Source organism: Marinimicrobium agarilyticum DSM 16975 (genome assembly GCF_000423345.1).
Lineage (GTDB): Bacteria > Pseudomonadota > Gammaproteobacteria > Pseudomonadales > Cellvibrionaceae > Marinimicrobium > Marinimicrobium agarilyticum.
In genome coordinates, this window is record NZ_AUHU01000007.1 from 229971 (window position 1) to 275000 (window position 45030).

Here is a 45030-nt window from a genome sequence, read left to right on the forward strand (position 1 = left end):
GCCAAGCTCACCAGTGCGGTGGACGACCTGGACCTGAACCTGGATGACTTTATCCAGCGGGTGAACAGCGACCTGGTGGGCAAAGTGGTCAATATCGCCAGTCGCACCGCCAAGTTCGTGCAGAAGGCCGGCGGCACGCTGGCGACCGAGGTCGCCGAACCCGCGCTGTGGCAGCGTTTTACCGAGGGCGAAGCCAGCATCGCCGGGCACTATGAAAACCGCGAGTTCAGCAAAGCCATGCGCGAGATCATGGCGCTGGCGGATGCCGCGAACGAGTATATTGCGGCAAAAGAGCCCTGGAAATTGGCGAAAGAGGCAGGTACAGAGGCCGAGGTGTTGGCCATCTGTACCCAGGGGCTGAATTGCTTCCGCGCGCTGGTGACCTGGCTCAAGCCGGTGCTGCCCCAGCTGGCGGAAAAGGCCGAAGCGTTTCTCGACGAAACCCTGGACTGGAGCCAACCTCTGCGCTTTCGCGGGGGCGAGGCCATCAACAAATTCAAGCCACTGCTGACCCGAGTGGAAAAGGAACACGTAGACGCCATGGTAGAAGCCAGCAAAGAATCCGCTCCGGCGCCCAAAGCGACAGGCCCCTTGGCCGATGAGCCCATCGCCGACGAAATCGATTTTGGCGACTTTGCCAAGGTGGATTTGCGCGTGGTTAAAATCGCCAAGGCCGAGCATGTGGAAGGCGCCGATAAGCTGCTGCGCCTGACCCTGGACCTTGGCGGCGAAACCCGCAATGTATTTGCCGGGATCAAGAGCGCCTACGCGCCGGAAGACCTCGAAGGTAAGCTGACGATTATGGTGGCCAACCTCAAACCGCGTAAAATGAAGTTCGGGGTCAGCGAAGGCATGGTGCTGGCCGCCGGCCCGGGGGGTAAGGACATTCACATCCTGGAGCCCCACAGCGGCGCCAAGCCCGGACAGCGAGTAATGTAAGGCCGGGTTACGGCGGATGCGCTTCGCTTATCCGCCGTAATGAGGGAGCACCGGCATAAGCATATGCTCAATCGGCCTAATCAAGCCGGGGTTTTAGATTGAACGGCTAGGTCTGGTTAACGATAATGGCGCCTTCACGGGCGCGTACCCAGGTAAGAAGCAGGCATGACCGAATTCGCCATCATTTTGTTGAGCGCCATTCTGGTGAACAACTTCGTACTGGTTCAGTTCTTGGGCTTGTGCCCCTTTATGGGCGTGTCCAACAAGCTGGAAACCGCGATCGGCATGGCGGGCGCCACCACTTTTGTGCTGACGCTGGCCTCGGTCTGCAGCTACCTCATCAACACCTGGATTCTCGAGCCGCTCAATATCGACTTCATGCGCACCATCTCGTTTATCCTGGTAATCGCGGTGGTGGTGCAGTTTTCCAAAATGTTTATCGAGAAAACCAGCCCCCTGCTCTACCGGGTGCTGGGGATCTTTCTGCCCCTGATCACCACCAACTGCGCGGTACTCGGGGTCGCATTGCAAAACACCACCAAAGAGCACGGTTTCTTTGAATCCACCGTGTTTGGCTTCGGCGCTGCGCTGGGCTTCTCACTGGTGCTGATTCTGTTTTCTGCCATGCGCGAGCGACTCGCCGTGGCCGACGTGCCCACGCCATTCAAAGGGGCCGCCATCGGCATGATTACCGCCGGCTTGATGTCCCTGGCGTTTATGGGCTTCAGCGGTCTGGTTTAAGCCGCAGTTAACCGACGGGCGTCAACTCACACTATGTTGGATCTGATCGTACAAAACCCCATCGTCTCGGCGCTGATCGCGCTGGGCGGTCTGGCCCTGGTCTTCGGCGCCGTACTCGGCTTTGCCGCGGTCCGTTTTCGCCTGGAAGAAGACCCGGTCATTCAGCAGATCGACGATCTGCTGCCCCAGACTCAGTGCGGTCAGTGTGGCTACCCGGGCTGCCGCCCCTACGCGCAGGCGATTGCCAACGGCGATGCGATCAACAAATGCCCCCCGGGCGGTCAGGCCACCATCAATTCCCTGGCCGACCTGCTCGATGTGGAGGCACCCACACTGGATGCCGAGCATGGCGAAGAGTCCGATGTAAAAAAGGTCGCGTATATCCGAGAGGATGAGTGCATTGGCTGTACCAAGTGCATTCAGGCCTGCCCGGTGGATGCGATCATCGGGGCGGCGAAACAGATGCACACCGTCATCGTCGACGAGTGCACCGGCTGCGACCTGTGCGTCGAGCCCTGCCCGGTGGACTGCATTGACATGCTCCCCGTGGAAACCGGACTGAACCAGTGGAAGTGGGACAAACCCGCCCCGATTGAGGAGCGGCCCCTTAACATTATTGCCAGCGACCGAGGCACAACAGGCGAAGCGGCTTGATGGGTAGTTTAATCAAAGTGTGGGACATCCCGGGCGGCGTTCATCCGCCCGAAAACAAAACCCAATCCTTGCAATTGCCGCTGGGGAAGGCGCCCCTGCCACCGAGCTTGACGCTGCCTCTGAACCAGCATATTGGCAAACCGGCGAAGCCCGTGGTACAGGTGGGCGAACGTGTACTCGGCGGTCAGCTGGTGGCTGAGGCCGAAGGCATTTTCAGCGCGCGGGTTCACGCCCCCAGCTCCGGCACCGTCAGCGCTATTGAGGACCGATTGATCCCCCACCCTTCCGGCTACTCCGCCCCCTGCGTGGTCATCGAGCTTGATGGCAAAGACGAATGGGTGCCGCTGGAGCGCTGCGAGGATGTGAATTCGCTGAGCAAAAGCGATATCCTGGACAAGATCCGCGCGGCGGGTATTGCCGGACTCGGTGGTGCCGGCTTTCCCACCTCAGTGAAACTGAACCCGCGCGCCGATCACAAAATCCACACACTGATTCTGAACGGCACTGAGTGTGAACCCTACATCACCGCCGACGACATTCTGATGCAGACCAAAGCCGAGGAGGTCGTCGCCGGCAGCCAGTTGCTCGCCAAGCTGCTCGACTTTCCCGAAAAGATACTGATCGGGGTTGAAGACAACAAACCCGAAGCGATCGCCGCTCTGGAGAAAGCCGCCGAGGGAACAGAGATTCAGGTTATTTCTTTCCCCACCAAGTATCCCTCCGGGGGCGAAAAGCAGCTGATCCAGATTCTCACCGGCGAGGAAGTGCCCAGCGGCCAGATCCCCGCCAGCATCGGTGTGGTGTGCCAGAACGTGGGCACCACCGTCGCCGCCTACCGCGCGGTTCGCTACGGTGAACCGCTGGTTTCGCGAATTACCACCCTGGTGGGCGAGGCGCTGGAAACTCAACGCAACGTGGAGGTGCTGCTGGGCACCCCCATCGAGTTTCTTCTGGAAGAACATGGCTTTAATGCCAAAAAAGCGTCGCGCCTGGTAATGGGCGGCCCCATGATGGGCTTTGCCCTGCCCGACCCCAGCGTACCGGTGATCAAAACCACCAACTGCATTCTGGCACCGACCAAGAAAGAGTTGCCGCCACCCCAGCCGGCCCAGGCCTGCATTCGGTGTGGGCTGTGCGCGGAGGCCTGTCCAGCGAGCCTGTTGCCACAGCAGCTGTTCTGGTATGCCCAGTCCGAGGACTTCGAGAAGCTCGAGGCCCATAGCCTGTTTGATTGCATTGAGTGCGGCGCCTGCTCCTATGTCTGCCCCAGTCACATCCCTCTGGTGCAGTACTACCGCGCTTCCAAGGGCGCCATTCGGCTGCATCAGCAGGAGAAGGAAAAGTCTGACCGGGCGCGCCGGCGTTTTGAATTCCGCCAGGAACGAATCGCGAAAGAGGAAGCGGAAAAAGCCGCCAAACGCGAGGCCCGAAAAAAAGCCGCCGAGGAGGCCAAACGCAAACTGGCGGAACAGGGCAACGACAGCGCGCCGCGCAAGTCAGTGGACCCAGTCGCCGACGCCCTGGCGAAAGCCCAAGCCAAGCAGCAGTCGCCCGAAGTGCAGCGGGCCAAGCTCGAGCGTAGCCTTGAGGCCGCCAAAAGTTCTCTGGAGCGTGCGCGCCAGCCACTCGAGCCCAGCGAACCCGGTGTAGAGGTCACAGACGAGCAAAAGGAAAAGCAGAAAGCCCGTATCAAGCAGGCCGAGCTCAAAGTCCAGGAAGCGGAGAAAAAGCTTCAACAGTTGACTCAGGACGCCCAGGCACCGGAATCAAAACCGGAGCCCGAAGCCAAGTCCAAACCTGACACCAAGGCAAAAAGTGACGACCCGGTGGCGGCCGCCATCGCCAAAGCTCAGGCCAAAATGAACATGAGCCCGGAAGACAAACTGCGCTCCAGCCTGGAGTCGCTGTACAAGCGGCTGTCCAAGGCGGAAGAAAAAGCCGCGGCGGCGCGGGAGGCCGGCGATGAGAAGGCCGACGCACTGCAACAGGGGGTCGACAAACTGAAACAAAAAATCGCCGATACGCAAAAAGAGCTGGACGAGCAGAAACCCTCTACGGTCGCCGAACCCAGCTCGGCATCACGCCACAATGACGATGTCGCCAGCCAAGCCATTGAACGGGCCAAAGCGAAAGCGGCCGCCATGGAAACCATGAGCGCCGAAGACAAACTCCGGGCGCAGATTGAGTCGGTAAAAGCCCGATTGGAAAAAGCCCGCGAACGGCTCGCGAACGCCGAAGCGGAAGAGAACGAAAACGTGGAGGCGTTCCGTACCGGCGTCACCAAACTCGAAGACAAACTGCAACAGTTGACCGAGGACCGCTGAACCCATGCTGAGGGTGACCTCCCCCCACACACACAGTGCCCGCAGTACCGGGCAACTCATGCGCCTGGTGGTATTTGCCACACTGCCGGGGGTGGTGGCCATGACACTGGCGTTCGGCTGGGGCTCCCTTTTCAACGTCGCCCTGGCGAGCGTATCGGCCATGGTCTTTGAAGCGGCGATCATGCGGTTGCGCGGTCGGCCGGCCCTGTTCTACCTACGCGACTGCAGCGCTCTGGTCACCGGTGTGTTGCTCGGTTTGGCCCTACCTCCTTACTGTCCCTGGTGGCTGGTAGTCACTGGCAGTGGTGTGTCAATTATCCTCGCCAAACAGCTTTACGGCGGTATGGGGTATAACCCTTTCAACCCGGCCATGGTGGGCTACGTGGTCTTGCTGATTTCTTTCCCGGTGGAAATGACTCAGTGGGCCGCACCCGCCTCCGTTCTGCCGGAAAGCCAATCCCTGGTCGGCTTGGCCGAAGGTCTGAAGCAGATTTTTGCCGGCGTACCGGTCGATGGCTACACCGGGGCCACTCCGCTCGATGTGTTAAAACAGAACAGCGGTCAGACCATGGCGGGTTTGTACAACAGCGACCCGACGTTGCAGGCCGGCATGCTTGCCGGAGCTGGCTGGGAGTGGGTCAACATCGGCTTTTTGCTCGGCGGACTTTTCCTGCTTTACCAACGGGTCTTCACCTGGCACGCACCGGTGGCGATGCTCACCGCGCTGGGCCTGACATCCGCTCTGTTTTATAGCAGTGGCTCGGACAGCCTCGGCTCGCCGATATTCCACCTGCTCTCCGGGGCCACTATGTTCGGAGCGTTTTTCATCCTCACCGATCCGGTCAGCTCCGCCGTCAGCACCCGAGGTCGCCTGGTCTACGGCGCGTTAATCGGGATTCTGTTGTTCGTCATGCGAGGCTGGAGCAACTACCCGGACGCGGTCGCCTTTGCGGTGCTGCTCGCCAACTTTGCCGCACCTTTTATCGATTACTACACCCTGCCTCGCACCTACGGACACCAGAAAGCGCGGCGCGCCACCGAAAAGGAGGAACACTGATGTTCGGATGGTCAATCGGGAAAAACAGTCTGCTACTCGGTGCATTCGCCCTGGTTACCGCTGGGGTCTTGGCGGGCACCTACCAGCTTACACGGGACAAGATTGCCGAAGCCGAGCGTGCCGCGGCGGCGGCCGCGTTGTTGGAGATTGTCCCGGAAGACGAGCACGACAACGATTTGTTGTCCGATACCATCAAGGTACCGGAAGCCGCTCTGGAGCAACTGGGGCTGGACCGCCAGGAAGCCATACATCTCGCCAGGCGGGACGGCGAGGTCACCGCAGCGATCATCCCCGCCGTGGCGCCGGATGGCTACAGTGGCGATATTCGCATGATTGTGGGGGTCAACCGTGACGGCTCCATTGCCGGGGTTCGAGTTCTGACCCACAATGAGACTCCGGGGCTGGGAGACAAAGTCGACCTGAAAAAGAGCGACTGGATACTCGACTTTACCGGTCATTCTCTCGGGAGCCCACCTCGGGATAACTGGAAGGTAAAGAAAGACGGCGGCTACTTCGATCAGTTCACGGGGGCAACCATTACCCCCCGGGCCGTTGTAAAGCAGGTTCGCGGCGTGCTGACATTCGTCGAGGAACACCGGGATCTGCTGTTTTCTCAGGTACCTTCCGACGACGGAGCCACCGACACGACCAATGAGGCAGCAACGCAATGAGTGATGCAGTCGATTACGGTGCTATAGGCAAGAGCGGCCTCTGGACCAACAACCCCGCCCTGGTGCAGCTGCTCGGGCTCTGCCCGCTGCTGGCCGTCACCGGGACGGTGGTCAACGCCATGGGACTGGGGCTTGCCACCCTGCTGGTGGTCACCAGCTCCAACATCATTGTCTCACTGATTCGAAAAGGGGTCAGTGACGCGGTGCGTCTACCGGCGTTTGTCATGATCATCGCCGCATTGACCACCTGTATTGAGCTTTTGATGCGGGCGTTCACGTACGAGCTCTACACCATTCTCGGGATCTTTATCCCCCTTATCGTGACCAACTGCGCCATTCTAGGGCGTGCGGATGCTTTTGCCAGCAAGAACTCCGTTTTACCCTCCGCCGCCGACGGACTCACCATGGGGCTGGGTTTTATGCTGGTACTTCTTGCCGTTGGGGCGATCCGGGAGCTGCTGGGCAACGGTACTCTGTTTGACGGCATGCACCTGCTCTTTGGTGAGGGAGCCCGCGATTGGGTCTGGCGTCCTTTCCCGGCCTACCCGGGCTTTCTGGTGGCCGTACTCCCCCCGGGGGCGTTTATCGTGACGGGGTTTCTGATTGCCCTGAAAAACAGCATCGACACCCGGCTCAAGCAGCGGGAAGCCGCCCGCCAAACCAAGCCGGTCAAAGGCAGTAAACGGGTGCGCACCACTGGCAACATCAGTTGATCCGGTGCAAACCTCTCGGCAGAGAGAAAGAATATCCGTTAGACTAATAAGGTCTGTTTATTCACACTCTCACCGAGGGACCTGTCTATGTTCGACACCGAGAAGATCAACGAGCTGATCAGCCTTTACGTTATTCCCTGGGCGATCAACATTGTCACTGCGCTGCTGATTTTTATCATCGGCCGCATTGTGATCGGCATCCTTATAGGCATTCTGGGTAAGGTACTGGGGCGCACCAAGCTCGACAGTATTCTGATTGAGTTCACCCAGGCGATTGCCAAAGTCTTGCTACTGATTTTTGTCATTGTGGCAGTGTTGGACCAGCTCGGGGTCAATACTACCTCCCTGATTGCAGTTCTCGGTGCGGCCGGCCTGGCCATTGGTCTGGCGCTGCAGGGATCGCTGCAGAACTTCGCCGCGGGCTTTCTCCTGCTGGTACTGCGCCCCTTCAAGGCGGGGGACTACGTGGAAGCCGCAGGCACCGCCGGAATGATTGAGAAAATCAGTATTTTCTCCACCATTCTGCGCACGCCGGACAACAAAGAAGTCACCATCCCCAACGGCTCGATTTACAGTGGCAACATCATCAACTACTCAGCGCGCGATACTCGCCGGGTGGATATGGTGTTCGGTATCAGCTATGGCGACGACATCAAGAAGGCTAAAGAGGTCATGATGGCCGCCGTCACGGCCGATGAGCGAGTTCTGGAAGACCCGGCCCCCAACATTGCGGTATCGGCCCTGGCCGACAGCAGTGTGAACTTCATTGTCCGGCCCTGGGTAAAAACCGATGACTACTGGCCGGTATTCTGGGATATGACCGAGAAAATCAAACTGGAGCTGGAAGCCAACGGCATGACCATCCCCTTCCCCCAGCGGGATCTGCATGTATACAACGAAGGCGAGAAAGCGTAAAAAACCGCTGAACGGTTTATTGAAAAGGGTGCCTCGGGGCACCCTTTTTTGTGGCTGGTCTTTCGATTTTCTAGAAAGAGCTTTCCGCCTTGATCAGTATCTGAGTGGAGTCGAGCCCCGCCTGATCCGACAGCGGCGCTGCCAAGTCCACATGTAAGACATTGCCTACCTTGGTTTTGCTGGAACTGAAGCGCAAGCCGATGCCCACATTGGCCAAATGGGGATTGGACTCGTCGTCAATCTGCGTTCCCCAGCTGCGGCCCACATCGAAGAAAGCCACACCGCCCATACGAACGATGTTGAACAGATGCAGATCTGAGAAGTATCGACGTTCAATGTTCAACACATAGCGACGATCACCCCGTTGATAGTCGATGGGGTAGCCTCTCAAGCCATTGGCGCCCCCCACCGTCAACTGCTCATACTGTTGAAGATTCTCACCGATGTCATAGCGCAGCCGAAGGTACCAGCGGTTCTGGTCGTCCCGAAACCAGTTGTAATTGACTTCCAAGCCCAAAACGCCACTGTCCACCGGGTTGGGTGCTTTGTAATGTCGACCATCAAACTCACCGTGCAACTGGAGAATGTGGTGCTCCCCCACACCAATCACGTTGCTATAAGAGCCGCGGTAACGAATCAAATCGCGCTCATTGCCCAGACGTTCGCCGCCGTACCCCACGCGAAAGCGGTAGTTCACCCCCATCGCCACATCTTCAGTGCGCTGAATCTGGTTGAGGTTTTTGTAGGTGGCGAAGCGGTTCTCGATGCCTTCCATTCCAAGCCAGATGTAATTGCCCTTGCGGTCTTCCGGTACCCCAAGTTCGGTCAGGTCGGTCGGACTGAAGAGGTCGCTTTCACGGGTTACCCCCATACGCCACCGTCGGGTAAACCGCTCGTCGGCGCGCGCGGCCAAGCCGAAATACACCTCTCGGTTCCGGTCGCGATGACGGAACTCGTTGATGTCTTCGCCACCTTCACGAATCACACGAATCTCGGAAATGTTTTCAGTCACAATTCCGGTGGCCCATGGCGTTTCGAGCGAATAGAACGGCCTCTCAAGGCTGAACGCCGTGTCCTCTCCATCACTTTTCTGGGCGTAGTACAGCCGGGTGGCCCAACGGGTGCGAAACAGATGATTGGTTTTGTACTCATAGCTGACCAGGCTGCGCTCGACATCGTTGGCGTAGCTTACCGAAATGGCGTCCCCCGTCCCGAGAAAGTTGCCGTCTTTCAGCCCGAAGCCCGACTCGGTTTCTCCCCCCTCGCGGGTAAAGGTTATCTCCGGCTCGGTCACCCAGGCATCCCGGGTCACCACCAACAGGTCGATGTAGTCCGGACAGGCCATGGCCGGGACAATGTAGGCACTGGTCAAATAATTGCGGCCGCGCAGAATCCGCTCGGACTCTTCCACCAAGCGTTCGCGCAACGGCTCCCCTTCATTGAAAAGCAACTGTGTGGCCAGAACCGATTCGCGAGTGTTGATGTGCAGACGGTTGAAACCCCGGTAGAGCCAGTTGTCCTCAGCGGGGTTGGACTCATCGAAAATAGCGCGGCTTTCAAATTGGATTTTGCGGATGGTTTTGCCTTGGTGTTCATCCAGAGCTTCAAATACCAATTCGCTCCGGCGCTGTTCGGCAAGGTCACGGTATTGATAGCGGTATTGCACGCAGGCCTGACCATTCTTGCCGGTCACCGCTTCGGTTTTCACGGGGCTCGCATAGCTGAACGGTGGAACCATAAACGCCAAGAGCCAGAGCAGGGCCGCGCGGGTATTACTGATCATTGAGGCTCCGAGCCCTTTTCGGTGACAGCTTGGCATTCAACTTTCGTAACTCTTTTCGCTTTTGCGTTTATCGCTTTTATCGCGCCGTTCACGCTTATCGCGTTTGCCCACCGGGGCCCGTCTTTGGGTACCGATCATTGTATGGCTCCATCTTATACCGGAAAAATACACGGCGTCACCCCAACCGGAGGGAATTTATCGCCTGGTAGACGCTAGGACCACAATTTAGTGGTGATGTTGCGACGGCGTGTCGTCGGATTCGGAGGGGGGACGGGTTGAGGGAGCCGGCGGCTCAGTGGGAGTTTCGGAAGCGGCCTCGTGAGAGCCGTGAGAATGCCCGCCTGAGCTCACCGAAGGCCAGAGCGTCCAAACGCCAAAGCCGATGATCAACAATGCCAGCACGCGACGCAAGGCGGGCTTTTGCAGGTAACGGGTCACCGTCTGGGCGGCCGCTCCCGCGGCGAGTACAGCCGGTAGCGTGCCCAACCCGAACGCCAGCATCACACCGCCTCCCGCCAGGGCTCCGCCCTGAGCCAGAGCGTAAGCCAGTGCCGTGTACACCAGACCGCAGGGCAACCAGCCCCAGAGAGCGCCGAGCAACAGCGCCTGACGCAGCCGAAGCACTGGCATCAGGCGCCGTCCCAGCGGTTGCAGGTAGCGCCAGAATAGACGGCCGCCCCGCTCGAGCCATACCAGACCACGCCACCAGTCAGCCAGGTAAAGCCCCATGGCCACCAGCAATAGGCCGGCGACCAGACGCAGCACAGGGTCCAGCGGTGAGAAGCCGCCCGCCATGGCGCCCGCCAGCGTTCCCAACAAGGTGTAACTCGCTACCCGGCCGATGTTATAGCCAAGAAGCAAGCGCCAGCGCCGTCGACGGGCCTCCGGAGGGATGGCCACCGACAGCGCACCCATGATGCCCCCACACATACCGATACAGTGAGCACCGCTGAACAGGCCCAGGGTTAGCGCCGCCAACCACGCTCCCGAGGTTTCAGGCGTCACTGGCGAGGTCCCTTCTGCCCGGGGTCGGCTTTTGGTTTGGCGGCGGGTTGGGCGTCGTTTTCGTCCTCGTCAAACAGTATCCGGTGAGCTTCCGTGTCCAGATTGTCATACTGGCCACTCTTGATGGCCCAAAAGAAAATTTTCAGCGCAATCGCCACGAAGATCAGTGCAATCGGCACCAGCAAAAACAAACTTTCCACGTAAACTCTCCCGTCCTAAACCGGACGCGCGGCACCGGCCGTCGAGACCGAACGGCTCCGGTGCAGACGCAAGGCATTGAAAATGACAATCAGCGAGCTGGCGGTCATGCCGATGGCCGCCAGCCAGGGCGGAATCAGCCCCAGAGCGGCCAACGGCAGTGCCAGCAGGTTGTAGGCCAGTGAAAACGTCAGGTTCTGGCGAATCACCCGTCGGGTCCGCTGCGCCAACCTCAGTGCTTCAATCAACGTTGCCAGGTCCCGACTCAACAATACCGCATCCGCCCGGGTCTGGGCCAGGTCCGAGGCTGAAGCCATCGCCACTGAGACATCCGCCGCGGACAGTACCGGCACATCGTTGATGCCGTCTCCCACCATCAGTACTCGCTCGCCTTCGGCCTGGCAGGCGCGCAGCCGAGTCAACTTCTCATCCGGGTGAGCGCCGGCCGTGTACCGATCAACCCCCAAACGTTGGGCCAATGACGCCACCGCACCGGAGCGATCGCCACTGAGCAGCTCCACCGCGAGCCCGTGTTGCTTGAGGTACGTCACCAGGGCATCGGCACCGGGACGGTCCTCATCGCCGACGGCAAACCAGCCCAGAGGGCCGTGAAGATCACTCAACAGCAACCATTGCTGGACTTGATCCGGCGCCTCAAGAGGCTCGGCACCTCCAAACAACTCACGGCAGAAGCGGACGTTCCCGAACCGGTACCGCTGGCCATCCACCTCGCCTTCCACACCGGCGGCGGTGTATTGCCGGGTATTGGTTGCCCGTCGGGGGCCGGCCCATGGTCGAAAGGCATCGGCCAGGGGGTGGCGGGCGGGCGCCTCCAGGGCAGCGACTATAGAGAGCAGTTCCTCCCGCTCCCGGCCCGGCATCGGCTCAACGGCGAGCAACGTGAAACGCCCGAGCGTCAGGGTTCCGGTTTTATCCAGAATCACCCGGTCTATATGAGCCAATGTCTCGAGGACATGGCCACGGGCAATAAGAAACCCCTTGCGACGCAGATTAGCGGTGGCGGCGGTCAGGGCGGCAGGCATGGCAAGCGCCAAGGCACAAGGGCAGGTCACCACCAGGACCGACAATGCGACCCAGAAGGCGTGCGCCGGGTCAATCCACTGCCAAACGCCCCAGACCAGAGCAAAGATGACCAACACCGCACCGACAAAATAGCGGGCTACCCGGTCCGCCAGCGCGACCTGATGGGGCTTGTCGGCCTCAGCGTTGCTCACCAGCCGCTCAATGGCAGAGAGCTGGGTATCACCGCCCACCGCCGTTACCCGCAGCTCCAGAGCGCTCTCGCTGTTGAGGGTACCGCCGACCACCCGATCTCCGGGCGCCTTGGGGACAGGCTGGGACTCACCGGTCAGGAGTGCTTCGACCACCTCGCTCTGGCCGTCTGTCACTTCCCCGTCGCAAGGAAAGGTCTCTCCGCTTCGCACGCGAACCCGATCGCCCACTTGCAGGGTCTTGACCGGTACCGGCGTTTCCTCGCCGGTCTCAGAGAGGCGATGGGCACTCAATGGCATCAGTTGGGCAAGGTTGCCATAGGCGAGCCGGTTTCGGTGGCGAGTGCGCATTTCCAGGTAGCGCCCCACCAACAGGAAGAAGGTGAACATGGTCACCGACTCAAAATACACCTCGCCCCCGCCGGTCACCGTGGCCCAGCCACTGGCTGTATAGGCCAGGCCAATGGCCAGGGCGACCGGAACATCCATAATCAACTGCCCGACGCGTAGACTACGCCAGGCAGCCTGAAAGAAAGGCGCGGCACTGAAGAGCACCACCGGCGTAGCCACCAGGAAACTCAACCACCGCAGGAACAGTTGCCATTCTTCCGCAGCGCCGGTGTAGAGCCCCACCGAAACCATACCGGTCTGCATCATCCCGAAACCCGCCACACCGAGCCGGGCCAGCGACCGCCGGTTGTCTTGCTGGGCCATGGCACGTTGTGCTTCATCCGTGGCCGGTCGCGGTCGGTAACCGATGCGCGCCAATCCCGACATAATCTCACTCAACGGCTGCTGTTCGGCATTCCACGTAAGGGTGCAACGATGGGTTGAAACATCGACGGTCAGCTGCGTCACCGCCGAATACCGTTTGAGGTGGGTTTCAATCAACCAGCTACAGGCGGCGCAAGTGATGCCTTCAAGCAGCAACTGAGCGCGGCGTTCGCCGTTCTGGGCATCGACCACAAAGTCAGCCTGAATATCGGGTAGATCGTATAACTGCCACTCGGCTTGCGCAGGGCGGTCCGAATCCGGTTTCTCGTTCGCCTCCGTGCGAAAGCGATAGAAGCGCTCAAGACCGCCATCAACGATGGCACCCGCCACGGCTTCGCAACCCGGGCAGCACATGGGCCGTGGCTCTCCGTCAATGGTAACGGAAAACGGGGCACCCTCCGGGACGGGTAAACCGCAATGGTAACAAGGGGTGGCGGTCTGGGCGTCTGTCACGGAGCGTCTCTCAGGGCTGGGCATCCGATGTCGACTGGCCGCGATCAGTGGGTTTCAGTTGCGTTTGCTGACCGAGTTCAAACTGAATCTCGCCGCGCAAAAGCCATTCAGCCGAGCGCAAGCTCCCACCGTCGTACTCCGGAAGCAGGGTCAGGTAGCGGCGATGTGAAAGGGCTGTGAGCAAATCACCACGATAGTAACCATCACGCAGAGGTTGTAGGACGATATGTTGATCCTGGTCGGCATTCACCGGATGGCCCACCATCAGGTGAAGCTCCTCCGGCATAGAACCGTCCTTGCTCAGCTCCACCATCACCTCGCCCGTACTTTGGTCGAAACGAACGTCCGCCAGAACCCCAAGCTCCCGGGCGCGAGCTTCCTGCGCGAAGCTCTGATTGATAGTGCGCCCCTGTTTGTAGTAGTTATCCACGACCCGATCGTCCGCATGGAAGATTGAAATACCCGCGAACGTCAGGGACACACAGATCACCACAATCAGCGGTGACATGACGAACCAGAACCAGGGCTGGCGGTAGGCGGGACCGTTGTCAGAGCGTTGTGTCATGCAGAATCTCGCAAATGCGTCGAGGTGATGTTGGCGAACCGATCATCAAAGGTCACGCGGCGTCGGACCAATAAAGGTGGTGGTGTGTTCCGTGAAAATCTCGGGGTTATCCCGTGCCTCAATTCTCAAAGTCACCGAGGTTTTGACCTCGTCCAGGGACTCGCGCGGCACCGCGACGCGAACGGGAACGGTCAACACCTCGCCCTCTTCGACCGGCAATGCCCGGTAGCCTTCCACCTCAAAGGGATAGTCACCCCTGACGGACAAACTGTAAACATGCGTCTCTCGATCCTTGTTGTTGATCTTGAGCGTGTAGACGTTCTCCACTTCATTTCCACTGATACGATACAGTCGCATCCCCCGGTCGCGCAGCACATCAAGCCCCACGGGCAGACGCTCACTGAGAGAATAGGCGAACACTCCAAACATCAATACCAGCAGAGCGCCGTAACCCAGCAGGCGCGGTCGGAACACACGGGTATGGCCATTTTCAATGGCATCCTCGGTGGTGAAACTGATCAACCCTCGAGGGTAGTTCATCCGATCCATTACCGCGTTGCAGGCATCCACGCACAGACCACAGTCAATGCAGTCAGCCTGTAGGCCGTCGCGAATGTCAATGTCCACCGGACAGACCTGAACGCACCAGGAACAGTCGATGCAATCCCCCAAGCCCTTCTCGTGTCGGTCATCAGTGGGTTTACGCGGGCCGCGTGGTTCGCCACGAACGTAGTTGTAAAAGACCGTCAGCGTGTCTTTGTCATACATCACCGACTGAAAGCGCGCATAGGGGCACATGTACTTGCACACCTGCTCGCGCATAAAACCGGCATTCATGTAGGTCGCGGCAGTAAAGAAAAAGACCCAAAAGGCGGCGGCGGGATGAATGTCGATGGTGGCCAACCCGACCAACAACTCACGGATGGGCACGAAGTAGCCCACGAAGGTGAGTGCCGTCACCAGCGCGATCGCCAGCCAGATGCCGTGCTTGGCCCCTTTGCGCGCCAGCTTGTTCGGCCCCCAGCGCTGAGCGTCCAGCTTCATGCGCTTGTTACGGTCGCCCTCGCACAGAAATTCGGCCCAGATGAACATCTGGGTCCAGACGGTTTGCGGACAGGTGAAACCACACCAGACGCGACCGACCAGAACGGTCACGGTGAACAGAAGGAAAGCGGCCATGATCAATAGCCAGGCGAGGTACATCCCGTCCTGAGGCCCAAAGCTGAGCCACAGGACATGGAAGCGCCGTTCGGGCAGATCGAACAACATGGCGGGCCGGCCGTCGATAACGAGCCAAGGCATCAGCAGAAAGCCGAGCAGCAGCGGAATGCCCGTGTACCGGCGCAACCGCTGGTAAAAGCCGGTGATGCGCCGCATGTAGACCTTTTCGTCGGCCTCGTAGAGGTTTACATAGCGAATCCCTGTATCGTTTTCCGTTTCGTCGTGCTTATTCTTCGTCATAGTTCAGGGACAGGCTATAGACATACGCCGCCAGGATATGAATCCGGTTGTCTTTCAGCAGTTCGCCCTGAGCTGGCATGACGCCGTTGCGCCCCACACGCAGGGTCTGGCGAATCTCTGAGGGCTCACCACCATACAGCCAGGCATCGTCGGTCAGGTTGGGCGCGCCCAAGTTATTGTTGCCGGTACCGTCGGCGCCGTGACAAGCGACACAATTGCGATTGAAAAGCTGCTCGCCTTGGTAGGCCATTTCCGCGTCGTGCTCTCGTCCGCCCATGCTCAACACATACTCGGTGACCTGGGCAATACCCTCCTCACCCAGCGGCGCGCTCCAGGCCGGCATGGCGGCCCGGCGGCCATCAATCAGGGTCTGCTTGATGCGCTCCGGTGAGCCGCCCCACAGCCAGGCGTCATCGGTCAGGTTGGGGAAACCCCAGTTGCCGCCGCCATCAGAGCCATGACACACCGCGCAGTTGTTGGCAAACAGCCGAAGGCCCATTTTCATGGCGTCCGGGTTGCGCGCCAGTTCCTCGATGGGGGTATTGGCGTACTCGCCAAACTTGTCGGAAAAACGCGCTTGCGCCTGTTGCTGGTGGCCACGGAGCTCTTTTTCCTGGGTCCAGTCCAGCAGGCCGGAAAAATTACCCAAACCCGGATAGAGCAACAGGTAAACACCGGCAAAAATGAATGTGGCGATGAACAGTTTGAACCACCACCGGGGCAGCGGGTTGTCATATTCTTCAATGCCGTCGTACACATGGCCGGTCGTGCGGTTTTCGGGGTCTTCGTCATCACGTACCGCAACTTTGCGATTGGCCAACAACACCCAAAGCAACAGTGCCAGATTGGTCAGGGTGAGGACAATAATCCAAAGGCTCCAAAATGTACTCATAATCAATTCCGCCTGTCTGTCTCATCACGGTTGCGATGATCCGCTTGTTCTGTCTGTTCTTCAGAGCCGTCAGCCTCATTTTCGCGGCGATTGGACTCCGGCTTTTTCTCGTTCTGATCTTCGTCGGCGAAGGGCAGGTTCGCCGCGTCGTCAAAGCGCTTCTTGCGTCGGGGGGAAAAGGCCCACCAGCACACTGCAATAAAGGCAATGGTCACCAAAACGGTTGAGATTGCGCCCAGGGTTCCCTGATCCATAAATCACCGCTTCTCGGTCAGTAGGGTGCCCAACTGTTGCAGATAGGCCACCAGAGCGTCCATTTCAGTCACGCCTTTGACCTCTTCCGCCGCACCCTCGATGTCTTCGTCGGTGTAGGGCACGCCGACTTTGCGTAAACCACGCATTTTGGCCTCGGTATGCTCTCCGGTCAGCTTGTTGTCATACAGCCACGGGAAAGCCGGCATGTTGGACTCGGGCACCACCGTGCGCGGGTTGTACAGATGCACCTTGTGCCAGTCGTCGGAGTAACGGCCACCGACGCGCGCCAAGTCCGGACCCGTGCGCTTGGAGCCCCAAAGGAAGGGGTGTTCATACACATGCTCACCCGCCACCGAGTAATGGCCGTAGCGCTCCACTTCCGCGCGCAGTGGGCGAACCATTTGCGTATGGCACACGTGGCAGCCTTCGCGGATATAGATGTCCCGCCCTTCCAGCTCCAGAGGACCGAGCGGCTTCAACCCCGCCACCGGTTCGGTGGTTTCCTTCAGAAAGAACTGGGGAACAATTTGCACCAGGCCGCCAAAGCTGATCGCAACCACCATCAACACGGTCATCAAGCCAATATTTTTTTCAACAATATCGTGATATTTCATGAACCGCTCCCTTAAACCGCTTCAGGCTGAGTCTGATTATCTTCGCCCGCCACAGAGGTCGAACTCGCAGCCGTCCGCCAGGCGTTGTAGGCCATCAACAACATACCGCTCAAGAAGACCGCACCGCCCAGGAACCGTACAAAATAGCCCGGGTAGCTGGCGATCACTGATTCGATAAAGCTGTAGGTGAGCGTGCCATCAGCATTGAAGGCTCGCCACATCAGGCCTTGCATGATGCCGTTCACCCACATGGAGGCGATATACAGAACAGTGCCGGCCGTGGCCAGCCAGAAGTGGATATTGATCCACTTGACGCTGTACATTTCCTTCTTGCCAAAGAGGATCGGCAGAAGGTGGTAGATGGCACCGATGGAAATCATCGCGACCCAGCCCAACGCACCGGAGTGCACGTGACCAATGGTCCAGTCGGTGTTGTGCGACAAAGCGTTCACGGTCTTGATGGACATCATGGGCCCTTCGAAGGTCGACATGCCGTAGAACGACAGGGACACCACCAGGAAGCGCAGCGTCGGGTCGGTCCGCAGCTTGTGCCAGGCACCGGAGAGCGTCATGATGCCATTGATCATGCCGCCCCAACTGGGCGCCAGCAGGATCAACGACATCACCATGCCCAGGCTCTGGGCCCAATCGGGCAACGCCGAGTAGTGCAAGTGGTGAGAACCCGCCCAGATGTACACAGAGATCAGCGCCCAGAAATGCACGATGGACAGTTGGTAGGAGTAGATTGGCCGATTGGCCTGCTTGGGCACAAAGTAGTACATCATGCCCAGGAAGCCGGCGGTCAGGAAGAAGCCCACGGCGTTGTGGCCGTACCACCATTGAATCATGGCGTCCGCCGCGCCGGAATAGGCCGAATAGGATTTGAACCAGGCCACGGGAATGGCCGCGCTGTTGACCACATGCAGCACCGCCACGGTCAGAATAAACGCCCCATAGAACCAGTTGGCCACGTAGATATGGGACGTTTTGCGCTTGGCGATGGTGCCGAAAAACACCACCAGATAGCTCACCCACACCAACGTAATCAGAATATCGACAGGCCACTCGAGCTCAGCGTACTCCTTGGTGGTGGTCAACCCCATGGGCAGTGTGATTGCCGCGAGCACAATGACTGCCTGCCAGCCCCAGAAGGTGAAAGGTACCAACCAGCCGCCGAAGAGCTTGACCTGGCAAGTCCGCTGCACCACATAGTAGGAGGTGGCGAACAGCGCACAGCCACCAAAGGCGAAGATCACCGCGTTGGTGTGCAGTGGGCGCAGTCGGCCGAAATGAGTGTATGGCTGTAGCAGATTATTCAGTTCCGGCCAGACCAATTGGGCCGCAATCAGCACGCCAACTCCCATACCGACGATGCCCCAGACAATCGTCATGATGGAGAACTGACGCACGACCTTGTAGTCGTACACCGGGTGATCACCGGCCGCTGTCAGGTTACTACTCATAGGTTTTTCCCATTGTTTCAAATCAACTCGTTGCCGCCCTGTGTGTACGCTCATTCTCCGCCTTCTGATGACTGGAGAAGCGACACGCGGGGCATTTTCGCCTAAAGCTCGCCACGCCTTCTTGACCTTAGTCAAAAAAGCGCGGTTCGTCAGTCGCTGTGGAATTGTTATTAGTGGTGGGGTCACCCATTTTTCATGGGCTTTGGGCCAACCCGCCCACCCCAGAGGCTGGAAACCTCAAGAGCGGGTTGACCTCGGGCACGGGGCCCTTCGGGCACGGCGCCCGAATTTCTTAGCGCAGGGTACGCCCCTTGCTTGCGGCGATGCGCATACGCAACGCGTTCAGCTTGATGAAGCCCTCAGCGTCTTTTTGGTCATAAGCGCCGGCATCGTCTTCGAACGTGGCGACTTTTTCATCAAAAAGGCTCTGGCCAGACTGACGCCCGACCACATGAACGCCGCCCTTATAGAGCTTGAGGCGCACTTCACCACTCACGAACTCCTGGGACTGGTCGATGGCCGCCTGAAGCATTTTGCGCTCCGGGCTCCACCAGTAGCCGTTGTAAATCAGTTCGGCGTACTTGGGCATCAGTTCGTCCTTCAGGTGCGCCACTTCCCGGTCCAGCGTGATGGACTCGATCGCCCGGTGGGCCTTGATCATCACGGTGCCACCGGGGGTTTCGTAGCAGCCGCGGGATTTCATACCCACGTAGCGGTTCTCGACGATATCCAGGCGGCCGATGCCATTGGCGCCGGCGACCTTGTTCAGGTGCTCCAGTACCGTCGCGGGCGACATGGCTTTGCCGTCGATCGCCACGATATCGCCTTTTTCGTAGGTGATATCAATGTAGGTGGGCTGATCCGGCGCCTGCTCGGGGGAAACGCTCCAGCGCCACATTTCCTCTTCGGCTTCGGTCCAGGGATCTTCCAGCACACCGCCTTCATAGGAAATGTGCAGCAGGTTGGCATCCATGGAGTAAGGAGACTTCTTCTTACCTTTGGAGAAGTCCACCGGAATATTGTGTTCTTCACAGTAAGCCATCAGCTTGTCGCGAGAGGTCAGGTCCCACTCGCGCCAGGGGGCGATCACCTTCACGCCCGGCTTCAGGGCATAGGCACCCAGCTCGAAGCGTACCTGGTCATTACCCTTACCGGTGGCACCATGGGCGATGGCATCAGCGCCGGTCTCATTGGCGATTTCGATCAAGCGCTTGGAAATCAGGGGGCGGGCGATGGAGGTGCCGAGCAGATACTCGCCCTCGTAAATGGCGTTGGCGCGGAACATGGGAAAGACGAAGTCGCGAACATACTCCTCGCGCAGGTCGTCGATGTAGATCTCTTTCACCCCCAGCGCCTGGGCCTTCGCCCGTGCGGGTTCCACTTCTTCACCCTGACCGATGTCGGCGGTGAAGGTCACTACTTCGCAGTTGTAGGTTTCCTGCAACCACTTGACGATGACTGAGGTATCCAGGCCGCCAGAGTAGGCCAACACCACTTTCTGAATGGATGACATAGAGTGCTCCCGCTGAGATCGTGTACGTCGTGAGGCCCGGCGCAGTGCCGGGTTTGAAGCGGCGCATATTGTACCCGCGATGGCCGGGAAATCCCATAGCCGCCAGAGCGATAATCGAGACCGGTTGCCGCGAGGGGTGTTGGGCGACGTTCAGCCTTGGAGGCCGCAATCGCTCAGCAGGTTACGGGCATAGTGCTCAAGCGACTCCAGGATCCGCTGCTGCTCATGGCCGAGAGGCTGACTCCGCAGACGGGCAAGCCGCTCTTGCAGCTCCCCCCAGGTCATACCGGCTCCGGCCGCTGGATCGGTCAACCGTTGCTGACAAAAGGCCCGCCAGCGCTCGCGCTCAGGGCCTGCAAGGGAGTCTGGGAAGTGACGCCCACGGTATCGGAACAGCAGCTCGGACAGACGCGAATCGTGAAAATCAAACCTCACCTGCCCCAGCGCCTCGGGAGGAGTACGGCGCAGCTCGGTCATCAGTTTGCGGTCGTGGTCGTCAAAAAAGCCCTCATAAAGCTGTTGATCCGGATCGGTGCGCGGCTCGAACCCGGGTTGCCGGTAGAGGTCCGCCAACTTCTGGCGCAGTTGGGTCTGTTCACTGAGGGTCAAATCAGCCAGGGTCCGCCAGTTCGCCTCCGCCCCGGCCTTGTCAATACCCAGCCGTCGCGCCGTGGCATCCTCAAGCGTATTGGCCGGCGCAATCATCGGGCTTTTATTGAGGTGAATTTCTTTCAAGGGCGGTCGCGTCGTCCCTTCGGGCAGTTCCTCAGCGCGCGCGAACAGCCGCTCTCTGAGTGACTCCATGGGCGAGCGCAACAGGTCGGCGGGAGATTCCGAGAGGTCAAACACCACCACACTGTTTTTGTTGGTGGGATGCATGGCCAGAGGCAACACCAGGGCCGCATTGCCGCGCTGAGCGGGATACATGCCGGAGATGTGCAGCAGAGGTTTGTGACCGTCGATATCGATAAAGCCCGCCACAAACCGTTTATCTCTCAGCCGGTAGGCGAAGTCATACAGTTTCGGCTGCCGGGTTTTGATGAGCCGGGCCATGGCAATGGTGGCATGGACGTCAGAGAGCGCGTCGTGCGCCGAGGCATGATCCAGGTGGTTGGCTTCGGTCAGTTTTTCCAGCTTGAAGCAGGGCTTACCGTCTTCATAGTCGGGCCACTCAATGCCCTCGGGCCGAAGCGCCCGGGTCATGCGCACCACATCGATCAGGTCCCAGCGGGAGTTGCCATTGCGCCACTCCCGTTCGTAGGGGTCAAAAAAGTTACGATAGAAGGTAAAGCGTGTGACTTCATCGTCGAAGCGAATGGAGTTGTAACCTACCCCGCAGGTACCGGGCCGGCCCAGCTCCGAAGCCACGGCGGCGATAAATTCGGGTTCCGCGACCCCTTTTTCTTGAGCCAATTGGGGGGTAATTCCGGTCACGAGGCAGGCCTCGGGCTTGGGCAGACAATCAACGACAGGACGGCAATACACCATCAGCGGCTCACCGATGATGTTCAGGTCTTCGTCTGTGCGCACGCCGGCGAACTGGCTGGGCCGGTCTTGCGCCGGGACTTCGCCCCAGGTTTCATAATCGTGCCAATAGAGGGTTCTGGATTCGCGTTCGGCCACCGTTTGACTCCCTTTACCGCTATTTTCACCCCGTCAGTCCCTTCACTGTACCACTGTCCGGTCGTTCCAAACCATCAAACTGGTATACTGCCCCCATTCGCTGTTAGGAGGACTCATGACTGACCTGAAAAACCTGTTCAACAACAACCGGCAGTGGGCCGAACAAATCAAGGCCGAAGACCCGGAGTTTTTCAAAAAGCTATCCAAGCAGCAGACGCCGGAATACCTTTGGATCGGCTGTGCCGACAGCCGGGTACCCGCCAATGAGATTGTGGGCCTGATGCCCGGCGAGCTTTTCGTTCATCGAAACGTCGCCAATCTGGTCATTCAGACCGACCTGAACTGCTTATCTGTGATGCAGTTTGCCGTTGAGTACCTGAAGGTCAAACACGTTATCGTCACCGGTCACTACGGCTGTGGCGGTGTCAACGCCGCTTTGGCCAACCAGCAGTTCGGGCTGCTCGACTATTGGGTTCGCAACATCCGGGAAGTTTATCTGAAGCATCAGGACGCCATGGATGAGATCTCCGATGACAAGAAGCGGCTGGATCGCCTGTGTGAATTGAATGTCGTCGAGCAGGCCGCGAACGTCTCCCACACCAACATCATTCAGAACGCCTGGAAGCGCGGCCAGGAGCTGACCATCCATGGTTGGATCTACAGCATTGAAGATGGCATTCTCAGAGACCTGATTCCGCCCATCACCGGCATTAACCAGGTGGATGAGCGCTACCGGGTCATTTAGGCGGCTGGTCAGGCTGCAGCCAACGCTCGGCAAAGCGCTGGCTGTCCAACGGACGATCGTAGAGAAACCCCTGCGCCTTATCACAGCCGAGCTTTGCCAGGGCCGCTGCCTGCTCAGGCGTTTCCACCCCCTCGGCGATGGTCATCATGCCCAAGCTGTGGGCCATGGCGACAATCGTATTCACAATGGTGTAGTCGCTGGCGTTCTCCAGCATATCCCGAACAAAAGACATATCGATCTTGAGCGTATCCGCCGCAAACCGGCGCAGATAACTCAAAGACGAGTATCCGGTTCCGAAGTCATCAATCGAGAGGCCAAAGCCCGCCTCCCGTAAACGTTCGGTGATTTCCACCGCAAGCTCCGGGTCACGCATGAAACCACTCTCGGTCAACTCAAGGCCGATAGCATCCGGCTCTACCGAGGCTGTAAGCTCGGTGATCTCACCAGCCAGAGCCACATCGGTAAATTGCAACGCGGACACATTGACCGAAAGCCGGCCGGGGAATACCAGCCCCTGCTGCCGCCAGAGGGAGAGTTGCTCGCTGGCGCAGCGCAGCACCCATTGCCCCAGGGTGCGAACCAACCCCCGCTCCTCGGCCAGGGGAATAAACTCGGAAGGAGGAATCCAGCCCCACTGCTCGTCACGCCAACGACAAAGCACTTCCGCTCCCACCAGCCGTTCCTCTTTCAGATCCACTTGTGGCTGAAAACGGAGCTCCAATTGACCTTGTTCTAGAGCGTAGGCAAACCGCTCGGTCAATGCGCGGCTGCGGTTAAGTGCCTCGGCAATGGCAACATCAAACACACAGGCGCTTTGTTCTCCCCGCTTCGCTTCGTGCATGGCCACACTCGCGCACTGGAACAGTTCCGCTGGGGTTGCCGCATCTGTGGGGTAGCACGCCGCTCCAATATTCATGTCGAGCGTAAAGCGTCGCTCAGCGGCGGCCACTGGGGTCGAAAGACTCTCGCGGTAGCGGCGAATAACCGGGTCGAGCTCCTCGCTCAACATTCCCGGAATCAGGAGCGCAAATTCGTCTCCCGACAACCGCGCCAGAAATTCCCGCCCTTGCCGGGCACCGCTGAAACGTCGGGCGACGGCGGCCAACAACTGATCGCCAACCTCATGGCCGAGCACATCATTGATTTCTTTAAACCGCTTCAGATCAACGAAGACCAACCCCACCGGCGTGCCCGTGCCGGCCGCCGCATCGACTTCCCGGGCAAGGTGTTCCATAAAGTGAATTCGATTGGGAAGCTGGGTGGTACTGTCGACATACGCCAACTGGTAAATACGACGATCATTGGTCTGACGCTCCAGTTCGCCGGCGGCACCAGCGGCCAGAATCCGCAGGACCGACGTAGCCAGGTTCACATCTGGCGCAGGGTGGCGGTAGCCCACCATCAGGGTTCCGATGGGCTCACCCAGCGCATTGTCCAGCCGCCTTCCGACGTAGCTGTGCACCAGCAGGGGCTCACCACCGCTGGGGTCGGGTATCGCCAGGGGTGGGTCGTAACGCTCTACGTTCTCCCCTTTTTCGAGCACCTTTTCACAGGGGGAACCCACACGCTCGTAGTCGAGACTGTCCACCGGCACGCCGGCCAGCACTCGCGCCTGAGTGGTTAAACGACCGTCCGGTTGCAACGTGGATATGTAGCCAACGTCCGCCTCTAATGCGCGGGTAAGGTGCAGAACCAGCTGCTGGAAAAAGTCCGCCCCAAGCCGGCTGGTGATTGCCGTGGCGGTCTGTACCACGGCTTCCTGGACGCGTTCGGACTCGTGCTGCTCAGTAATGTCCGAGATAAAACCTTCCAGCAATTGGGGGCCACCCTCAGGGTTGTCCACCCCTTGGCCCTGCTCCCAGAACCAGCGAACCTCGCTTTGGGCATTGATGAGACGATAAGTACATCGGTAGGGTTTACCCTGGCTGAGTGCTTTCTGAATGTCCGCATCAACCCGCTCCCGATCAGCGGGGTGGATCAGCCGGGCGAAGTGAATGCGGTGCTCCCCGGTTAACTGCTCTGGTGAGTAGCCGGTCAGCGCGAGAGCCCCCTGACTCACGAATTCCATTGTCCAGAACTCGTCATTGCGGCACCGGTAGGCCATACCGGGCAGATGATTCATAAGGGTGTGCAGCCGCCGCTCGCTCTCGCGCATCGACTCTTCCGCGTGGCGACGCCCGATTTCGGCGCCCGCCTGCGCTGCTGCGATTCGAAGCACCTCACCGGCGAACCCCGGTAATGAAAGCGGACGATTGCTCAGCACTTTCAGCATACCCACCGGCGTGCCGTCTTGCTTCACCATCCGCACGCCCATATACCCTTCGGCACCCAGCTCTCGAAGCAACTTGTCTTGGGGAAACTGTTCGCAGACACCGCTGGGGTAGAAGCAGGCGTGTTCCCCGATAACGGTCGCACAGGGCGTGCCCTGTAGAGAGTAACTGAAATTCTCAATCAATCGCCCATTCGACCACGCGGCCAGGGTTTGAGCGGTGTCGGTTTCGGGCACGACCTCGGCAATAAAGGCGTGATCGACGCCCAACAATTGGGCAAGACGAGCAATCAAATTAGAGAAAAACTGCGGCGCACTGCTGAGTGCAAGACTGTCAGCCAACAACCGAAATACATCTTCCGCCGACACTTCTGTTTTCACTCGACCCCCTTGCGACGACCACGGTAGAGACGCGATATTAGCGGAATACTTCCAGTTAGCAAGAGGCGTTTGGGCAGGATTCCTGTTTGTCATCGCCCTTGAGTTGACTTACACGACACCTCGCCTTATGTTCCTCCCGACAATCAGGTTAAACTGTGGCAAATAATACCGACAATTCCAATAATAGGGGATACCAACACATGAACATTCGGCAGTGGTTCGGTACAACTTTCCTTGGACTGATTACATCGGCAGGCCTGTTCCTGAGCGGCTGCGAGAAAAGTGATCCCGCCCAAGGGTTTGAACTCAACGACAAAGGATACTTCCAGAACCGCGGCGTCGGTCTGATGGTTTTTCAGGATACCGCTCCGGAGAGCCGACAGAGTGGGCTCATTCTCATCAGCCACGACAACCGGATCGCCTCCAACGGAGACCTTCGACTGGAGGCCACGCCCGGTCAGTGGTCACCGGTCCCGCGACTGATGCGTCGCGTGGTCAACCGCGAACAACAGTCCATCACAGCGACGCTCAGATATCCCGATGAACGGCAACATCTAACAGGTTTCAACCCTCTGTATTACCCCGATCTAGCGCTGGAATACGAAGTGAGCGTGCGGGCAGAGGGCAAGGATTTGTGGGTAACGGTGAACCTGGACCAACCTCTGCCAGCCGCGTGGGCGGGAAAGGTCGGCTTCCAGTTGGAACTCTACCCGGCAGACCTGTTCGGAAAGAGCTGGATAATGGACGAGAATACCGGGATTTTCCCGCGCCAACCCTATGGCGTTACCGTCCCCCCGGGTCGGGAACCCGATCCTCAGCTCGTCTCCAACGGAAAGTTCAAAGGGTTGAAGCCCCTGGCGCACCACCGGGCGGAGCCGGCACCTTTGGCGAGTGGACAAAAGCTGACAGTTGCTCCAGAGTCCGACACTATGCGCCTACAGGTGGAGAGCCTGAACGCCGAGCTGCAACTGCTCGACGGCCGGGTCCAACATCAGAACGGCTGGTTTACCGTGCGCTCGCCCATTGCCGCCGGCGCCCAAGAGAACGCCGTCTCCTGGAAAATCACGCCTCACGTTATTGAGGACTGGGCGAGAGACCCGGTCATCCAGCACTCCATGGTGGGCTATCACCCCGACCAACCCAAAGTCGCCGTTATCGAAGCCGATCCACGAGCCCCCCTCGACCAGCCGGTTCGCCTATTGCAGTTGAATGCGTCCGGCTCCCCCACGGAAATCCTCAACAAAGCGCCCGAGGAATGGGGAGAATTTCTGCGCTATCGTTATTATCGCTTCGACTTTTCTGCCATTACCGAGGCCGGACTCTATCAACTGGCGGTGGGTGACCACCGCAGCCACCCGTTTCGGATCGCACGCAATGTCTACGATCAGAACGTCTGGCAGCCGACGCTCGACTATTTCCTGCCGGTGCAGATGGGCCATATGCGGGTCAAGGAAAAATACAAACTCTGGCACGATGACAGTCACCGGGATGACGCTCTGATGGCCCCGACCGGCATCAACCACTTCGATGGCTATGTCCAGGGCGATAGCACCTTGACCGAATTCGCGCCCGGCGAGCACGTACCGGGGCTAAACCGGGGAGGCTGGTACGACGCTGGCGATGCGGATTTCCGGGTTGAATCCCAATCCGGTGAAGTGTTTATTCTCAGCGCCGCATATGACGAGTTCGGCATTCACCACGACAACACCCTCATTGATCAGGATTTGCGACTGACCGAGCTGCGAGAACCGGACGGCCTACCCGATATTCTTCAGCAGATTGAGCATGGTCTGCTCACAGTGGTGGGCGGTTATGAAAGCCTGGGGAGACTGTACCGAGGTATTATCGTTCCCACACTGACCCAGTACGTTATGGGCGGTGACTTTTCTGGGCACACCGATAACTTGATTTATGACAGCGCCCTGGCCCCCGCAGACCGCACCGCAAGTCATTCCGGGCGGCCGGACGACCGCTGGGTCTTCACCGAAAACAATCCCGCTCGAGAGTTCGATGCGATTGCCAATATCGCGGCCGCCGTAGGCCCCATGCAAGACTACGACCCTGATCTGGCCGAGCGGACGCTGAACGCCGCCGAGTCCTTGTGGGCAGTGGAGCGGCCCCTGAGCGACTCTCATACCCGCAACGAACGGATCCGCGCCGCCGTGGAGCTGTTTCGGGCGACGGGAAACGTTCGCTATAAAGACGTTATTCTGGCCGAGCAGGAACACATACTGGACAACTTCCGCCAGATCGGTTGGGCGGTGGCACGGGTCGTACACGAGCTGGGCACCCCGGAACTCACCCGGGCCATGCGCGAGGAAGCGGCCGAATACGACCGGAAGCTGCAACAGAAAATGACGGCAACGCCCTACGGTCTGGACTTTGAAATGCAACTATGGGGCCGGGGCTGGACGCTGCAGCAGGAGGGTGTGTCCCAGTACTTCCTGCACAAAGCTTTCCCGGAAACATTTGGCAAAGAATACCTGTTGAACATACTCAACTATGTTCTCGGGACCAACCCGGGCGCCAACGCTCAGTCCTACGCCACAGGTGTAGGCGCCAAATCCAAGGAAGCGGCTTACGGGCAGAACCGAATGGACTACAGCTATATTCCCGGAGGCGTCATTGTCGGTACCGCTCTGGTCCAGCCAGATTTTCCCGAGCTCAAGGAGTTCCCCTACCTGTGGCAGCAATCGGAATATGTACTGGGCGGGGGCGCCAGCAACTTCATGTTCCTGGCACTGGCAGCGGACCGGCTGCTAAACGCCGAGCCCTCCCGATGAAACTGCCCGTGTTATCCTTGGCAACCGCAATAATCACCGGACTCGCTGGCTCAACGGGAGGCATTGGTGGCAAGGCTATTTGAAGAAATCGACACCCAGAATTCCCCCATCGGCGAGATCAGTCTTCGCCGAAGACGAATTCCCGCCATTGGCGAACGGGACATTTATGAGGTCAAACTGGGCGAAGAGTTCTTGATGTCCAGCCTCTTTGTGGCGGCCGAGGAAGCGCTGGCGGACCTGGCGCTGGCGCGCCTGGCGCGTGAGTCTCTGAACGTTGTGGTCGGCGGCCTTGGGTTGGGTTACACCGCCGTGGCGGCGCTGCGCGACGCGCGGCTCGAGCGGCTGAGTATTGTGGAGTACCTTGAGCCGGTCATCCGGTGGCACCAGGAGGTAAAGATTCCCCTGGGCGCCACGCTCAACGCCGACCCTCGCTGCCATTTTCGCCAAGGCAATTTTTTTGACCTGGCGGCAACCCCGTCAGGCCTCGATCCGCAGCGGGGGCAGGTAGATGCGGTACTGCTGGATATCGACCACTCGCCGGAGGCGTTTCTCCACGGGGACAATGCAAGTTTTTATACCCAAAACGGTTTGAGCGCTTTGGCTCAACAACTATCACCGGGCGGGGTGTTTGCACTTTGGTCCACCGACGCCCCGGACCCAGCGTTTTCAGCCTTGCTGGCCCAGGTGTTCACCGATGTCCGCGCGGATGTGGTTCGGTTCTTTAATCCCTTCCAGAACAACGAAGCCATCAATACCGTTTATTCTGGACTCTCATCGCCTTGACAGGGCGTCGCATCACCCTCGGCGGCCACCAAGCGGCACCAATCCAGCCACATTCGGGGATCCTCCAGCGGCGTTTCTTCCGAGAGCGCCCGATTTTCCAGATAAAATACCCGCCGCTTGCTCAAACCAGCGCGTGCGATGGTGGTCTGGACATTGACGCTTTGGTAGAAATGCCGATCGAAGCTGCCGTCCTCAAGGGCCATCATCAGCCCGCGCTCCAACGCCTTCGCCAGCTCGGGCCGATGTGGGGTGACAAACAGATAGAAGGGCATCCGGTATACCAGCATGATGTTGGGCTCGACCATCAAATCAAGTTCGGGGCGACGCTCCAGCTCACCCCATGGCTCATGAACGCCCCGAGGAAACGCTTCAAAGCGCTTGGCGTGCACCATGATTGTCAGCCGATCAAAGCTTTCCTCCCGGACGGTGAAACCGTTATCCCGCAATATCTGCACATCGGGCCAACCGACGCCTTGGCCATAGGTGAAGGGGTGCAGGTCTTCCACCGTGGTTATGTCATCAAAGAGAGAAAGATTGTCCGGATGTACGACGAATACCCGATGTCCAACCAGCCCCTTGAACAGAGGAACTCGCACCGGTAGCAGTTGCTCTTCAGTTTTCCTGGAAGTCGCGGCCCACATGACATCAATGATGCCTTCACGCGTATCGCGAATCTGACGCGCCGCGCTCAAATCGCCGGGATGAACCACCAGCTCGTAGTCATAACCGGCTTTGTCCAGGGCGAGGCGAATGATTGCCCGGGTGTATTCAGCGTTATGGTCGCCGCGGGACACCGTTTGAATGACGTTCCCAGCCTGGGCCGATGCGGCACCGATAATGATCAGTATTATTAGAATACCCAATCTCATGCCGTGCCCCCAGAGCGGAATTGAGTAGAGGTCCGGTCGGCCGAGGACCGAACCGGCATGAGTGTCAATTTGGCGTATTTTTACGCACTTTGCAAGCCGGCCCCTGGCCGGCCGCCCAAGGACTTAGGTGTAAGCTTTGTCGGTTTTGGCGGCCATGACGAAGTCGTTTTTGTGCAGTCCACCAATTTTGTGGGTCCACCAGTCGACGGTGACTTTGCCGTATTCGGTGAGGATGGCGGGATGGTGGTCGGCGTCTTCGGCCAAGTCTCCCACGGTCTGAGTGAAGGCGAGTGCCTCGGCGAAGTTTTTGAATTTGAACCGGCGAGAGAGGCGTTTCTCACCGTCGATTTCTTTCACTTCCCACTCGGGAACGTCGGGTTTCATTGCATTGATTTCCGCGTCGCTCAACGTGGGCGCGTCGGATTTACAGGCTTCACAGGATTGTTGCGCTAGATCGCTCATAATGTTTCTCCTTTGTTTGACTTCAAGACTCATTAAAGTCGATTGGGAACGTCGAGTCCTCCCGGGGACGGGGTTCACGGCGGGTCTTGCAGTGGTCTACCCACCCGAAGCACTCTAATGCGAAGTCGTTCTATCCGGTCTTTAAGCACGTCAGACGTTTCTCTAATACCTGTTGTCTATCTGAGGGCCGGAACCCGAGAAACAACCCTCAAAGTCCCAACGATTCAGCCAACGCATCCCCTACCCGGGACGCGCCCGCCAGTGACCAACCGCCATCCACCGGCAATACCGCCCCGGTAATAAAATCCGCATCCTTGGAGGCCAAAAACCGACAGGCCCTGAAAATATCCTCAGCCTGCCCCAACCGCCGAAGCGGCACCGACTGAGCAATTTTTTCTCTAAGCGATTCATCCGGGGCCAAGCGCGCCATGCCCTCTGTGTGTTCAATAGGGCCCGGAATCACCGAATTTACCCGGATCCCCTCCGGCCCCCACTCCTGAGCCAGGGTCCGGGTCAACATATCCACGCCGGCCTTGGCCGCGCACACGTGGGACTGTCCGATCATTGGCAACGACGCCTGAGGGGCCGAAATTTGAATGACCGAGGCGCCCGGTCGACGCAACTGGGGATACACAGCCTGGAGCACGTGGAAGCTGCCCAGCAAGTCGATCTCCACCACGGAGCGGAAGCCGTTGGCAGACATGCCAGAGGCCAGTGCGGGGAAGTTACCCGCCGCACCGGAGATCACCACATCCAGGGGGCCCCAATGACCGCAAAGCCGGACAACGCCGTCGCGCACGGCCTCCGCGTCGCGAACATCGGCACTGAAGCCCTCGGCTTCCGCGCCCAACGCCCGTAGCTCGTCCACCGTTTGGGCGACCTTTTCCCAAGAACGGCTGGCGACGGCGACTCTCGCGCCACTGCGGGCAAAACCAAGCGCAATGCCCCGGTTAATACCACTGGTGCCCCCGACCACTAACACAGTGGGTTTATCCGTTTGCGATGATGGTTCGTACACGCTACCTCCCGGTTCTTTTGAACTAACGCTTGAATAGTAGCAGTAACAGATGACACACGCCGAGCCGGGCGGTTACAATCCCGCGTTCGCTCAAACACACACAGTGACTATGAATATTCGCGATTTACTGAACCACAAGGTCCAGCAGGCCATGCTGTCTGCCCACATCCCCTTTCAGCACTCCCCCATGGTGGCCCCGAGCAAGAAGCCGGGCTTTGGGGACTATCAAGCCAATGGCGCCATGGGGGCGGCCAAGGCCATGAAAGCCAACCCAAGAGAGCTGGCCGGTGAGATCGTGCGCCATCTGGAACTGGATGGCATCGCGGAGAGAGTGGAGATTGCCGGGCCCGGGTTCATCAATATTCACCTCGCTCCCGAGTGGTTGAGCCAGCAGTTGGCCACCGCCACCGGTGACAAGCGCTTGGCCATCGCGCGGGCCTCGGAGCCCCAGACGGTCGTCGTAGACTACTCATCGCCCAACCTGGCGAAAGAGATGCACGTCGGCCACCTGCGCTCGACCATTATCGGTGACGCCCTCGCCCGCCTGCTGGCGTTTCAGGGCCATAATGTCATTCGACAGAACCACGTCGGGGACTGGGGCACCCAATTCGGGATGCTGATCGCGGAACTGGAAGAGCAGCTTGCGGAGAACCGCGAAGCGACCATGGCGTTGAGCGACCTGGAGGTATTCTACCAACAGGCAAAGGGCCATTTTGACAAAGACCCCGCCTTTGCCGATAAAGCACGGGACTATGTGGTGAAGCTGCAGTCCGGTGACCCGCAGGTTCTGGCGTTGTGGGAGAAATTCCGTGCCGTGTCTCTTGAGCACAGTCAGGAAATCTATGAAAAACTGAACGTCACTCTCACTTCGGAAGATGTTCGAGGCGAGAGCTTTTACAACGACGACCTGGCCCCGCTGGTGGCGGAGCTGGAAGAAAAAGACCTGGCAGTAGAGGATCAGGGCGCCAAAGTGGTGTTTCTGGAGGAGTTGGCAGATAAGGAGGGCAACCCCTCCCCGGTGCTGATTCAGAAACAGGGCGGCGGTTACTTGTACGCCACCACCGATTTGGCGGCGCTGCGTTATCGCGCCGGCGAGCTCGGCGGAGACCGGCTGATGTATTTTATTGACGCCCGTCAATCCCTGCACATGCAACAGGTGTTTACCGTCGCCCGCAAGGCCGGCTTTGTCAGCGAACACATCAGTCTGGAGCACCACGCTTTCGGCACTATGATGGGCCCGGATGGTAAACCCTTCAAAACCCGCAGTGGCGGCACCGTCAAACTCTCCGAACTGCTGGACGAGGCCATGGAGCGGGCCTCGCGATTGGTTCGCGAGAAAAACCCCGATCTGGCCCCCGACACCGCCGCCAACATCGGTCGCACCGTCGGTATCGGCGCCGTGAAATACGCGGACCTGAGCAAGACCCGGACCAACGACTACGTTTTCAACTGGGACGCAATGCTCAGTTTTGACGGCAACACGGCTCCGTACCTGCAATATGCGTATACCCGGGTCCGCAGTATTTTCCGCAAAGCTGGCGTCGAGCCAAGCGCCCTGCAGGGCGAGATACTGCTGTCGGAGGAAGAGGAACGGGCGCTGGCGATCAAGCTGCTGCAGTTCAGCGAGGCGCTGGACCAGGTGGCCAAGGACGCCCTGCCCCACCTGCTATGCACCTACCTCTATGATCTGGCGAGCCTGTATATGCGCTTTTACGAAGCCTGCCCGGTCCTGAAGGATGGCGTGCCCGACGCCACCCGGCAAAGCCGCCTGCAGCTGTGCGACCTGGTTGCCCGGACTCTTGCCCAGGGGCTTGAGCTGTTGGGAATCGAGGTTACGGAGCAGATGTAACCAGCCGGTCGATGCGCTCGAGCACGACCACTACCGCCTCGCCCGACTCCGGGCGAGGCCGGAAGTATTCTTCCGCCATCGGCGCCACCGAGCAGCTTTCAGGCATTCCCGCGCGATATTCCACCAACTGAAACAGGCGCGGAATAAAAATGAACTGCAGCCATTGATAGAACTCCAGGGTGTCCACCGCGAACGGTTGGGTGCTGGCCAGAGCCTGGTTTGAGGGTGGCTCCGTATCCCACAGTTCGAGCTCGCGCAGCGCTCGCTCCAGGTCGAATAAAGACTCGGCCAGGGTTTTGTGAATATCGCTCATGGCGTCCTCGTTTTCTTGCTCGGCTGATCTCATTGAACGATTCAGAGCGACTTGATTGAGTCGCTCAAAGCGATCCCCACCCGTTCAGGGCTGTATAAAATCTGGTTCAGGACTTAATACAACCCGGTTCACTGTATAACCTGCTTGAACGGCGGCAGTGAGTTGAGGATGGCTTTACCGTAACGCTTGGTCACGACTCGACGATCCAGAAGCGTAATCTTGCCCGTGTCTGTTTCACTGCGCAGCAGGCGCCCGCAGGCCTGAACCAGCCGAAGAGAGGCATCCGGGACGGTAATTTCCATAAAGGCGTTACCGCCGCGCGCCTCAATCCACTCAGCCAGGGCCGCCTCGATGGGGTCATCCGGCACCGAGAACGGCAACTTGGCGATGACCACATGCCGGCAATAGTCGCCGGGCAAGTCCACACCTTCGGCAAAGCTGGCCAATCCGAACAGCACGCTACCGTCGCCCTGATCCACTCGCTCGCGGTGTAGATCCAGCATCGCCTGCTTGGACTTGTCCCCCTGCACCAACGTTCGTTCCCGCCAGTCGGTGGGCAACTGGTCGTACACATCCAACATCTGGCGACGAGAGGAAAACAGTACTAAGGTCGCCTCCGACGGATCCAACAGTTCGGGCAGATGCTCGACCAGCGACCGGGTATGGTTCACTGCGTCCCCCGCTTCCACGGCGCAGGCGGGCACCGACAAAATACCCTGACTGAAGTCAAAAGGACTGGGCATCTGCGCGTAATGACTGTCCGGCGGCGTGCCGGCACGCATTTGAAAGCGGTCAAAGCGACCCAGCGCGGCCAAGGTTGCCGAGGTGACCACGGCGCCACAGCAACGGAACCACAGACTCTTGGCCAGGGTCCCGGCCGCCAGAATGGGACTGGAACAAACCTCGATGTCGATACCCGAGCCGAACTCCACCGGCGTCAGCCAGCGCGCCCGGGGCACCTGATCCTTGTCATCGGGCGTGGCGTAGCTACACCACAGTTCGCGATTGGCCTCGGCTCGCGCCTGCCATGTGCCAAGCACGGGATAGTGTTGCTCAAGGTCCACCTTGGGCACCGGGCAATGGCGATCTTCCATGGAGTCGCTCACTTCCGCGAGCATTTTCTCCAGTAAATCCGCCAGCCGATCAAAGCCCCGGTGGAGCTCCACCGAGGGCAGTTGTAGAGCGTCCGGCAAGAGGCCGCCGGGAAACCGGTAGTGACTTTGCCGATCATCCAGCGCCACTTCCTGAGCCAGGGCATCCAGCGTCGGATGCAGCTCCTCCAGTCGCTGTTTGCAATCCATCAGCGCCGCCGGAAGCTGCTCCGCGAAGCGATCGACGTCTCCGGCACCACTGATGTGGCCCAGCATGGTACCCAGCGCCTTATTGCACTGATCGAGCCAGCGCACGGTCCCAATGACCCGGCTGTGGTGGGCAAAGTGATTCAGTGCCTTGGTGGGCAGCTGGTGGCCTTCGTCGAAGACGTAAATGCTGTCCTCCGGCGAGGGCAGAATAGCACCGCCCCCCAGAGCCAGATCGGACAACACCAGATCGTGATTGGTCACGATGCAGTCAGCGGTATGGAGCGCCTCGCGCGCGCGGAAGAAGCTGCACACCGAGACATTGGAGCAGCGCCGCCCGGTGCACTGGCGATGATCGGTGGTCACACGCTGCCAGTCTTCATTTTCCACGCCATCGGGCCAGCTGTCGCGCTCGCCATCCCAGCGGTTGGCGGCCAGGGCGTCCACCATGGAGTCGTAGATTTTCACTGCCCGCTCATCGACGCTGGGCAGTTCATCTTCATATAGTGGGCGCGTGGGGTCCATTCCGTCCCGAACGTCCGTAAGCAGGCTGTCGAGCTTGGACAGGCAGACGTAGCGACCGCGCCCCTTGGCGAGCGTGAAGCTGAATGACAATTCACTGTGGCGCTTGAGATCCGGCAGGTCCTTGTAAACCACCTGCTCCTGCAACGCCACCGTGGCCGTGGAGACCACGAGCTTCTTACCGAGGGCTTTGGCGATCAGTAGAGCCGGGAGAAGGTACCCCACGGTCTTGCCCGTGCCGGTGCCAGCCTCCACCACGCAGACCTGGCCTCGACTCTCGCGCTCCCCTTCCTCGTTGAGTTCGATGCCACCGAGAGTACGGGCGATCTCGGCAATCATCAGTTTTTGCCCATACCGGGCCTTCAGTCCCTTATTGTTCAGGAACTGACTGTAAGCCTGCTGAATCTGCTGTTTGACGGCATCGGAGAGCATAGGGTCAACGGCGTCCGAGCTGAGCGCTCACGGGGTTGGCGTACATTTCCAGCACCGTTTGCCGGTGATCCGCCGGGATGTTGGCCAGGTGCAACTCGAACTGCTGGCGGGTGTCACCCAGCTCATCTGCCGAAAAGGGGCGGGAAGGATAGCTGTAGGGCAACTCGGGCAAATCACCGTTGAGCCGCTCCCATGCCAAACAGTTGGTGGCATGCAGGACGTAATTCTCGACGATCTGCCGATCGAGGTCTGCGACGACTTCATCGGTGTTCTGATAGTCCGCCGCAAGCGGTTCGCCGAATGCCACGTGAACATGGCCCTTCTGGCCTTCAATGCCTCTGGCAATACTCTTGACGTCCTCATGCTCCGCCTTCTGATAGCTGCCGCTGGTGCGCTGTTGGTGCAGCTCCCGGGCTTTGGCGGCGTCGCAGGGGTCCCATTCATAGGAAATCGTCACCGGCACAATTTTCAATTCACGGATGTACTCGGCGTAGGGCTGGGTTTTCGGGCGGCTCAGACTGAACATGCCGACCACAGCGGAATTGGTTTTGTCCTTGCCGTCTTTGGCGCGCCCTTCTCGCTGGGCAATCCAGATGTTGGCCTTTTCCTCCACAATGGAGTGGTGAATATAGGCCGACAGCTTTTTGGCGGCCTTGAGCTTCTCGCGCGGCCCCTTCGCCGAACGGTTCACAATAAAGCTCTTGTTCAAACGCATCAGGTCGGCGACATAGTCCTTGGTCAGCAGGTTGTCCCCGATAGCAATGCGAAGGGTGTGAAAGCCCCCGTGGTACAGCGTCCAGTTCACAAACGCCGGATCCATGGCGATATCCCGGTGGTTGCTGACAAAAAGGTAGGCGCTGTCGCGATCGAGCCGATCCAGCCCGGAAGTCGTCAGGGCAGTGGTGGTGTCTTCGATCATCTGCTGCATGTAGCCCTTGACCACCTCCTGGAACCCCAGCACCGACTCCACGCCACGCATCTGTCGCCGCATTACGCGCTGGACGATGGGCCGTAGAAGCCAGCCCAGTGGTCCGGCAGCTCGGGGGAACTTCAGGCGAGCAACGGCGTCCGCCAGCTCGGTGTTGGTCAGCAGACGCTCCAAGGTGGGGCGCACTTCATGGTCATCGTAGGGACGGATATCGTCAAACTCACTCATCGCAGGCAATCTGTCGGATTCAGGTGAACCAGGGGCCGGGACGGCACAGGGGAAAATGGGCGCACAACATACCGAAAACCGGCCCAAAAAGCCAGTTTCTCGTTCTGGAGTGCCAACAAGAGTAAAGGTGACAGCGGTCGGTTTTCCCGATAAAGGTGATCGACCAGACTTCGAGAAATCCGTAAACTCTCCCAAAGGGCTTCTTGGGCTATAGTTCTGCAAACCTCAAGACTGCTTCTGTTAAGTGTCCGTCGCACAATAACAAACTGGACGAACGTATCGCCTCATGAAAATCCTCTTGGTTGAAGACAGCGCGACTCTCCGCCACGCCATGTCGCAGTACATCAGCGAGGCCGGTCACACCCCACTGATCGCCCGCAGTGGGGAGGAAGCCCTGCAGTTGCTGGAAGATACGCCGGTGGACTTGATCATCATGGATGTGGAGATGCCTGGACTGAACGGCTTCGAAACCACCCGCCTGATCCGAGAGTGGCTGGGCGGCCACTGGATTCCCATCATTTTTGTTACCGGCAAAAATGAGGATGAGAGCTACCGGGAAGGCATTGAGGCTGGCGGGGACGATTACCTGATCAAGCCCGTCAGCCCGGTGATCATCAAGGCGAAAATCCGGGCCATGGCCCGGATAGCGGAAATGCGCGACCAGCTCAATCAACTGAATGCCGAGCTGGAGGCCCTGAGCCAGCTGGACAGCCTGACCCAGATTCTCAACCGCCGGACCTTCAACGAGCGCGCCAACCAGCAGTGGTTACTGGCCATTCGCCACCAGACGCCCACCAGCGTGCTGATGATCGATGTGGACCACTTCAAGCCCTACAATGACCACTACGGACACCCGGCGGGAGACCGCTGCCTGAAACAGATTACCCAGGCCCTGAAAGGCTGCCTGCATCGCCCTGCCGATCTTCTGGGCCGATATGGTGGTGAGGAGTTCATCGCATTGTTACCGGGCACGGATCGCAAGGGCGCGCAGCAGGTGGCCCACAGCATCAACCAGGCTGTCCGGGACCTGGCCGTGGAGCACCGGTATTCGCCGGTCACCGACAACGTCACGGTCAGTATCGGTGGCGCCACATGCAACCATTCGATGGGGCATAGCCTGGAGGAAGTCATCAAAGCCGCCGATAAGGCACTTTATCGGGTCAAACACAGCGGACGGGATGCGTTCGCCATTGAGGAAGTCGCCGCTCACAAGACGTTGCTTATCGGAACCCGGCAGAGCGAATTGACCCACGCCGTGAGCAAAACACTGCAACAGCATTGCAATATCGTCACCGCCGACAGCGCTGAAGAGTGCCTGGAAATCGCCCGGGATGTGATCCCGGACCTGATCATCGTCGATGCCGAAACCGCCTTCTATAACGAGAACCAATTGTGTCGGCAGTTGGCCCGCGGGCCCAAAACCGCCGCCACAGCGTTATTGGTTCTGACAGACGACAGCGACCGCCCCGACGGCCTGGCTGAACTGAAGGGGGTAGGCCCAGTGGGCTGGTTGGGTCGTCCCTATGAGGATGCGGACCTCTGCACCAAGGTGCAGCTCCTGTTGAGCTGAATCAGGGCCGGCGCAACGAGTTGAACCAATTGACTTCACGGGCGTGCGTGTCCACTTGGCTGACGACGTCCAGCACCAGGGCAAACAGGGCCATGCGCACGACGACGCCATTGTCCGCCTGCCGGAAAATGGCCAGATTGGGGTTCTGATTGAGGTCATTGTCCAACTCGTTCGCTTCCTGGCGGGAATCTCTCGGCAATGGATGCATGATGACCGTATTCGGCTCGCAGTACTGCGTGTAGATGGACTGGTTCAGACGGAAGCGCCCCCGGTAGAGATCGGCCTCCTCCTTGGTATCAAAACGCTCCTCCTGAATCCGCGTCGAATAAGCGATATCAACCTTGCCAATACTGCTCGGCAGATCCTCGGTGACGGTGACCGAGTGGCCCGCTTCGCGCATTTGCTCGATGATGGGCCCCGGCATGGCCAGTTCACCGGGAGACACCAGCGTCACCTGAACGTTCTTGAACAGACTCAACAGCTTGCACAACGAGTGCACGGTGCGACCGTACTTGAGATCGCCGATCATGGCGATGCGAAGTCCATCCACGCCCCGGCCACGAGACTCCATTTCCTTACGAATGGTGTACAAATCCAATAGAGCCTGGCTGGGGTGCTCATTCGCGCCGTCTCCGCCGTTTAGCACGGGAACCCGACTGGCCTCCGCAAACTCCGCCACGGAGCCGGACTGCGGGTGGCGCATGCAGATTACATCACTGAACCCGGAGAGCACCCGGGCCGTATCGTACAGGGACTCGCCCTTTGCCAGCGCCGAGCTCTCGATGCCGGTGGTCTCCCGGACTTCGCCCCCCAGCAAATTGAACGCACTGCCGAAGCTGATGCGGGTGCGGGTGCTGGGCTCAAAAAACATGTTCCCCAGAATCGCGCCTTCAAGCACCCGTGTCACCTTTCTGCGCAAAGCGTAGGGCGCCATAGCGTCCGCCACATCGAAAATGCGCTCAATGTCGGGCCGTTCAAACTGATGGATGGAGAGAATATGAGAACCGGTAAAATTCACGGGCGGATCCTTAAAGGCGATGGGTGGAAACTGCCGCTCAGTATAGCGCCTTGCGTGCTATTCAAAAACGGTCAGCTTTGCCGATAACCTGATGAAGCCACCTAATTTTGGTTATACTTCCACCAAAACCGTTATAACTGCAAGGAACACCCGTGCCCGATTTTCCCGACACTCTGGCAAAATTCTGCTCTGCCCGAACCGCCGAGCAAATCCTGGGCTCCCGCCGACTGCGCTGGAGCGCCCCTCACCTTTTGTCAGATCCCTTTGAATTGACGCACCATAGCCCACTCACCTTCGACCCGCTGACGTTGCTTGACGGTGTTATCCGCGCTGCAACTGGCATGATTTTTTCGCGGGAAATGCCCAAAAGCAATTCCGCTCTGGCCACAGTCATCCGGCGTTGGCGAGAGGAAGAGCGCTTCGCCTCGCCCGAGGAAGCGGAGGACGTGCTGAAAGAGCTGATGTCACGAATGGTGGACCAGCGCCAGGTGTCAATAGAGGAGATGATGGCGGACTGGCGCAAGTTTACCCGAGAGCTGCGCATATGCTGCTTCAGCGCAAAGGCGGACAATCTCACCTCCTGGCAGCTATTCGCAGACCACCATCGCGGCGCAGCCCTACGCTTTCGCTGCGGTGAGTACACCTCCCTCCCCGACCCGAAACCCGTGGAGTACAGTCCCAACCGACCCGAGATTACGACGTTCAGGGATCAGATTAACGCCATCCTCCATCAGGAAAAGGTCAATGCCCAGTCGCGCTTTCTGGATAAGTTTCTGGTGAAGCCTCCCATGTCGGCGGACCAACAGGAATGGCGCTGCTTTTTCCAGGCGACGGATCAAGCCAGCAGTCGGGAGGTAGATGACAGCCTATGGTATGACGACCGTCCCTTTGAGAAAAACGATCTGGACTCCGTCTACCTGGGGGCCTTCATGCCCGCAGAGGATAAACAACGGCTTGTAACGCTGCTGCGGGGGGAATACCCGGAGACCAAGGTGCTCCAAGCTAGCCCCATTCCCGGCAAGTACGAGATTGAGTTCCACCGCCTCAAGGGGGGGTAAGGTGGATTCTCGCCGTGTCCGCCACCCGGCGGCGGCGAGGCAAACTGGGTCCCAGGCGCTCCATGACCTCCAACGCCGTAGCCCGATAGGTCGTCAACTTGCCACCAAGCACGGACAACACCCTGGGTTGATCCTCTTGATCGGCTTGAAACAGAACTTCCCTCGACCGCCCAAACGCACTCCCGTTCGCGCGAGGCAAGACCCGCAAACCCGCGAAAGAAGAGACGTCATTCGGCTCAACCGAATACCCGGGAAAGTAATGCTGGAAGGTTCGGAGCAGATAATCGCGTTCTTCGGGGAGGCACTCGGCCGTTTCCGGCGCCCCTCGAAATGCGGTTTCCGTCGTCCCCAGCAATAAGCGCCCCTGCCACGGTAAGGCAAATACCGCCCGTCGATCGTCGGGAGCTTCCAGATAAAAGTGGTGCTGAAGCCGATTCGGCAGAAGCAAGTGGCTGCCCTGCACCAATTCAACCTCCGGCACGGTCACTGTAGGCTGAATGTGCTTAAGCAAGTCTGCCCCCCAAGGTCCGGCACAGTTCACCAACACCCGGGCACTCACCGACATCTCCCGGCCATTGTGCTCATACTGCACTTCACATCCCGACGCATGGCAATCCGCCCCCCTGAACTGGGCGGGCATGGCTAGCTCCGCACCCAGCGCCTCGGCAGACTGCCAAACGGCCTGGGTCAATGCACGATCATCAGTTTGCGCCTCTACATAGCGATAGACGGCCAGTAGATCATCCGTTTTAAGCCCATCCAAAGCTGACCAACCACTGCGATGCAACCGGACAAACTCCGAATCCTCCCCAAAACCCGCCAATAGCCGATACAACCAGAGGCCGACAGCAATCTTTGCAGGAGAACGACTGGACGCCTGGTAGACGGGAATATGCATCTCTACCCGTTTGACCAGCTCCGGCGCCAGTTGGAGAAGCAATGCCCGCTCGTGTAGGCTTTCTTTCACCAAAGACAGCTGAGCGCTCTCAAGGTACCGCAGCCCTCCATGAATCAGCTTCGAAGACTTTCGTGAGGTACCGGCCCCAATGCCTTCTTTTTCCAAAAGCAATACGCTGTGCCCGGCCGCCACCGCGGCTTGTGCAGTACCTACGCCCTGGATACCCCCGCCAATAATCACGAGATCATAAGTCATTACCTGTATCTATCCCCGCTTAGGCACGCGCGCCGCTATCGGTAGCGCCGAGAGCTTGAAAAGTTTGCTAGAACAAATGGCCTAAACAGCCATGCCATAGTGTAGCAATTTTAAGGGGAAGTAAGAGATAAGGGGTGGGGACGGGGATTTTTCTGCGCACAAGAAAAACGCCCTGCAGAGCTAACTACAGGGCGTTTTAATTTAAGAGCTTGAGTCGAAGGCAGGATGCCGAAGACGACGCCCGAAGGGGCGCCCCGCAGGGGGTGGGCCACACGGATGTGGCCCATCACCATGACCGCAGGGCATCGGCAAGCGCCTCGAACTTGTGCGGGCCCCATAAAAAAATACCCCGAACCATTGCTGATTCGGGGTATTTCACTTTAAGAGCTTGACGATGACCTACTCTCACATGGGGAGACCCCACACTACCATCGGCGCTAAGTCGTTTCACTTCTGAGTTCGGAATGGGATCAGGTGGTTCCAACTCGCTATGATCGTCAAGCAAACTGGCTTGGGCTCGAAGGTTTTATCGCCATTCGGCGTACCTTGATCGACCCAAATAGGGGGTGAAACAGTAAGTTATACATTGCAACGATTGTCTACCTCACACAAACGTCCGGCTGTGCAGTCGTCTCTGTTATATGGTCAAGCCTCACGGGCAATTAGTACTGGTTAGCTCAACGCCTCGCGGCGCTTCCACACCCAGCCTATCAACCTGGTCGTCTTCCAGGGCCCTTAAGGGAGCTCGAAGCTCCAGGGAGATCTCATCTTGAAGGAGGCTTCCCGCTTAGATGCTTTCAGCGGTTATCCCGTCCGAACGTAGCTACCGGGCAATGCCATTGGCATGACAACCCGAACACCAGAGGTTCGTTCATTCCGGTCCTCTCGTACTAGGAACAACTCTTCTCAAATCTCCAACGCCCACGGCAGATAGGGACCGAACTGTCTCACGACGTTCTAAACCCAGCTCGCGTACCACTTTAAATGGCGAACAGCCATACCCTTGGGACCGGCTTCAGCCCCAGGATGTGATGAGCCGACATCGAGGTGCCAAACACCGCCGTCGATGTGAACTCTTGGGCGGTATCAGCCTGTTATCCCCGGAGTACCTTTTATCCGTTGAGCGATGGCCCTTCCATACAGAACCACCGGATCACTATGACCTACTTTCGTACCTGCTCGACGTGTCTGTCTCGCAGTTAAGCTGGCTTGTGCCATTACACTAACCTCCTGATTTCCGACCAGGATTAGCCAACCTTCGTGCTCCTCCGTTACGCTTTGGGAGGAGACCGCCCCAGTCAAACTACCCACCATACACTGTCCGCGATCCCGATAAGGGACCGGCGTTAGAACCCCAAACATACCAGGGTGGTATTTCAAGGGTGGCTCCACGCTAACTGGCGTTAGCGCTTCAAAGCCTCCCACCTATCCTACACAAATAGGCTCAGAGTTCAGTGTAAAGCTATAGTAAAGGTTCACGGGGTCTTTCCGTCTAGCCGCGGGTACACTGCATCTTAACAGCGATTTCAATTTCACTGAGTCTCGGGTGGAGACAGCGTGGCCATCGTTACGCCATTCGTGCAGGTCGGAACTTACCCGACAAGGAATTTCGCTACCTTAGGACCGTTATAGTTACGGCCGCCGTTTACCGGGGCTTCAATCAAGAGCTTCGCCGAAGCTAACCCCATCATTTAACCTTCCGGCACCGGGCAGGCGTCATACCCTATACTTCCACTTACGTGTTCGCAGAGTACTATGTTTTTAATAAACAGTCGCAGCCACCTGGTCACTTCGGCTGCCAACAGCTTACGGGGCAAGCCCTTCACCGTCGGCAGCGTACCTTCTCCCGAAGTTACGGTACCATTTTGCCTAGTTCCTTCACCCGAGTTCTCTCAAGCGCCTTGGTATTCTCTACCTGACCACCTGTGTCGGTTTCGAGTACGGTTTCTCTTTACCTGAAGCTTAGAAGCTTTTCTTGGAAGCATGGCATCAACCACTTCGCGCCCTAAAAAGGGTGCTCGTCGTCAGTTCTCGGCCTTAAGATCCCGGATTTACCTAAGATCTCAGCCTACAACCTTAAACGCGGACAACCAACGCCGCGCTGGCCTAGCCTTCTCCGTCCCTCCATCGCAGTAAAGAGAAGTACAGGAATGTTAACCTGTTTCCCATCGATTACGCCTTTCGGCCTCACCTTAGGGGCCGACTAACCCTGTCCCGATTAGCGTTGGACAGGAACCCTTGGTCTTCCGGCGTGGGAGTTTTTCACTCCCATTATCGTTACTCATGTCAGCATTCGCACTTCTGATACCTCCAGCAAGCCTCTCGACTCACCTTCGCAGGCGTACAGAACGCTCCCCTACCATGCAACAAGTTGCATCCGCAGCTTCGGTTACCAGTTTGAGCCCCGTTACATCTTCCGCGCAGGCCGACTCGACTAGTGAGCTATTACGCTTTCTTTAAAGGATGGCTGCTTCTAAGCCAACCTCCTAGCTGTCTGTGCCTTCCCACATCGTTTCCCACTTAACTGGTATTAGGGACCTTAGCTGGCGGTCTGGGTTGTTGCCCTCTTGACAACGGACGTTAGCACCCGCTGTCTGTCTGCCATAATTGCACTCCACGGTATTCGGAGTTTGCATGGGGTTGGTAAGTCGGGATGACCCCCTAGCCCAAACAGTGCTCTACCCCCGTGGGTGAGATATGACGCGCTACCTAAATAGCTTTCGGGGAGAACCAGCTATCTCCCGGCTTGATTAGCCTTTCACTCCGATCCACAGGTCATCTCCGCATTTTTCAACATACGTGAGTTCGGTCCTCCAGTGCCTGTTACGGCACCTTCAACCTGCCCATGGATAGATCGCCGGGTTTCGGGTCTAATGCCTGCGACTGGACGCCCTATTAAGACTCGGTTTCCCTACGGCTCCCCTATACGGTTAACCTTGCCACAGACAATAAGTCGCTGACCCATTATACAAAAGGTACGCCGTCACGGAACAAGTCCGCTCCGACTGCTTGTACGCACACGGTTTCAGGATCTATTTCACTCCCCTCACAGGGGTTCTTTTCGCCTTTCCCTCACGGTACTGGTTCACTATCGGTCAGTTGGGAGTATTTAGCCTTGGAGGATGGTCCCCCCATATTCAGTCAGGATAACACGTGTCCCGACCTACTCGATTTCACAACCTGTGCCTTTTCGTGTACGGGGCTATCACCCTGTATCGCTCAACTTTCCAGAAGATTCCACTAAGACATAAGTTGCTTAAGGGCTGCTCCCCGTTCGCTCGCCGCTACTAGGGGAATCTCGGTTGATTTCTTTTCCTCCGGGTACTTAGATGTTTCAGTTCCCCGGGTTCGCCTCCCATACCTATGTATTCAGTATGGGATACCCGACTTACGACGGGTGGGTTTCCCCATTCGGAAATCTTCGGATCAAAGCTTGTTTGCCAGCTCCCCGAAGCTTATCGCAGGCTCCTACGTCCTTCATCGCCTCCAACTGCCTAGGCATCCAC

35 protein-coding genes and 2 rRNA genes (2 of these 37 running past the window's edge) are annotated in these 45030 nt (G+C 58.6%); 14 read left to right on the forward strand and 23 right to left on the reverse strand.

Translation table 11 applies throughout. The annotated features are described in order from the left end of the window. The 8 genes from metG to G547_RS0109555 form a co-directional block, all read left to right on the forward strand. Positions 1–939: the 3' portion of a methionine--tRNA ligase gene (gene metG / locus G547_RS0109520; RefSeq protein WP_027329666.1), read on the forward strand. Its footprint begins 1077 nt before the window's first position; only the last 939 of its 2016 coding nucleotides appear in the window; its start codon lies off the left edge, out of view; it ends in the stop codon at positions 937–939. A gap of 165 nt (positions 940–1104) precedes the next feature. Further along, positions 1105–1680 carry an electron transport complex subunit RsxA gene (gene rsxA, locus G547_RS0109525; protein WP_027329667.1) on the forward strand — a complete coding sequence of 192 codons (576 nt, stop codon included), beginning with the start codon at positions 1105–1107 and terminating at the stop codon, positions 1678–1680. 33 nt (positions 1681–1713) lie between these two features. Further along, positions 1714–2334: an electron transport complex subunit RsxB gene (rsxB, locus tag G547_RS0109530; protein ID WP_027329668.1), complete on the forward strand. Its 621-nt coding sequence runs from the start codon at positions 1714–1716 to the stop codon at positions 2332–2334. Next, the gene (gene rsxC, locus G547_RS0109535) at positions 2334–4658 is read left to right on the forward strand and encodes an electron transport complex subunit RsxC (RefSeq protein ID WP_027329669.1); all 2325 of its coding nucleotides are present in this window, start codon (positions 2334–2336) and stop codon (positions 4656–4658) included. Before rsxB ends, rsxC begins: the two co-directional genes overlap by 1 nt. Before the next feature lie 4 nt (positions 4659–4662). Then, the gene (gene rsxD / locus G547_RS0109540; protein WP_027329670.1) at positions 4663–5715 is read left to right on the forward strand and encodes an electron transport complex subunit RsxD; all 1053 of its coding nucleotides are present in this window, start codon (positions 4663–4665) and stop codon (positions 5713–5715) included. After that, on the forward strand, positions 5715–6386 hold the full coding sequence (gene rsxG / locus G547_RS0109545) for an electron transport complex subunit RsxG (protein ID WP_027329671.1): 672 nt from the start codon (positions 5715–5717) through the stop codon (positions 6384–6386). Before rsxD ends, rsxG begins: the two co-directional genes overlap by 1 nt. Beyond that, positions 6383–7099 (forward strand): electron transport complex subunit E, encoded by a 717-nt coding sequence (locus tag G547_RS0109550; RefSeq protein ID WP_051235160.1) that lies wholly within the window; start codon positions 6383–6385, stop codon positions 7097–7099. Before rsxG ends, G547_RS0109550 begins: the two co-directional genes overlap by 4 nt. 87 nt (positions 7100–7186) lie before the next feature. Beyond that, the gene (locus G547_RS0109555) at positions 7187–8014 is read left to right on the forward strand and encodes a mechanosensitive ion channel family protein (RefSeq protein WP_027329673.1); all 828 of its coding nucleotides are present in this window, start codon (positions 7187–7189) and stop codon (positions 8012–8014) included. A 70-nt stretch (positions 8015–8084) separates the two neighbouring features. On the opposite strand, the gene G547_RS20830 is transcribed toward G547_RS0109555, so the two are convergent. The 12 genes from G547_RS20830 to sbcB form a co-directional block, all read right to left on the reverse strand. Further along, a complete protein-coding gene (locus G547_RS20830) occupies positions 8085–9797 on the reverse strand; it encodes a BamA/TamA family outer membrane protein (protein ID WP_051235162.1) in 1713 nt (570 codons plus the stop codon). Between the two features lie 225 nt (positions 9798–10022). Further along, positions 10023–10802, reverse strand: a complete 780-nt coding sequence (locus G547_RS20835) for a sulfite exporter TauE/SafE family protein (protein ID WP_245573452.1) — start codon at positions 10800–10802, stop codon at positions 10023–10025. Next, entirely contained in the window at positions 10799–11002 is a 204-nt protein-coding gene (gene ccoS / locus G547_RS0109575; protein WP_027329674.1) for a cbb3-type cytochrome oxidase assembly protein CcoS, read from the reverse strand. Before ccoS ends, G547_RS20835 begins: the two co-directional genes overlap by 4 nt. Before the next feature lie 15 nt (positions 11003–11017). After that, positions 11018–13483 carry a heavy metal translocating P-type ATPase gene (locus tag G547_RS0109580; protein WP_051235165.1) on the reverse strand — a complete coding sequence of 822 codons (2466 nt, stop codon included), beginning with the start codon at positions 13481–13483 and terminating at the stop codon, positions 11018–11020. Continuing rightward, positions 13470–14024, reverse strand: coding sequence for a FixH family protein (locus tag G547_RS20840; RefSeq protein WP_051235167.1), 555 nt, complete (start codon positions 14022–14024; stop codon positions 13470–13472). The genes G547_RS0109580 and G547_RS20840 overlap by 14 nt, the downstream gene beginning before the upstream one ends. Before the next feature lie 45 nt (positions 14025–14069). After that, a complete protein-coding gene (ccoG, locus tag G547_RS0109590; protein WP_027329676.1) occupies positions 14070–15485 on the reverse strand; it encodes a cytochrome c oxidase accessory protein CcoG in 1416 nt (471 codons plus the stop codon). Then, positions 15472–16377 (reverse strand): cytochrome-c oxidase, cbb3-type subunit III, encoded by a 906-nt coding sequence (gene ccoP / locus G547_RS0109595; RefSeq protein WP_027329677.1) that lies wholly within the window; start codon positions 16375–16377, stop codon positions 15472–15474. The genes ccoG and ccoP overlap by 14 nt, the downstream gene beginning before the upstream one ends. 2 nt (positions 16378–16379) lie before the next feature. Then, positions 16380–16631 carry a CcoQ/FixQ family Cbb3-type cytochrome c oxidase assembly chaperone gene (locus tag G547_RS0109600; RefSeq protein ID WP_027329678.1) on the reverse strand — a complete coding sequence of 84 codons (252 nt, stop codon included), beginning with the start codon at positions 16629–16631 and terminating at the stop codon, positions 16380–16382. A gap of 3 nt (positions 16632–16634) precedes the next feature. Next, positions 16635–17246, reverse strand: coding sequence for a cytochrome-c oxidase, cbb3-type subunit II (ccoO, locus tag G547_RS0109605; protein ID WP_027329679.1), 612 nt, complete (start codon positions 17244–17246; stop codon positions 16635–16637). Positions 17247–17257: 11 nt separating this feature from the next. Then, a complete protein-coding gene (gene ccoN, locus G547_RS0109610) occupies positions 17258–18709 on the reverse strand; it encodes a cytochrome-c oxidase, cbb3-type subunit I (RefSeq protein ID WP_027329680.1) in 1452 nt (483 codons plus the stop codon). Positions 18710–19001: 292 nt separating this feature from the next. Further along, complete coding sequence (locus G547_RS0109615; RefSeq protein ID WP_027329681.1) at positions 19002–20222, reverse strand: argininosuccinate synthase; 1221 nt, start codon at positions 20220–20222, stop codon at positions 19002–19004. A 150-nt stretch (positions 20223–20372) separates the two neighbouring features. Continuing rightward, positions 20373–21845, reverse strand: a complete 1473-nt coding sequence (sbcB, locus tag G547_RS0109620) for an exodeoxyribonuclease I (RefSeq protein ID WP_027329682.1) — start codon at positions 21843–21845, stop codon at positions 20373–20375. A 115-nt stretch (positions 21846–21960) separates the two neighbouring features. On the opposite strand from sbcB, the gene can reads away from it, so the two are divergent. Further along, the gene (can, locus tag G547_RS0109625; protein ID WP_027329683.1) at positions 21961–22590 is read left to right on the forward strand and encodes a carbonate dehydratase; all 630 of its coding nucleotides are present in this window, start codon (positions 21961–21963) and stop codon (positions 22588–22590) included. Here can and G547_RS0109630 read toward each other — a convergent pair. Further along, on the reverse strand, positions 22583–25240 hold the full coding sequence (locus G547_RS0109630) for a bifunctional diguanylate cyclase/phosphodiesterase (RefSeq protein WP_036187875.1): 2658 nt from the start codon (positions 25238–25240) through the stop codon (positions 22583–22585). The genes can and G547_RS0109630 overlap by 8 nt on opposite strands. A 200-nt stretch (positions 25241–25440) precedes the next feature. Here G547_RS0109630 and G547_RS0109635 point away from each other — a divergent pair, with 200 nt between their 5' ends. Together G547_RS0109635 and G547_RS0109640 are read left to right on the forward strand one after the other, a co-directional pair. Continuing rightward, entirely contained in the window at positions 25441–28023 is a 2583-nt protein-coding gene (locus tag G547_RS0109635; RefSeq protein WP_084645838.1) for a glycoside hydrolase family 9 protein, read from the forward strand. A 66-nt stretch (positions 28024–28089) separates the two neighbouring features. Further along, the gene (locus G547_RS0109640; RefSeq protein ID WP_027329686.1) at positions 28090–28806 is read left to right on the forward strand and encodes a polyamine aminopropyltransferase; all 717 of its coding nucleotides are present in this window, start codon (positions 28090–28092) and stop codon (positions 28804–28806) included. On the opposite strand, the gene G547_RS20845 is transcribed toward G547_RS0109640, so the two are convergent. From G547_RS20845 to G547_RS0109655, 3 genes are all read right to left on the reverse strand, one after another. Beyond that, positions 28782–29675: a hypothetical protein gene (locus G547_RS20845; protein WP_051235169.1), complete on the reverse strand. Its 894-nt coding sequence runs from the start codon at positions 29673–29675 to the stop codon at positions 28782–28784. The genes G547_RS0109640 and G547_RS20845 overlap by 25 nt on opposite strands. 123 nt (positions 29676–29798) lie before the next feature. After that, positions 29799–30137: a 4a-hydroxytetrahydrobiopterin dehydratase gene (locus G547_RS0109650; protein ID WP_027329687.1), complete on the reverse strand. Its 339-nt coding sequence runs from the start codon at positions 30135–30137 to the stop codon at positions 29799–29801. A gap of 208 nt (positions 30138–30345) precedes the next feature. Next, positions 30346–31155 carry an SDR family oxidoreductase gene (locus G547_RS0109655; protein ID WP_036187877.1) on the reverse strand — a complete coding sequence of 270 codons (810 nt, stop codon included), beginning with the start codon at positions 31153–31155 and terminating at the stop codon, positions 30346–30348. 109 nt (positions 31156–31264) lie between these two features. Here G547_RS0109655 and argS point away from each other — a divergent pair, with 109 nt between their 5' ends. Continuing rightward, positions 31265–33004, forward strand: a complete 1740-nt coding sequence (gene argS, locus G547_RS0109660) for an arginine--tRNA ligase (RefSeq protein ID WP_027329689.1) — start codon at positions 31265–31267, stop codon at positions 33002–33004. Here argS and G547_RS0109665 read toward each other — a convergent pair. From G547_RS0109665 to G547_RS0109675, 3 genes are all read right to left on the reverse strand, one after another. After that, complete coding sequence (locus G547_RS0109665; RefSeq protein WP_027329690.1) at positions 32988–33317, reverse strand: YqcC family protein; 330 nt, start codon at positions 33315–33317, stop codon at positions 32988–32990. The genes argS and G547_RS0109665 overlap by 17 nt on opposite strands. Before the next feature lie 128 nt (positions 33318–33445). Next, positions 33446–35569: an ATP-dependent DNA helicase DinG gene (dinG, locus tag G547_RS0109670; protein ID WP_027329691.1), complete on the reverse strand. Its 2124-nt coding sequence runs from the start codon at positions 35567–35569 to the stop codon at positions 33446–33448. A gap of 4 nt (positions 35570–35573) precedes the next feature. Beyond that, a complete protein-coding gene (locus G547_RS0109675; RefSeq protein ID WP_027329692.1) occupies positions 35574–36725 on the reverse strand; it encodes a 1-acyl-sn-glycerol-3-phosphate acyltransferase in 1152 nt (383 codons plus the stop codon). Between the two features lie 286 nt (positions 36726–37011). Here G547_RS0109675 and G547_RS20850 point away from each other — a divergent pair, with 286 nt between their 5' ends. Next, the gene (locus G547_RS20850) at positions 37012–38295 is read left to right on the forward strand and encodes a response regulator (RefSeq protein WP_084645840.1); all 1284 of its coding nucleotides are present in this window, start codon (positions 37012–37014) and stop codon (positions 38293–38295) included. 1 nt (position 38296) lies between these two features. On the opposite strand, the gene G547_RS0109685 is transcribed toward G547_RS20850, so the two are convergent. Next, complete coding sequence (locus G547_RS0109685) at positions 38297–39313, reverse strand: aspartate carbamoyltransferase (protein ID WP_027329693.1); 1017 nt, start codon at positions 39311–39313, stop codon at positions 38297–38299. Positions 39314–39465: 152 nt separating this feature from the next. Here G547_RS0109685 and G547_RS0109690 point away from each other — a divergent pair, with 152 nt between their 5' ends. Then, positions 39466–40371, forward strand: coding sequence for a hypothetical protein (locus tag G547_RS0109690; RefSeq protein ID WP_027329694.1), 906 nt, complete (start codon positions 39466–39468; stop codon positions 40369–40371). Here the strand turns inward: G547_RS0109690 and G547_RS0109695 are convergent. The 3 genes from G547_RS0109695 to G547_RS0109705 all read right to left on the reverse strand — a co-directional run. Next, positions 40358–41524 carry a glycerol-3-phosphate dehydrogenase/oxidase gene (locus G547_RS0109695; protein WP_027329695.1) on the reverse strand — a complete coding sequence of 389 codons (1167 nt, stop codon included), beginning with the start codon at positions 41522–41524 and terminating at the stop codon, positions 40358–40360. The two genes, G547_RS0109690 and G547_RS0109695, sit on opposite strands and share 14 nt — an antisense overlap. Before the next feature lie 386 nt (positions 41525–41910). Continuing rightward, positions 41911–42026 (reverse strand): 5S ribosomal RNA (gene rrf / locus G547_RS0109700). A 139-nt stretch (positions 42027–42165) separates the two neighbouring features. Beyond that, positions 42166–45030, reverse strand: a 23S ribosomal RNA gene (locus tag G547_RS0109705) (it continues 23 nt past the right edge of the window).

Excerpts from the sequence above, each read along its gene's own strand:
- rsxA (WP_027329667.1), top strand. The coding sequence starts at position 1,105 with ATGACCGAATTCGCCATCATTTTGTTGAGCGCCATTCTGGTGAACAAC.
- rsxB (WP_027329668.1), top strand. The coding sequence starts at position 1,714 with ATGTTGGATCTGATCGTACAAAACCCCATCGTCTCGGCGCTGATCGCG.
- rsxC (WP_027329669.1), top strand. The coding sequence starts at position 2,334 with ATGGGTAGTTTAATCAAAGTGTGGGACATCCCGGGCGGCGTTCATCCG.
- rsxD (WP_027329670.1), top strand. The coding sequence starts at position 4,663 with ATGCTGAGGGTGACCTCCCCCCACACACACAGTGCCCGCAGTACCGGG.
- rsxG (WP_027329671.1), top strand. The coding sequence starts at position 5,715 with ATGTTCGGATGGTCAATCGGGAAAAACAGTCTGCTACTCGGTGCATTC.
- G547_RS0109550 (WP_051235160.1), top strand. The coding sequence starts at position 6,383 with ATGAGTGATGCAGTCGATTACGGTGCTATAGGCAAGAGCGGCCTCTGG.
- G547_RS0109555 (WP_027329673.1), top strand. The coding sequence starts at position 7,187 with ATGTTCGACACCGAGAAGATCAACGAGCTGATCAGCCTTTACGTTATT.
- G547_RS20830 (WP_051235162.1), bottom strand. The coding sequence starts at position 9,797 with ATGATCAGTAATACCCGCGCGGCCCTGCTCTGGCTCTTGGCGTTTATG.
- G547_RS0109580 (WP_051235165.1), bottom strand. The coding sequence starts at position 13,483 with ATGCCCAGCCCTGAGAGACGCTCCGTGACAGACGCCCAGACCGCCACC.
- G547_RS20840 (WP_051235167.1), bottom strand. The coding sequence starts at position 14,024 with ATGACACAACGCTCTGACAACGGTCCCGCCTACCGCCAGCCCTGGTTC.
- ccoG (WP_027329676.1), bottom strand. The coding sequence starts at position 15,485 with ATGACGAAGAATAAGCACGACGAAACGGAAAACGATACAGGGATTCGC.
- ccoP (WP_027329677.1), bottom strand. The coding sequence starts at position 16,377 with ATGAGTACATTTTGGAGCCTTTGGATTATTGTCCTCACCCTGACCAAT.
- G547_RS0109600 (WP_027329678.1), bottom strand. The coding sequence starts at position 16,631 with ATGGATCAGGGAACCCTGGGCGCAATCTCAACCGTTTTGGTGACCATT.
- ccoO (WP_027329679.1), bottom strand. The coding sequence starts at position 17,246 with ATGAAATATCACGATATTGTTGAAAAAAATATTGGCTTGATGACCGTG.
- ccoN (WP_027329680.1), bottom strand. The coding sequence starts at position 18,709 with ATGAGTAGTAACCTGACAGCGGCCGGTGATCACCCGGTGTACGACTAC.
- G547_RS0109615 (WP_027329681.1), bottom strand. The coding sequence starts at position 20,222 with ATGTCATCCATTCAGAAAGTGGTGTTGGCCTACTCTGGCGGCCTGGAT.
- can (WP_027329683.1), top strand. The coding sequence starts at position 21,961 with ATGACTGACCTGAAAAACCTGTTCAACAACAACCGGCAGTGGGCCGAA.
- G547_RS0109635 (WP_084645838.1), top strand. The coding sequence starts at position 25,441 with ATGAACATTCGGCAGTGGTTCGGTACAACTTTCCTTGGACTGATTACA.
- G547_RS20845 (WP_051235169.1), bottom strand. The coding sequence starts at position 29,675 with ATGAGATTGGGTATTCTAATAATACTGATCATTATCGGTGCCGCATCG.
- G547_RS0109650 (WP_027329687.1), bottom strand. The coding sequence starts at position 30,137 with ATGAGCGATCTAGCGCAACAATCCTGTGAAGCCTGTAAATCCGACGCG.
- argS (WP_027329689.1), top strand. The coding sequence starts at position 31,265 with ATGAATATTCGCGATTTACTGAACCACAAGGTCCAGCAGGCCATGCTG.
- G547_RS0109665 (WP_027329690.1), bottom strand. The coding sequence starts at position 33,317 with ATGAGCGATATTCACAAAACCCTGGCCGAGTCTTTATTCGACCTGGAG.
- dinG (WP_027329691.1), bottom strand. The coding sequence starts at position 35,569 with ATGCTCTCCGATGCCGTCAAACAGCAGATTCAGCAGGCTTACAGTCAG.
- G547_RS0109675 (WP_027329692.1), bottom strand. The coding sequence starts at position 36,725 with ATGAGTGAGTTTGACGATATCCGTCCCTACGATGACCATGAAGTGCGC.
- G547_RS20850 (WP_084645840.1), top strand. The coding sequence starts at position 37,012 with ATGAAAATCCTCTTGGTTGAAGACAGCGCGACTCTCCGCCACGCCATG.
- G547_RS0109695 (WP_027329695.1), bottom strand. The coding sequence starts at position 41,524 with ATGACTTATGATCTCGTGATTATTGGCGGGGGTATCCAGGGCGTAGGT.